The organism is Streptomyces sp. NPDC031111 (genome assembly GCF_055570675.1).
In genome coordinates this window covers 1-55,783 of record NZ_JBVIGS010000005.1, presented here as the reverse complement: position 1 = coordinate 55,783, position 55,783 = coordinate 1, and the positions used below count along the sequence as shown (strand labels likewise).

Here is a 55,783-nt window from a genome sequence, read left to right as displayed (position 1 = left end):
GCTGATGCAGGCCAGTCATACGGCCACGCTCGAACAGCTCCCGGGGATGATCGCCGAGCATGCCGCCGTGGGGGGCATGCACGACGTGGCGGTCTTCGTGGTCGACATCCGGGAGACGGTGTTGCGCCGGCTCACCGGTCAGGGCCCGGATGCCGGGGACGGCGGGCAGGAGTTCACCGTTTCGGGCAGTCTGCCCGGCCAGGCATATCAGCGCGTGGAACTGCTCCCCGAATCCGAACGGGACGGGGCGGGTGAGCGTCCGGGCGGGCGGCGGTGGTGGGTGGCCGTCACCGACGGGGTGGAGCGTCTGGGCGTACTGCGGGCCGATACCGACACCGACGACGAACCCGTCCGGCAAGCTCTGCGCGACCTGGCGTCGATGACGGCCCTGCTGTTGCTGAGCAAGCGGTCCTTCAGCGACTCCTACGCGCGTCTGGCGCGCACCGAGCCGATGAACGTGGCCGCGGAGATGCAGTGGAACCTCACTCCGCCGCCTGCCTACGCCGGCCACGACGCCACCGTGGGCGCGGTGGTGGAGCCCGCCTACCAGATCGGCGGGGACGCCTTCGACTACGCGGTCGCCGGCAGCATCCTCCACCTGAGCGTCTTCGACGCCATGGGCCACGACACCACCGCCGGCATCACCGCCAACGTCGCCGTGGCCGCCTGCCGCAACGCCCGCCGGCAGGGCGCCTCGCTGGCAGAGACCAGCCGGCAGGTGGAACAGACCCTGATCGAGCAGTTCAGCACCAGCCGCTACATCACCGGCATCCTCGCCCACCTGGACATGGAGACGGGCCGACTGACGTGGATCAACCGCGGCCATCACCTGCCGATCCTGATCCGCGGCAACCGCTGGGCCACCGAACTGGCCTGCCCCCCGGCCGGCCCCATGGGCGCCGACCTCGGCCTGCCGGTCACCATGGCCACCGACCAGCTCGAACCCGGGGACCGTCTGCTGCTCTACACCGACGGCATCGTCGAAGCCCGCGACAGGTACGGAACGGAGTTCGGCCGGGACCGGTTCGTCGACTTCATCCTGCGTCACCACTCCGGCCGGCACACCCTGCACGAGACCCTGCGCCGGCTGATGGCCGCCGTCCTGGAACACCACGACGGCAGGCTCGACGACGACGCCACCGTTCTGCTCACCGAGTGGCGCGGCGGCCATCAGGAGGAGCTGACGCCGTGAACCGCGGTCCATGTGGAAAGAAGCGGCTATGAGCACAGACCAGCCCGCCCCCGACGATCAGCGGGACGCCCTACAGGTGTACGTCCGCTCCCTGGGTGCCGGCCGACACCTCGTCACGGTCGAAGGCGCCCTGGATCTGCGTACTGCCTCGCGACTCGCCGACGTCTTGCAGCCACTGCTGCTCACCAGCGGCCAGAGAGTGCTGGTGGACCTGTCCGGTGTCGCCTTTCTGGATTCCACCGGGCTCACCTGCCTGATCGCGGCCTACCGCACAGCCAGAAACACCGGCGCTCGGCTGGCGCTGATCGCACCCGGCGAACGCGTACGCCGCATGCTGGCGCTGACCGGCACGGACCAGGTACTGCCCAGCTATGCCACCGTGGACTCCGTCCCCGACTGACCGCCCGCCCGCGGTGTCGGGGTACTGATGACCGCAGTCGGCGCTGTCGCGTCTGGGGAGTACGTCGCCGTCGTACAGGGGGGGACCGGTACCCGGTGGAGGTCATCTCCCATCGCGTGTGGCTGTACCACCGCTTTCCGCTGAGCTTCCGCGAGGTGGAGGGACTGATTGCTCCAACGCGGTGTCATCGTCTCCTACGAGACCGTGCGCCGTTGACGCGCCAAGTTCGGCCAGCCTTCGCGAACGGACTGCGCCGCCATCGGCCCCGGGCGGTGCCCAGGGTGATCGTCACGGACGAGCTCCGCTCTTACAAGCCGCACACCGCAAGGTCATGCCCTCAGCGGAGCACCCCTCCCAGTATCGGGCCCAACGGCATGGCCGCGGGCACGGCGACGTGGATTGCGGTGCGGGCTGGCCGGCGGTCGGCACCATCGGGTGCTGAGCCCCGGCCCGCCCTCTGTCCGTCCTCGGTGGGTCAGATGCCGCAGGTGGGAGCCGACCAGTACGGCGACGGGTCGAAGGCCACGTGGGTGTGGTCGTTGTGGCCGGGGTAGCCCGGGCCGAGGATCTCCGAGAAGCCGTGCGTCCTGGCCTGCTGGGCGAGACGGCACAGGGACGGCGAGCCGACGAGGTCGGCCGCGTCGCCGTAGAGGTGGCGACTGGTGGAGGAGCCGCCGACCGCGTTGTTGCACGCGCGGGAGCGGAAGCCGCTGGAGATGGTGATCGGGACGTCGCCGAGGGCGTGCCGCATCGCCTCCAGCTTCCACATGGTCTTGAGCGCGTTCGACTTGGCGGTGGCCGCGGAGACCGCGCCGCCGGACCAGTCGGAGTTGCACTTGTTGAGTTCGGCATAGCTGAAGTGGACGGGCGTGCAGTCGGCGTCCTGGAGAGCGTAGATCTTGCTGAAGGTCGCGGGTCCGGCGACCCCGTCCGCGCTCAGTCCGTACGCTGCCTGGAACTTCTTGACGGCGGCGGCGGTCCGCGCGCCGTACTGACCGTCGTAGGAGAGCCGCTCGCCGGAGGTCACCCAGCCGGCGACCCGTATCTGGAGCTGGGTCACGTCGCTGCCGGAGGATCCCTGGGAGAGGGTGCGGTTCCAGGTGTAGCAGGAGTCGGCGTGCGCGGTTCCGGTGGTGGCTCCCGCCCCGGCCACCATGAAAGCCATGAGCATGACAAATGAGAGGAGTGAGCGTGACACGCGTCTGAGCATCCCGGCCTCCCGACCGTTGAGTTGACAACAACCGGAGCCCAGCGTGCGGCAACGAGCTACGCGCGTCAATGGCGCATCGAGGAAGCGAAGCCGACGTTTCGGTGTCCGGCGGGGATCATGCGTGCCACGGTGAGGAACGATCAACTCCCTTTCCCTCGCACCGCGCCTCTCGGCTCCCCGGCGAGCAGCCGTGACCGCGTACGGGAACCGGCTCCTACGGCACGACAACCACCACCCCTTCGTGTGCCGCGCCTGCGGTTCCATCCGCGACGTGGAGTGCGCGGTGGGCGCGACACCCTGCATGGAGCCGCGGCGCCGGTTTCCTGACGGGACCCGCCCTCCTGGCCCCACGGCGTGCGGGGAGGCCCGTGAGTCGCCGTCCGGCCGTGCCGGAGAACCGTACGAGCGGCTGATCACCGGGCACGAGTACCTGTGCTGTCGCAGATCGGTGCCCGCATCGTCCAGATAAGATCCCTTTTGTGATCAGCTCAGGAAGACTCCGGCGTGGCCATCGTTCGAACGATGGCGGGCGGGATGCCGTGCTGCTGCTGTCACCGGTGATCGTCACCGTCCTCATCGCCGGCCTGGCGGCCTCCACTCCGAGGGAGATCGCCTTCAGCCGCCTGCTGCCCGCGGCACCCGCCCTCGCCGCCGCGCTGTGGCCCGTGCTCCCGACGGTCCTGCTGGGGACGTTCTGTCTGCTGGTCATGATCGGCCTCAGCTTCATCTACTCCGATCTGGGGACGCCGTACACGGCTGCCGCGATCGCCGCCGTCACCTTCGCTGCCGCGTACGCGAGCCATCTGCGGCTCCAGCGGGAGGAGACGCTCTTCCAGGTCCGGCTCGTCGCCGACGCGGCGCAGAAGGTGCTGCTGCGGCCGCTGCCGCGCCGGGTCCAGGACGTCGAGATCGAGTCGCTGTATCTGGCGGCCCAGGAACAGGCACGGATCGGTGGCGACTTCTACGAGGCCGCCGACACGCCTTACGGTGTCCGGCTGCTCATCGGCGACGTGCGCGGCAAGGGCCTGTCGGCGGTGGGGGTCGCCTCCGCGGTGATCAACTGCTTCCGGGAGAACGCGTACGACCAGCCCGACCTCAGGGCGATCATCAGCCGACTCCAGATCACCATGTCCCGCTACAGCGCCGCGGTCCCCGCCGACGATCAGACGGAGCACTTCGCCACCGCCCTGATCGCCGAGATCCCGCACGGTGGCGGGCACGTCAGAATCCTCAACTGCGGGCACCCGCCACCGGTGTTCCTGCGCGCCGGGGAGATCCACGTGCTCGAGCCCACCCTCGCCTCGACCCCCCTGAACCTCTCCGCGCTCCTGGGGGACCACTACCACGTGGACACCACCGCCTTCGTCCCGGGCGACCAGATGCTGCTCTACACCGACGGCGTGACGGAGACCCGCGACCGGACCGGCGAGTTCTTCCCGCTGGAAGCCTGGGCGCGGCGGCACAACCAGGCGCCGCCCCGTGAGCTGCTGGACCGGCTGCACGCGGACCTGCTCCACTACGCGGGCGGACGGCTCGACGACGACATCGCGGCCCTCGCCGTGCGCCACCGGCACACCGGGACTCCGGAGCAGTAGCCCGAGCCTCGGGGAGACGCGCCGGCGAAGCTGGTAGCGGCCGAATCACCTGCGAAACCCGCACGCGGCCCGCCTCTTCGACGCGAAGAAGGCCGGCGTCGGCGATGGGAAGCCCGACCAGGGACCAGGGCTGCCGCAATGACGCGACCGTGATCGACGAGCGGGGACCGACGTATCCCTGCCAACCGTGCAGCATCTCGTCGGACCACCCTGAAGTCTGCGGGATTTTCGCTGTAGCGCTCGGCCGGCGAGTCGCGTGGAAGGATGTCGCCCGTGACCGGATTGCCTTCCTCGCCCCTTGCCGAGGGCGCGCCTGGAAACCACGGCCTGGGTCCGCGTGGTGCCGCCGTGCTCGTGTTCGGGTCCTCGGCCGCGGTCCTGGTGGTCGAGATCGTCGCCCTGCGGCTGCTGGCTCCTTACCTCGGCCTCACCCTCGAGACCAGCACCATGGTGATCGGCATCGCCCTCACAGCGATCGCACTGGGCTCATGGCTGGGCGGGCGCATAGCCGATCAGGTCGATCCGCGCCGGCTCCTGGGCCCCTCGCTGGGAGTGTCGGGAGCGGTCGTGGCGCTCACCCCCGCCGTACTGCGCAGCACGGCGGAGTGGGCGCCCGCGGTGCTCTTGTTGATCGCGGCGCTGACCATCCTCGTGCCGGGCGCTCTGCTGTCCGCGGTGACGCCCATGGTGACCAAACTGCGCCTCACCAGGCTTGCCGAAACCGGAACGGTCGTCGGCCGGCTGTCCGGCGTGGGAACCGTCGGTGCCATCTTCGGTACGGTCCTGACCGGTTTCGTCCTCCTGTCCCGGTTACCGGTCAGTGGCATCCTGATCGGCCTGGGAACACTGCTGGTGGCCGGCTCGGCGCTGCTCGAATGGCGGATGCGCGGATGGAGCGGCACCCCCGCCCTGACGCTGGTGGTCGTTGCCGGAGGCCTCGCCACCATGGCCGCGCCGGGCGGCTGCGACATCGAAACCAGGTACCACTGTGCACGGGTCGTCGCCGACCCCGACCGGGACAGCGGCCGCATCCTCGTCCTGGACGGTGTGCGACATTCCTACGTCGACATCGACGATCCGACGTTCCTCAAGTTCACGTACGTGCGTGCCATCGCGTCGGTGGTCGACGCCGCCTTTCCCGAAAGGGAGCCGCTCGCTGCCCACCACCTGGGCGGAGGCGGGCTCACCCTGCCCCGTTACCTCGCGGCCACACGCCCCGGAACGCGCAGTCTTGTGTCAGAGATCGACAGTGGGGTCGTACGCATCGATCGCGACCGACTCGGTCTGAGGCCGGAGCACGGTATCGACGTACGCGCTGAGGACGGCCGCCTGGGCCTGCGTCGACTCGACACCGAGAGCCGCGACCTCGTCGTCGGCGACGCCTTCGGCGGCGTCAGCGTCCCGTGGCATCTCACCACGGTGGAAGCGATGACCGATGTGCGGAGGGTGCTCGACGATGACGGCCTGTACGTCGCCAACCTCATCGATCACGGCGATCTGGCCTTCGCACGTGCCGAAGCGGCCACGCTGAGCGAGACGTTCGAGCACGTCGCCCTTCTCGGTGAACCCGGTGACATCGGCCTCGACCCGAGCGCCACCCCCGAGGGCGGCAACCTGGTGATGGTCGCCTCCGACCGAACGATCGACCTGCGCGCGGTGCAGGAGGCACTGGACGCCCGGAAGACCGGCTGGAGAATCTCCACAGGCGACGACCTCACGTCCTGGATCGGCGACGCCCCACTGCTCACCGACGATTACGCGCCCGTCGACCAGCTCCTCCAGCCCTACAGCCGGAGCAGCCGGTGATGAGAGACACGGCATCCCTGGACCACCGTCGGATCCGGTACCGGAGACCCGGGACCTGAGGTGGCGACCCTCACCTCCACGGGGTCCGGGTGCGCAGCCGGTCGATCTCAGCGAACGGGATGGCGCCGCCATGGCCGCTGAGCGCCCCGAACACCGGCTCATTGCGGTGATCGCCCCGGCGAAACGCGTCGGCCGCTGGACGGCGGGAGGATCACAGGGATCCCGGAGACGCACCGCGCCGTCCTCGCCGCTCGACGGGAGCACTTCGCGTTTCCCGAGAGCGGTCAGGACGAGATCCTTGCTGTCCGCGACCGGGTCGGCCGACGCGGCGGCGCCGCGTACGGGGTCCCCGTTCTCCGGGCGGTCGAGGACATCCTGTTCAGGTCGGGCAACCGCTGGGCACAAGTGACATGCGTGGCAGCTCCGTTGGGGCTTAGGGTCGTATTCCTCGAGGCCGTCGGAAGGGGAGGCGCGTGGAACCCGTGGCAGTGGACCTTCTCATGGCCGTGGCGAGCGGGACCGCCGGGGCCGCTGGACAGAACCTGTGGGAACGGCTGCGCGCCCTCGCGCAGCGGTCCCCCGCCCGGCAGCCGGACGCCGCACCGGGCGACGGCGAGCCGGCGGTGGGAGAGTTGGTCGTGGCCCTGGACGAGGACGCCTCCGACGAACAGCGCGCCGCCCGGCTGGCCGAGGGCCTCGCCCTGCGCGCCCGCCAGGACCCGGCGTTCGCCGAGGCCCTCGCACTGTGGCGGCGGGAGGCGGAGCAACTGTCCGCCGCGTCGACCGGCAAAGACGCCCAGCATCAGGAGATTTCGGGAGGCTCCCAGCACAACGTCGTCTTCACCCGCGACGTCCACGGTTCGATCAACCTGGGCTGACCGGGGGAGAGACGGCGAGAAGGGGACGGGCGTGGCGGGCGGCGGGGGAAGCCGGGCGGCCGGCGGCGACGGCTTGCACCAGGAAATCTCGGGAGGAACCCAGCAGAACGTCGTCTTCGCACAGGTCATCGAGAACGTCTCCCTTCACGGGGATCACGATCTTCGCGCGGTGCACGGTGCCGGCGGCCCCGGCCGCGGCCTCGGTACGGCGGTCCTGCCGTCCGCCGTCGTTCTGCTCGGGGTGTTCCTGCTCCTGGCCCGCCCCGAGCTCCCACTGCCCGCGGGGCTCGACCCGGGGCCGGTGACCGGCGGTTGGTCGCTCCTCGTGGGCGCCGTCGGATATGCCGTGTGGTCCCGGGTGCGCAGGGAACGGGCCCGCCGGCGCCTGGCCGTCTGGCGCACCAAGCGCAACCTCGCCCGCGCCGCCGAGGCGCTCGCGGAGGGCCTGGCCGTCCGCTACGACGAGGACGAACGCCTGACGAGGATCAACGACCCCTACCCGCTGGACGTGACCTGGACGACCCCGGAGACAGAGCCGGAAGGCGCGGCAGGAAAGGAACGGGAGGGGGCCGACGCAGAGCGACAACCACCGTCGGCACGCCCCGCCCCGCCCGACATCGCCGACTACTACACCGCCACCCCCGCCCGCCGCCTGGTCGTCCTCGGCGGTGCCGGTGCCGGGAAGTCCGTGCTCCTCCTGCGCCTGGCCCACGCCTTGCTGCACCGCCGTGCCAAGGGATCCGTCGATCCGGTGCCGGCGGTCGTGTCCCTGGCCTCCTGGGACCCGGACCAAGGGCTGTTGCGCTGGATGGCGGACCAGCTCGCCGACGCGCACCCGCAGGCGTGCACCCCGGTGCCCGAAGCGCCCGCGGCGGACGTCGCCTTCCACCTCCTCCTCACCGGCCGGGTCCTGCCCGTACTCGACGGCTTCGACGAACTCCCCGAGGACCGGCGGGCCGCCGCCCTCCACCAGATCAGCCAGACCATGCGCGGCCGCCGCCCCTTCGTGCTGGCCAGCCGTGAACCCGAGTACCGCGAACACGCGCCCGACGAGGCGGCCTTCGAGCGCACCGAGATCCGCCTGAGCCCGCTCGGCGACGCGACCGTACGGGCGTACCTCAGCCCTGGTCGGGCCCACACCCGCTGGACACCGGTCCTGGACCGGCTCGCCGACCACTCCTTGGCCGCACCGCCCGAAGTGCGGAGGCTGCGCGAGGTGCTGAGCGTTCCGTTGATGGTGGGTCTGGCCCGGGTCGCGTACGCCCACACCACCGCCGACCCGACGAAGCTGCTGGCGCCGGACGCGTTCGCGTCCCGCGCCGACATCGAGCGCCACCTGTACGACGCGTTCCTGGACGCCGTCTACAGCTCCTCGCACGACATGCAGGCGGCGCACGGCGGCTGGTCGCCCCGGCAGGCGCGCACCTGGATCGGATTCCTCGCCGCCCGGATGAAGGCGGCGAACGAACAGGACCTCGCCTGGTGGCGCCTGGACGAGACCCTGCCCCGGTTCGTCGCCGTGCTCGTCCTGATGCCGGCGCTCCTCGTCGGCTCGCTGTCGGTCGCGGCCCTCGACTTCGGCCTGCCGCAGTGGCGGCAGTGGCTGCCGCTGCCGTCTCTGCCCGGCGCGTACGCGATGCTCTGCGGGCTGGCTCTCGCCGCGGAGGCGGCCGCTCGGACCGCCGGGCGGCAGGAGCCGCCGCGCAGGCTGCACCTGCCCGGCCGCGAAGACGTCCGGGACGCGTTCGCCGAGTGGCCGGACCGGGCGCGGGCGGTGCTGGCCGTCGTCGCGAGCGCCGCCGCGGGGACGGCCGCCATACGCTGGGGCGGCTGGTGGTTCTTCCCCCTGGTCTGCGTCCTAGGCGTGGTGGTGTGGTGGTACGGGCGCCGGGTCCTGGGGAGTGTGTGGCGCAGCGCCGATCCGGCCCTGGCCGACACCCCGGCCGCCCTGCTGCGGGCGGACCGGCGAAGCGTGCTCACCCTTGGCTGGTTCGCCTCGCTCCGCCCGGACAACGTGGTGACACCGCTGCGGTACGTCCTCCTCCTGCCGCCCGTGATGCTGTTCGCCTGGCAAGTCATGGGAGGCGGCAGGGACGTCGTCACCGTTCGCGACTGGGCGCTGATGGCCGTGGCGATGCCGGTGTTCTGGCTGCTGTTCTCCTTCGGCTTCTCCGCGTGGGGCGGCTTCACCATGGCCCGCCTGTACTTCTGGGCCACCGGCCGGCTTCCCTGGCACCTCCTGCCGTTCCTGGAGGACGCGCACGCCCGCGGGGTGCTGCGGCAGGCCGGCGGTGTCTACCGGTTCCGGCACATCGAGCTGCGGGACCGTCTCGCCCGCGGCGTGCCGGCCGAGGTGCTCGCGCGGCCCCGGGCCGCCCCCGGGCGGGTTCGCCGGGCCGTGGCCGCGGTGCTCGTCCTCGCGGCCTCGGGCGGGCAACTCGTGGTGGGCTTCGGTGCGGTGTTCGCCGAGCGCCTGCCGGGGCCGGTCCGCTCGCTGCCCGCCGCCTGCGCGCTCCTCGACCCGGCGGACCTGGCCCGGCTGATGAAGGATCCCGCCCAGGTGGGCGCCGCCGACGGCACGTCGTGCTCGGCGGGCGAGCAGGCGCCGTTCAGCCGCAACGTGTCCATCGGCATCAGCCGGATCCTGCTCGCCGGCGACGGCGTCGCCGTCAGCGGACCCGAGACGGCCCAGACCCGCTACGTGGAGCTACGCGGCCGGATGACGAACACCGCGGAGACGGACGCGTCGGCCGGCGGCTTCCACCGGGATCTCAGCGGCCTGGGCCACGAGGCGTACCTGGCCGTCCGGTCCGGTCCGGTCGATCCGACGGGCCGCCTCGAGGGGCCGAGGGCGACGGCCAGCGTCGGCGTACGGACCGGCAACGCCCTGATCCAGCTCGACTACACCGAGGAATTCGCCTCCTTCGACCGCGCCGCCGAGATCGCCCAGATCCTGGCCCGGCAGGCGCTCCGCCGGGCGGACCTCGCCGGGAACCGGCCCCGCGAAAGGGACCCGGAGCCCTACTTCCGGGGCACCACCACGCCGGCCGTCGACCGGCCGCTCACCTCCGTCACCCCGCAGCCCGCCCTCCCCGCCAAGGACCACCGCTTCGTGTTCTACAACCGGCGGGCGGCGGGCTCGGTGTACGGCGCGACATGGCAGGGCGACGAGCGTTCCTACCTCTGGCATCTGTACCTCGCCCCCTTCGTCTTCCGCGCCCCCAAACACATGGACTGCCGCTCCGACGGCGGATATGCCGTCGACGCCCCGCGCACGTACACGTGCACGGCGGTGCCCGACCGCGTCAAGGCGGGCTTGCTCCCCGAGCTGCGCCTGGAGATCCGCAGCCTGCGGTGCGGGGAGAACTGCACCGACGAGCGGACGGCCGAATTCTTGCGTACCGCCCCTGACCACGCCGCCACCACCTGGACGGAGCACAACGAACGGACTTACTACGCGACCGACTTCGCCGGCGACAGCCGCTACCGCATGGCCATGAAACGGTTCTGGGCTTGGCAGGACAAGAGCGAAGGCACCCAGCAGGCCTTCCTGCTGTGGGTACGCGTCGAGGTCCCGTCCGAGCACCGCGCCCTGGCCCAGAAGATCGTCAACGACATGTACGCGCAGACGGGCGCCGCCGAGATCATGCAGTTCGACTGATCCCGTCCCGGCCCGTCCCACCTCCTGAGCCCGCCGGCCGCGCACGATCGGACGCACCGGCCCTCTCCGAGGGCAGTGCCCGCACGGGCGGGAGACTGTGAGGGCTGACCCCGCCGGTCCCGGAGGCCCGCAGCGCTCCCGAGACCCGGCCAGGAGCCAGGAGCCGCGATGACGGGGGACCACGCTGCTTCGGGCCGCTCCACCAGCTCGCCGTCGTGGCGCGCCAACCCGCAGCCGCGGCTTGAACGGACCGGCCGAACCGCGTTCGCGGCGTCGTCCGGGTGACGGCCGAAAGCGTTACGGCCGCCCCCGGCCGATCGCCCGCCTCGCCAGTTCGTGGCGGTAGGCGACGGGCCCGATATGCTGCGGTGCCAGTGACTGTGTGTACGGTCGGCCGACAGGGCCCGGGCCGTGGGGGAGCCAGGCGGGCAGACCGGTACCGCGGGGTGCGCCGGTGCGAGCGAACGCGGCCCAGTATCCGGTCATCGTGGCCCACGAAGGCGTAGCACTCCTCCTGCCAGGCCCTGAGGCCGGAGCGGCCGGACCCGACGTAGCCGAACAGCACGACGCGGAAGTGTTCCGCCAGGACGGGCGCACGAGACGCCACAGGTTGTGACCGCAGCCGAAGCCGTGAGCGAGGCCGACGGTCGGACCGTCGTCCGTCCTGACGACGCGGACGTTGTTCCTCTGGCGCCCAGCCATCCCGCGTCGGCGATCGGACTTGCCTATCCGCCATCGACCTGGCACCGGAGATCGGTGCCGCCACGTGGCGGGTGGGGCAGCTACAGCATGTGGGCTTCGTGAACACCACAGCCTGGTCGACGCCGGTAGGCCGCCGAGAAGCCGGCCGGACCGTTCGTACCTTGATGCTGCGGGGCAGGCACGTTGGTGGGAACCGTGTTTGTCTTGGTGGACGTACTGAACTTCATCCCGGCAGCACCATCGACTTCGGCCGCTCTGACACACGTCTGCCACGAATCCAGGGATCGCCGAACACCGGATGGCTCCGGCCCGGCTGGATCCATTCCTACGCCTGATGGGGTAACAGATGCAGACCTTCCTGCCCTATCCGGACTTCAGGGAATCGGCGCTGGTTTTGGACCGTCGTCGACTCGGCAAGCAGCGGGTCGAGGCGCTGCAGGTCCTCCGCGGGCTGATCGTGCCCGGTTACGGGTGGCGCCGGCACCCGGCGGTGCGGATGTGGGCCGGCTACGAGGAAGCACTGGTCCGGTATGGCCTGGAGGTGTGCAAGGTGTGGCGTGAAGCGGGGCATCAGGACACTTGTGCGGCTTCGCTGGTCAGCGGCCTTGCCGCAACCCGGCCTGGTGCACCGATACGTGCCCAGCCGCAGCTGGCAAGCGCCGGAGAGCTGCCTTGCTGGCTCGGTGATGACGCCTTCCACCGCAGCCACCGCTCGGCGCTGGTACGCAAGGACCCGGCCACTTACGGCCCGCTGTTCCCCGGGGTGCCGGACGATCTGCCGTATGTCTGGCCAGCGTCGGACCGGCCAGGCGACGCGCCCGGCGCATGAGTGCGCTCGGCCAAGGACACGTATGGCGCTGCGTCGGCCCTTGCCCGAATCGCTGGCCGCACCCGACCGTCGGGGCGGTGGACAGGCAGGCGACCGGCGGGGTCGGCGCCACGGCGTGAGCTCGGTCGACGGCGCCGAGGGCCGGCCTGCCGGGGCTTTGCGGGCGACGAGAAGTTGCTGCAACCGCCGACGTCAGCCGGATGCCGGAGTAGGTCGTGTGAGCGGGCCGGCAATGTGGCACTGATGCTTCATGCGCATCGTCACCGGGGCGACCGGGAGCGTCATGTCCACCGTTGTACGACCTCTGCGTGCCGAGGGCACGCACGACCGGGCCGGCCGGACTCCGCGGCCGAACGTCCCGGTGGCGGCCCGATGATGCCCGTGGTGTCCAGCACGGGTCCGGCGCGGCCAGGACCGTCGCCCGTGCTCGCACTGTTCGCCGCCGCCCATGGCGGGCCGGCTCTGGCGGTCACCGCTGTCGGGGGCCTGCTGGCGCTCCGCGGCGACTTGCGTCCGCTCGATGCCCTTGCCGTCACCGGGGCGCTGTTCACCGGACAGCTCACGATCGGCTGGGGCAACGACCTGCTCGACCGCCGTCGCGACCTCGCCGTCGGCCGCACCGACAAGCCGCTTGTCACCGGAGCCCTCCCGGTAGGGCTGGTGGTGCGAGCCATGGCCTGGACCGCGCTCGCCTGCCTGGCTCTGTCCGTGCCGGCCGGCTGGCGCAGTGCCCTTGGTGTCTTCCTCGTCACCGGCGCGGGGCACGTCTACAACCTGGGGCTCAAGGCGACCCGGTGGTCGTGGGCCCCGTACGCCTGCGCCTCCGGAACGTTGCCCTCGGTCGTCGCCCTCGCCGAGCCCACCCCGCACTGGGCGCCGTTCTGGATGACCGGTGCGGGCGCCACGCTCGGTGTCGGAGCGCACCTGCTCAACACGCTGCCCGACCTCGCGGACGACGAACGTACCGGTGTTCGTGGCCTCCCGCACCGGATCGGCGAGCGCCTCTCACGCGTCCTGGCCGCCGTGCTGCTGTCCGTGGCCTCGCTGCTCGCTGTGTTCGGCCCCGCAGGCAGGCCCCCTGCGTGGGCGTGGGCGGTACTTGCCCTCGTGGTCGTCCTCGCGGCGTTCACGCTGGTCGCTCAAGGCCGGTTCCCCTTCCGGGCCGCGGTGTTCATCGCCCTGCTAGACGTCGTGCTGCTCGTGGCGGTCGGCTGATGGTGCCGACGCCCACCCATTGGGACCTCGCCGTGATCGGCGCCGGGCCGGCCGGCGCCGCCACGGCCCTCGGCGCGCTGCGGGCCGAGCCGGGACTGCGCGTGGCCCTTTTGGACCGGGCGGACTTCCCTCGGGACAAAGCATGCGGCGACGGGGTGGCTCCGCACGTCCTCGATCTGCTGAGCGGGGTGGGCGTGACAGGTCTCGTCGACGACCGGGCGCCGGTCCACCGGCTCCGTCTCGGCCGCGGTGGCCTGGTAGCCGAGCGGCGGATGGCCCGCCCGGCCTGGGTGGTACCGCGCCGCGTCCTCGACACCCGTTTGGTCGACGCGGCGGTCGCCGCAGGCGCCCGGCTTCTCCGGCACAGGGTCCGTGACGTGCGGCAGCACGGTGATGCGGTGGTCCTGGACGGCGAGATCTCCGCCGCGGTCGTCGTCGGCGCCGACGGCGCCCACTCGGTCGTCCGACGCGCGCTCGGACTTGCCGGCGGACCAGTGGCCCTGGCGGTGCGCGGCTACGCCCCGATCCCAGCCGAGCGGCGCGGCGCGCTGGTCATCGAGTTCGCCGACCGTCACCAGCTGGCATACGCATGGTCCTTTGACCTCGATGACGGCCGCGCGAACGTCGGGTACGGCGAAATCCTTCATGAGAACCGTCCCGCACCGAGCCGGGTCCAGTTGCTCGAGCGTATCGAGACTCTCCTGCCCGGCGCGACGGCGGGCGGGGAGCACTGGGTGGGCCACCACCTGCCGCTGTCGACGGCACGCTGGCGCCCGCCCACCGGCCGTCTGCTGCTCGCGGGCGACGCCGCCGGCCTGGTGAACCCGCTGACCGGCGAGGGCATCTACTACGCCGTCGCCTCCGGCATCGAGGCCGGTCGCGCGGCAGCCGCGGCACGGCGCGTCGGCCGGCCCGAGGCGGCGGGGGACCGGTACGCCCGCGCCACCCGCCGCATCCTGCTGCCCCACCTGCGTCACACCGCTGTCGCAGCCCGGCTCACGCGCAGCGCACGCGTCCTGGAGGCCGGGCTGCGCGCGTCGGCCGCCGACCAGCGCGTCTTCGACGACCTCGTGGAGCTCGGCCTGGCCCGAGGCGGGCTCACCCCCGCCATGGCGCTCGGCCTGGGCCGGGCGCTGGTCGCGCCGTTCCGCCCCACCGGCCGACTCCCGGAGCCACCATGACCATGCGTGTCCTCAGTGTCCGCGGCGCCCTGCCCGAGCACCGCCACCGGCAGGAAGAGATCACCCGGTCCTTCACCACCACGCTGACCGAGGGCAGGGTCAACAGCGGCGTCGTCGAGCGCTTCCACCGCAATGTGCGTGTCGCGACCCGGCACACCGTGCTGCCGCTGGCGGAGTACGCCCGGCTCGAGGACTTCGGTCAGTCGAACGACGTGTTCATCCGGGCGGGCGTAGAGCTCGGTGGTCGCGCGGTCGTCGACGCGCTCAAGGCTGTCGGGCTCACCCCGGCCGACGTCGACTACATCGTGTCCTGCACGGTGACGGGCCTGGCCGTCCCCTCGATCGAGGCCCGCGTGGCCGCGGAGATCGGGCTCCGCCCCGATGTGGTGCGGCTGCCCCTCGTCGGCCTTGGCTGTGTCGCCGGAGCGGCCGGCGTCGCCCGCCTGCACGACCTGCTGCGCGGTCGACCGGACGGTGTCGCGGTGCTGATGTCGGTGGAGTTGTGCTCACTCACCCTCCAGCGCGATGACACCTCGGTCGCCAACCTTGTGGCCAGCGGCCTCTTCGGAGACGGTGCCGCGGCGGTGGTGGCCGTCGGATGCGAGCACCCGCTCGCGCGGTCCGACGAGCCCACCCGTCCCGAGGTGCTCGCCTCCCGCAGCCGTCTCTACCCCGACTCGGAACGCATGATGGGCTGGGACGTCGGCGCCCGCGGCTTCAAGATCGTGCTCGACGCCTCAGTCCCCGACCTGGTGCGCAGGTACGCCGGCGAGGACGTCCGCGGCTTCCTCGCCGAACACGGACTGACCGGCGACGACATCGGCTGGTACGTCGCCCACCCCGGCGGCCCGAAGGTCCTGGAGGCGCTGCAGGACGCCCTCGGGGTCGAGCGGCACGCCCTGAGCGTCACCTGGGACTCGTTGCGCCGCATCGGCAACCTGTCCTCCTCGTCGGTGCTGCACGTCCTGGCGGACACGCTCGCCGACCGTCCGCCGACGCCCGGCTCCTACGGGCTCCTGCTCGCCATGGGCCCGGGCTTCTGCTCCGAACTCGTGCTTCTGCGCGCTCCGCGAGGTGGGCGGTGACCAGCGAGGTCCTGTTCACCGCCCTGGTTGTGGCCATCGGCCTCGAGCGGGTCGCCGAGTTGGCCCTGTCCCGGCGCAACGCCGCCTGGAGCCTTACGCGTGGCGGCGTGGAGTACGGGCGGGGCCACTACCCCCCTATGGTGATGCTGCACACGGGACTGCTCGTGGGCGCGCTCGCAGAGGTGTGGATGCGACGGCCGGACGTCGTAGCGGTCCTCGCGTGGGCCATGCTCACCCTGGTCGCGGCATCGCAGGGGTTGCGCTGGTGGTGCATCGCCACCTTGGGCCGGCGGTGGAACACACGCGTGATCGTTGTGCCCGGCGCCCCACGCGTCATCAGCGGCCCCTACCAATGGATTTCCCACCCGAACTACGTCGCTGTCGTCGTCGAGGGGCTCGCGCTCCCGCTGGTGCACGCCGCCTGGGGCACAGCCCTGGTCTTCACCGCACTGAATGGGTTTCTGCTCGCCACCCGCATTCGCACCGAAGCTGCCGCCTTGACGCGGCTGGCCTGAGGAGGCGCGCGTGGACCTGCTCGTCGTCGGCGGAGGACCCGCGGGCATGGCCACGGCCCTGCACGCGGTCAGGGCGGGGCTCGACGTCACCGTCTGGGAACAGCGCGCAGGCACGGTCGACAAGGCATGCGGCGAGGGACTGATGCCGGGCGCCGTCGCAGCCCTGGCGGCGCTCGGCGTGCACCCGCCGGGGCACGCCCTGAGAGGCATCCGCTACGTCGCCGGGCCGCGCCGGGTCGACGCCGATTTCCGCGCGGGGCCGGGGCGCGGGGTACGCCGAACGACGCTGCACGCGGCGCTGCGTGAGGCGGTGCTCGCCTCGGGGGTGCGGATCGAGCAGCGCACGGCGCGCCGCATCGAGCAGGGGGAGGACGGCGTGGCGGCCGACGGCGTTCGCGCCCGTCACCTCGTCGCGGCCGACGGCCTGCACTCGCCGATCCGCCGTGCCCTGGGCCTCGATCGGCCGCGTCCGGGCCACCTCCGGCGGCACGGGCTGCGGCGCCATTACGCCCTCGCCGCCTGGGGCCACCACGTTGAGGTGCACTGGGCCCGCGACGCGGAGGCATACGTGACCCCCGTCTCGGACGATCTCGTGGGCGTCGTCCTGCTCACCGCTGCCCGCGGATCGTACGACGACCACCTTGCCGACTTTCCTGAGCTGAGAGAGCGGCTGGCCGGGGCCAGGCCGGCCGGATCGGTACGCGGGGCCGGCCCGCTCCGCCAGGTCGCGGCCGCGCGTACCGCCGGCCGGGTGCTGCTCGTCGGCGATGCGGCCGGCTACGTCGACGCGCTGACCGGCGAGGGCATCGCGCTGGCGCTCGCGCAGGCGCCGGCGGCTGTGCGAGCAGTGACCAGCGGGGACCTCGGGGCCTACGAGCGGGAGTGGCGACGGCTCACCCGACGCTACCGCTGGTTGACCCACGCGCTGCTCTCCTCGACCAGGATTCCCTTGGCTCGCGCAGCGCTGGTGCCCATGGCACAGAAGTTGCCGTGGCTCTTCTCCGCCACAGTCGACGTGCTGGCACGCCCGGCCGGGGAAGCCCGATCACGCGGGACGGCCGCGTCTGGTCCCGGACCGTACGGCTGCGAAGACTGAACCCTCGCGCCCTGCTGGATGATCAGCAGACCCACCACGCAACCCCAGGAGAAGGCGGAGCCTGCTCCGATGCAGGCAGAGCGGCAGCGTTCCGATGCTGCCTGTTCGGGGCGTTGGAGCGGTGATTCCCAACGGCGGGCGGAAGATGGGTTGTTCGGCGGCGCCATCCTGTGTTCCCAGTGATGTTCATTCAAAGGGCCGGGCTGACCGAAATCGAATCCGCATCACCTCCAGCTCGACCTCGACCGGTCACCATCAGGAGAAACCTGGTCGCTCAGGGTTTCCTCGGCGCGAGGCACGTGTCCGTCACCGTGTGCCCGGTGCCGCACACGGGACGTGGTCACGGGGCTTTTCCTCGGAGTGCAACCGGTGGCCCGCCAGGCCACCGGCGACCGGCTGGGTCGGCAACTGTGACGGCGGCCCACTGAACGCGATGACTTTTCGAGCGGCACAGGCCGTCCTGGGCGGGGGCCGTCCGGTGGTCAGCCGGAGGGCTCCCAGGGGGTCGGTGCTTCCGGCTGCTCCTGTGGAGGGGACACGACGGGGCACGCGTCGTCCGACTGCGTCATCGCCCATCCGTCCCCGAACACATGGAGGCTGCTGGGCACGGCGGAACGGCGCGCGGTGTCGCCGTCGGCTTCCGCGTCGGCGCGAGGGACGGAGGTGGGGAGCGGCGAAGCCGCGTGGTTCACCGTGCACGTCAGCTGGAGCATGGCCCGACGGCTCAGCGGAGCCGTCTCACCGGGGAGTTTGACGAAGAGGATGCCGCCGTCGTTCGCCACCCGCGGCGCGTCCGTCAGGCGGGGCAGCTCCGTGGTGGCCATCGCGGCCTCGTTCGCGGCCGGCCCCTCGAACAGCAGGCGTACGACGGCCTCGAAGTCCCCGGCGTCGTCGATCCGGCGGGGATAGGGCGTCAACTCCCCGTCGCGCAGGAAGAAGAGGGAGATGGTGGCGGGCGTCGAGGGTGGTGTCGCACTGGGGGAGAACATGCCGCTCGCCGGCGCACCGGTCTCGATGACACCGGACGGGGGGATCCCGCACGCCGTGAGCGCGACCGCGGCCACGGCCGTGAGCCCGGACAGCAGCGCTGCCGTCCGCGAGCCCCTCACCGGGTGCCCCCGTCGGCCTCGGTGTCGGTGTCGTCGCGGTGCAGCGGGAGTTCGACCGTGAACACCGCGCCGCCCCGGGGCAGGTTCGCCGCCCGGATGCGCCCCCCGTGCAGGCGCACGTTCTCCGCCGTGATGGCCAGACCCAGCCCGCTGCTCTCGCTCCTGGCCCGTGAAGTGCTCGCCTTGTAGAACCGCTCGAAGATGTGCGGCATGGCCTCCTCGGCGATTCCCGGTCCGTTGTCGGTCACCTCGATGACGGCCCACGCCATGCCCGCCCCGTCCACCCGTACATCCATGGTCAGCCGCACGGGCGGCTCTCCGTGCCGCAGCGCGTTGCCGATTAGATTGGCCGTCACCACGTCGAGTCTGCGCGGATCGACGCGCGCGCGGAGCTCACCCGGTCCGGGCAGCCGGGTCTCCACCTGCTCCTGCCGCCACCGGGAGGCGACGGTACGCCGTACGGACTCGGCCAGGTCGATCTCGTCGCGGTTGAGTTCGGCCGCCCCCGCGTCGAAACGGGAGATCTCCATCAGGTCGTTCACCAATCCGCTCAGCCGGTTCGTTCCCTCGCTGATGAGCCGCAGCGCCTCACCGGTCTCCCCTTCTCCCTCCAGGTCCAGCACGTCGGTGACCGCCGACATCGCCGCCAACGGCGTGCGCAGCTCGTGGGAGACGTCCGCCACGAAGCGGCGCCCCTGGGCCTCCAGGCGGCGCAGCTCCCGTACGGTCCGCTCCAGTTCGGCCGCCGTCTCGTTGAAGGACTGGGAGAGATCGGCCAGTTCGTCGGAGCCGGTGACGTCCAGCCGTACGTCGAGATGCCCCGCGGCCATCCGGCGCGTCGCCCGGCGCAGCGCCCGTACGGGACGCAGTACGCCGCTCGCGGCGAGCAGCGCCAGGACGACGGCGAGGCACAGGGCCACCAGGGTGGCCCGCTCGATGCCGCTGACCATGGCCTCGACGTACCCCTCTTCGGTGGTCTGCGGGACCTCCAGGTACATCACCAGCCCGGAGAGCCTGGGCTCCGTGCCCTCGCCCGAGGTGTACGTGACGGGCATGCCGACGACGAGACGAGGCCGCCCGTCGACGTTCATCCGCTGGAACACCGCGACACGTCGGTCCCGGACGGACCGGAGCATTTCGGGGCTCAGCTCGACGAAACCGGCGCTCGGCGCGTAGGCGCGGTGGCCACCGTACGTGGCCATGATCCGCCAGCCCGACGAACGGTTCGCGTACAGCACCTGGTCCACCGCGGACTGGAGGTCCGCCTGGTTCGGGGCAATGGGGATGGAGGGCGCGACGGCGTCGACGCTCCTACGGAACTGGTTGATGACGGAGTCCTGGCTCTGCTGGAGCACCCCCGTGCGCGCCTCGCGGAAGGCGAGGGCCCCGGTGCCCAGGGAGCTGGCCATGGCCACCAGGACGAAGGACGTCAGCAGGCGGGGGCGCAGACCGCGCAGGGGGAGCGGGACGCGTGCCAGGGCCGCCCGGAGGAACCGCCGGGGGCCGGCACCCGGTGCGGCGGCGGGGGGCTCTTCAGCCGTCGGGACCTCGGGTGCGGTTCTCCGCTCCCCGGCGGTCTTCCGCGTCCGTACGGTCCTCCGCGTCCGCGCGGACGTCCGGTCGCTCATGAGGTGCCGAAGCGGTAACCGAATCCGCGTACGGTCTGCACGTAACGGGGATTCCTGCCCTCGCCGAGCTTGTTGCGCAGTCGCTTCACACAGGCGTCCACGAGCCGTATGTCGCCGTGGTAGCTGTGTTCCCAGACCGCTTCCAGCAGCTGCTGGCGGCTGAACACCTGGCCGGGGGAGGCCGACAGGGTCAGCAGCAGCCGCAGTTCGGACGGGGCGAGGGTGACGGGTTCGCCGCGGTGCGTCACCACGAGCCCGGCGCGGTCGAGGACCAGCTCGCCGTGCGTCTCCGCCCGGGGACGGGTGCCGTCCGGCAGCGACGCGTCCTGTCTGCGCAGTACGGCCCGTATCCGCGCGTCGAGCACCCGGGCTTGCACGGGCTTCACCACGTAGTCGTCCGCACCGGTCTCCAGTCCCACGACCACGTCGACGTCGTCTCCCCGGGCCGTCACGATGATGATCGGCACCTGGTCGCGGTCCCTGATCCGGCGGCACACGTCCAGGCCGGACATGCCGGGCAGCATGAGATCGAGTACGACGACGTCCGGCCGGAAGGGGAGGAGCCGATCCAGCCCTTCCTCTCCCGTTTCCACGGCGAGGACCTCATGCCCCTGATGCCGCAGACCCAGTTGGAGGGCCCTGCGGACATCTAGGTCGTCTTCGACGATCAGGACCCGTGGCATTTCGGCAGTGTAAGCAGACCGGACGAGATGACCGTCCCGAGGAAGGCCCTCTCCGACCGCCGTTACACAACGATCACACAAGCCGGGGAACGCGGGCGTCGTTATCTTTCCGTGACAGCGCCGGCTCATGAAGATCATCTGGGATCATCAGATTGAGCTGCCATGTATTCCGCACGAGAGCGGCAATCCGCACCCGCCACCGGCAGCTCCGCCACCGGCAGCACCGCGGCCGGTCACCGGGCCGGTCGCCGACGCCGGTCCGCCCATCGCCGGGGACGGCCGCGCCGCCGGGGCCGAAGCCTGCTGATCGGCCTGCTGGTGGCCGGCAGCCTGCTGGGTTCGGCGGCGTACCTCCAGGGAGGCGGGCGGAGCGACGCGTCGAGCGGTGCGCCGCACCCGCGGAGCACGCAGGTCACCCCCACTCCCACACCGTCGCCCTCCGCCTCCCCTTCCTACTCTCCCTCTCCCTCCGCGAGCCGGACCGAGATCGACGTCCCCCCGACGGGCAGCGGTACGTTCGTCACCGCGCAGGCCAGTGGGGAGACGGTAGGCAGCGGTTCCCGCCCGGTGCGCTACGTCGTGGAGGTCGAGACCGGCCTCGACATCTTGCCGTCCCAGGCGGCGAACGAGATCGCCGGGATACTCGCCGCCCCGCGGGGCTGGACCCACGACCCGGACAACGCGTTCCAGCTGGTGGGCGCGGGATCGCCGCACGACATCACGATAAAGATCGCGACACCGGCGACGGCGGACGCCCTGTGCTGGGCGGGCATCCAGCAGGACACCGGAGGCGAGTACAACTGCGAGGTTCCCGGAGGGGTGGTGGTGAACCTCAAGCGCTGGGTCAAGGGCTCGCCCAACTTCGACGGGCCGATCCATGACTACCGGGCGCTGATCATCAACCACGAGGTAGGGCACTTCCTCGGTCACTCGCACGTGACCTGCGGGGGCGCCGGGCGACTGGCCCCCGTGATGATGCAGCAGATCAAGGGCCTGCACGGCTGCGTCGCCAACGCCTGGCCCTACGACGAGAACGGTGACTTCGTCACCGGGCCGCCCGTATGACCGGCGCCGGTCCCGAGGCCGGCCGTGACGGCGGACGGCCGTTACGGCTCGGTCATGTACCGGCCCCAGGGCCATGAACTGCCGACACCACTGTGAACTCCGCGTTCTCCTGCGCCCGCACCCGCCTCCCGGTGCGGGACCAGCAGCACACCGCGCCTGCCCACCTGCACCGTCGCTGCTGTCGGCCGTGCCGACGGACAGGTAGGTGCGGGGGAGACCGGTGAGGTCCGTGGCGCGGGCGGGTGCCGCGTACGGGCTGACGTCGGGACCACCGCGGCGCTCGCCGAGGAGTGCTGTCCAGCCGAAGAGGTTGTCGTTACGGTCCCAGGGGCCGTCGCCGTCGAGCATCTGGCTGCTCGGCGTCTGCATCCGGTCATCCAGCATCGGCGAGTCGAGCACATGGTGCGTAAGGTACGGATGACCCTGGTCGCGTGCCTTGAGGACCGTGCGGGCGCCGGCGCTCCGCCCGGCGACCATCAGACGGCCCTCGTCGATGCCGAGCTCGGTCGCTGCCCCTGCCATCCAGACCAGCGCGGCGTAGGTGTCCTCGACAGGAGCGCGGTCCGGGTGCTCGGGGGGCGAGACGGTAGTCGACGGTGACGCCACCGCGTCGCCCTCGGCGACGTAGGGTAGGCAGTCCTCGAGGCCGAACATGCGGGTACCGGCGACCATCCCGCCTCCGTGGATGTGGAGGATCCCGGTCGGGCCGGGGCGCGGATCGGCGGGGCTGAGCACGGTGACGGCCACGTCGGGTGCCCCCGTCCAGCCTGGGATGTGCTGGTCCTTGACCAGCACGGATCCGGCGACGGTGAAGTCGGTCGCCTCCTGGTCCGGGATCCCGGCGCGGGCCGCCTCGCGGACCGATTAGGCCGCCGGTCCGCCCACGGTAACCAGGCGGAGCAGCGGCATCGGTCTCTCCAGGGTCAGTAGGCGCGTGCCACGACGGCGATGTTGCCAGGCTGGTCGTCGCTCTCCGGAACGGAACCGTCTGCGGCGACCAAGCACCGCACGGTGACGCCCTGTTCGGCGAGCTTGCCCTCACCCTCCACGCCCAGCGTTTCCCAGGCAATGCGAGCCCAGCCGGTGCTCGCCGCCTCCGCAGCCTCCTCGACCGTGGTCACCTCGACGGTGCGGTCGTTGCGACGCTTACGGGACTGCGCCAGCAGAAGCGCCTGGTCGTCCTCCAGTACCGTGGGCAAGATTTCGGCCAGTGCCCCGATGGGCGTCGGCTCCTTGCTTCCCGCTACGCGGCGGACCAGCACGGCAGTCCCGTTCGCCACGTCACGTGGCCCGACCTCGATGCGTACCGGCACCCCCTTGAGCTCCCAGTCGACCGCGCGGCGGCCGAACGGCGTGTCGGTGCGGTCGTCGACGTGTACGCGGATACCAGCCGTCTTCAACCGGTCACCGATCCCGCGGACCGTGTCCAGGACCGCGTCGTCGCCCTTGACGGCCACGATGACCACCTGAACCGGGGCCAGACGCGGCGGGATGCGAAGGCCGTCATTGTCGCCGTGCATCATCACCAGTGCGCCGACCATCCGGGTCGTGGAACCCCACGACGTCTGCCAGACGTATTCCTCACGGCCGTCCTTCGACAGGTAGCGCGTCTCGAACGCCTTGGCGAAGTTCTGGCCCAGTTCGTGGCTTGTGGTCAGCTGGAGGGTCTTGCCGTCGCCCATCATGCCTTCCAGGGTGAGCGTGTTGATCGCGCCGGCGAACCGCTCCCTGACCGTCTTGCGACCCGGTACGACATCCATGGCGAGGACGTTCTCCAAGAAGTCGGCGTACACCTCCTGGTGGATGTGTGCGGCGTAGTCCCGGGCGTCCTCGTAGGTGGCGTGTGCCGTGTGACCTTCCTGCCACAGGAATTCCGTCGTACGAAGGAACACCCGCGGCCTCAGCTCCCAGCGGACCACGTTCGCCCACTGGTTGATCAACAGCGGAAGGTCGCGGTAGCTCTGCACCCACTTGGAGAAGTAGTCGTTGACGATTGTCTCAGACGTGGGGCGGACGACGACGGGCTCTTCCAGCTCCTTGCCCCCGCCATGAGTGACTACGGCCAGTTCGGGCGCGAAGCCCTCGACGTGCTCGGCCTCCTTCGTCAGGTACGACTGCGGGATGAAGAGCGGAAAATACGCGTTCTGTGCGCCGGCCGCCTTGATCCGGGCGTCCACCTCCTGCTGCATCCGCTCCCACAGGCCGTATCCGTACGGTCGGATGACCATGGTGCCGCGCACCGGCCCGTTGTCTGCCAGTTCGGCCTTGCTGACCAGGTCCTGGTACCAGCGGGGGAAGTCGTCCGCCTGGGGTGTGAGAACGGGGGCTTTTGCCATGACGCGCAGAGTAGGACGCGGCTCCATCAAGGCGCGACCCGATTACCTCCCCCACGTCAGGATGCCGGCAGTTCCAGTTCGTCACCGATGGCCTCGCGCAGTACGTCGTACTGCGGGCCGAGGGCATGATGTTCGTCGCTCCATCGCTCACGCGGATACAGCCACACGGTCCGCCCACGAGATCGGCTGGCTCCCAGCCGGATCGCGGCCACACATGCGCATGCAGGAACGGATCGGCATTCCTGAGGATCTCAGGATTGACACGAGGAGTACCCGGAGCCGCCCCCACCTTGGGTGAGGGTCTCCACGGGCATCCAGCCGACGCGCTGGTGCGCTACCCCGATGGCACGACTCGGGCCGTACTGCTCGATCAGGGACCGGGAGGACGGCGACGGTCTCCCGGTGACCGCGTCGCGCTGCGCGGCGATCTGCGGGCCGCCCTGCCCGACGCCACCGCGGCGGTGGTGGTCACCGTGCTCGTGTTCGCCCTCCTGTGGGCGCGCATGGACTCGGGTGCTTCGGACACCGTCGCGGTCATGCCGTTCATGGACGATCCCGGCACCTACTGGATGTACTTGCTCAGCCAGGCGTTCGGGTGGTCGGGGCTGCTGTGGGCGTGGGGCACGGTCATGCTCGGTCTGCTGCTGTCGGGGCCGCGCCCCGCCCGGCTGCCGGTCTCCCGACAGGTGCTGGAGCGCTGGCACCGCACCACGAGCCTGACGACCATGGCGCTGATGTTCGCGCACGCGCTGATGTTCGCGGCGGAACTCGTGCGCTACGAGACGAAGGTGGACTGGGCCGAGCGGCTGTGGGTGGGTTTCGCCGACAGCTTCGTGCCCGGCTGGTACGACTCCGGCACCGGACGGATCGCCATCCCGCTCGGACAGGGTGCCCTGTACCTGGCGATTCCGCTCGGGCTGCTGTTCTACGTCCGGCACCGCATCGGAGCGAACACCTGGCGACGGCTGCACCGCTTCGTGATCGTCGTGTACGTGCTGAGCGTGTGGCACACGCTGCTGTACGGCACCAACGTCTGGTACGGGGAGTGGTCGCGCACCGTGCTGTGGCTGCTGCAACTGCCTGTCGCGGTACTGCTGTTGCTGCGTCTGCTGAGACCGGCCCGGCGGGCCGAACGGCTGGGTCCACCCGGCGGGGGCGCGGCCCGGCCGGGGTGGTGGGTGCGGGTGGCGGGACGGGTCGCGGTCGGGGCCGTCGTCATCGGGCTGGTCGTCGTGGTCGTGTCCGGCCGTGACGGCGGACGGGACCGCCCGACCCACCCGCCCGCGACGGCCCCCCACGCCCAGGAGACGGACTGACGGCCGGTACGGCGCGGACCCCCGCCGTCTCGACCGTGCTCAGTGACGTGACGTCGTCGTTTCGCCGGCTGCCCTGACGAAGACCAACGCGACCGCGGGCCGGGACGGTTACATGTCGCAGGTGGCACAGGCGATCGGTGTCGAGCACGCCGACCTGGTGCAGAACGTGCCGACGGAGCTCGGCATGATCACCGGCAGCCTGATCGAGCCGGACGAAGTCGCCCGTGTCGTACTGCTGTTGGCTTCCCCGACCATGCCGCGCGCAATCGGCGCGAACTGGGCGGTCGACGCGGGTTCCGTCAAGGCCGCGTAAGGCTTGACGCGACGCGGTCGGAGCGGCCCGGAGCCGCTGCCAGCCGTCGCCCGGTAGGACGCTGGTGTCGCCGCCGTCCCGGTCGTGGCCGACCGACGGACGCCTCCTCTGCCGGCCGGTTCACGCTTCTCCCCCCGCCCGTGTGTCGCCGTTCACGCGCTTCGCCCGGACCCGGCTGCCCCGCTCCGGCTCTCGACGGAAGTACGGCGCGCGGATGGCGGGGCAAAGGCCCGGCATCCGCCCCGTGCGGCGGTGCCACCGGCCGGTTCTCCAGCCGGACCATTGCCGGACCTCGCGGCCCGGGTCCGCCCCCAGTGCGGGAGCGACGCGCCTTCGGCGCGTGACGAGACGCGGTTCGCGCGGGCAGGAACGGTCACCGGAGACCGGTGGCCTCGGAACATGGAAGTGAAGAGAAGCATGAAGGCAGCACGGTTCCACGGCAAGGAAGACGTCCGCATCGAGGAGGTGCCGGAGCCCACTACCGGCCCGGGGCAGGTGAAGCTGCGCAACGCGTTCGCCGGCATCTGCGGCTCCGATCTCCACTTCTTCTTCCACCCCGAGTCGCTGCCGTTCTCCCTGGACGAGCCGCACCCCCTGACCGGGGCCACTCTGCCGCAGATCCTCGGTCACGAGTTCTCCGGCACCGTCGTCGAGATCGGCGAGGGCGTGACGGATGTGCGGGTCGGCGACCGCTGTGCCGTCTTCCCCCTCGCGGTCTCCTGTGCGGAGTGCGCGGCCTGCCGCCGGGGGCTGCCCTTCTCGTGCCGGCTGATGGGCGCGCTCGGATCGAACGTGGAGGGCGGAGGTCTGTCGGAGTTCACCGTGTGCGACGCGTCCAAGGTGCACGTACTGCCGGACGGTGTCGACCTGCGCATGGGCGCGCTCGTCGAGCCCATGGCGGTGGGCTGGCACGCTGCCGCGCGCAGCGGTGTGGCACCGGGTGGCAGCGCGCTGGTGGCGGGGGCCGGGCCGATCGGCATCGGTGCCTGGTTCGCCTTCAAGGCCCGAGGTGTGGAGAAGGTGGTCGTGTCCGAGCCGAGCGCGGACCGTCGCGCGATTATGGCCGCGCTGGGTGCCCGTGTCATCGACCCGGTGAACGAGGACCTCGCGGACGCCATCGCCTCGCTCACCGGCGGTGACGGCGTGGACGCCGCGGTGGACGCCGCCGGCGCGGGCGCGGCGGTCACCTCCGCCCTGGCGGGTCTGGTGCCCGGCGGTCGCCTGGTGGTCGCCGCGCTGCACGAGCACCCCATGGACTTCCAGCCCACCCACCTCATGATGGGGGAGACCGGGATCGTGGGTGCGGTCGGCTACCGACCCGAGGAGTTCGACGAGGTCATCGCGGCCATGGCCGAGGGGATCTACGACACCACCGGCTGGGTGCGGGAGCTGCCCCTGGAGGGCCTCGTCGACGCCCTCCACTCGCTGCGCCGCGGCATCGGCGGGAAGACCCTCATGCGCCTTGGCTGAGCGTCCCGAACGCTCCGGTACGGATGGCCCGAGGGCTTGTCCGTACCGGGCCGCGCCCTCCCCGTGGGCCGAGCGCGCGAACGGCGGAGGACATCACTCGGGAGCGCGGCGTTCGGCGGTTCCTCACGCGATGGCCCGCCCACGACGATGGATCCGCACCGCGACCAGGCGGTGCGAAAGAAGGAGTCCCATGTCCCACAGCGTCCCGAGCGTCCCGAGCGTCCCGCGCCCTCCGTTCGACCCGGAGCTCGAGGCAGTACTCGCGGTCCTCGCGGATCAGATACCGCCGACCATGACCGCGGAGATGATCCCCGACATGCGTCGGTCAGCACCGGCAGAGGTCACCGATGACATGCTCAAGGCTTCCGGTCTGACCCGGCGCGACGTCACCGTCCCCGGGTACCTGGGCGACCCGATAACCGTGTCGGTGATCGCCCGGGAGGACCATCAGGGACTCGGGCCCGGGATCTACCACACGCACGGCGGAGGCATGGTCACCGGCGATCAGTTCTCGGGTCTGATCCAGGCCCTCCCGTGGGTCGTCGAGCACGACGCCGTCCTGGTCACCGTCGACTACCGGCTCGCACCCGAGCACCCCGACCCCTACCCGGTCGAGGACTGCTACGCCGGTCTGCTGTGGACGGCCGAGCACGCCCGGGAGATCGGAATGGACCCCGACAGGCTGATCATCGCCGGACAGAGCGCCGGGGGCGGTCTCGCCGCCGGCACCGCGCTGATGGCTCGTGACCGGCGAGGACCGGCCCTGATCGGCCAGGTCCTCATGTATCCGATGCTCGACGACAGGGACCGGACGGTCTCCTCGGCCCAGTTCGACGCCGTCGGCGTGTGGGACCGCGGGAGCAACGTCATGGGCTGGACCGCGCTCCTGGGAGAACGGCGCGGAACCGACGACGTCTCGGTCTACGCCGCACCCGCCCGCGCCACCGACCTCACCGGATTGCCGCCCGCGTTCATCGACTGCGGCTCGGCCGAGGTGTTCCGGGACGAGGATGTGGCGTACGCGACCGCCCTCTGGCACGCGGGCGTGCAGGCCGAGCTGCACGTCTGGCCGGGCGGATTCCACGGGTTCGATCTCACGGCGCCCCACACCGCGCTCGCGCACGCCATGACGGCCGCTCGCAACGCGTGGGTGGCCCGCACCCTGGGATCCTGAGAAATGCTCGCCCCAGGGGCTCGATACACTGCAAAAAGGAGCGAAGGAAAGTAATTGCACCACTTGGTCGGTCGGCTGAGCGCACTCGACCCGGAGGCGAGCGAGAGTCTGCGGATCGTGTCGTACTTCGACGTCCTCATCACCAGGGACGCCGGACTCGACGGGCTCCTGCGGGGGGCGGCGGTCCTTTCCGGGACAGTCGCGGGCGCCGAGATCCGAGGGCGCGTGAGCCGGCGCGACCCCGACGGGCATGCGGCCACGGCGGCCGTCGAAGGCAGACGTTCCCTCCAGAAGTCTCACGGCGACTGGACCGTCTGGCTCGAGAGAGACGGGAAACCGGAGCCCAACGACGAGATGATCGTGGAGCGTCTCGCGCTGGGAGTCGAACTGATCGAGGCGCGCCGCCGTCCCGAGGGAGGCTTCGACGCGGTCATCGACGCCTCCCGTCCGATCGCCGACCGGGTGACACATCTCGCCAGGAACCGCCTCGATCCGGCGACACCGGTGCGCATCCTGGCCACCGCGGCGGACAGCGCTGAGCTCGGCGCACCCTCCGCGATCGTGCCGACCCGGTACGGGCTGCTGAGGGCCACACTCGACGTCTTCGGCAAGCTCGATCCTCCGCAGCCGGTCGGGTTCGGAACCTGGGTGCGTGCCGACCGGGCCCCCGACTCCTGGGACGCGGCGATCGTCGCTCTTCGGCTGACGGACGACTCCGCACCCGCCGTCGACGCGACCGATCTCGGAGCGATGCTCCTGCTCGCCCAGGCGTACGACCCACAGCACCCGCACGACGACGTGCGCGCTCTCGCCGGGCTCGACACGCGTTCCGCGGACGTACTCCGCACACTCGTGGAAGCCGACAGCATTCGCTCCGCCGCCGCCGCACTCGGCATGCACCACTCCACGGTGCAAGCACGCCACGAAGCGCTGACACAGACCCTGGGCTACGACCCGCGCACCAACGTCGGCCGGATGCGGTACATCGCCGCGGCACTGCTGCTACGCCTCACCGACCCGATCAACCTGACGCAAGCCAAGCCGGCGTAGCCGGCCCTGCGGCGGAGGCGTGCCCGCCCACCTGACCTCGCTCGCCACCCCTGACACACCTCCGACATCCTCGGAGCAGCCGGGACGACGAGCGCCTTCAGAGATCGACCTCTGTGGGCACGTCGGCCCGCACGAGCCCCTGGGCCCGCAGATCGTCCCAGAGCCCGACGGGAACGTCCGCGCGACCGAGTTCCGCGTTGCGCAGTACTTGGTCGCGGTTTCGCACGCCGAGTGTGACGTCGATGACTTGGGGGTGGGTGCGCGGGAAGGCGATCGCCGCCGCGGGCAGGGTCGTGCCTGGGCCTCGCAGACCTCGGTGATGCGCCGGGCCCGGGTGACGAGTTCGGTGGGCGCGTCATGGTAGTCGTACTTCATGCCTTCGGCGGGGCGGTCCCGCGAGAGCAGTCCGGAGTTGAAGACGCCCACGGCTACTACGCTCTTGCCATGTTCCGCGGCGGCGGACAGGACCCGAGAACGGACAGCACATGTTCATCACTTCGGGAGGCATTGAAGTGTGCCTGTCGATTCGAACAGCATGTGGTCCGCAGAGCTCCCTCGCTGCTTCGACCGGTGACGGGACGGCAGCCGGGACGCGTGCGGGGAACAATATGGATCATGGACTACGGCGTGCGGGAGCCAGCAAGGCTTGGACAGACCCGGTTGTTGGACGGTCGACTCCTGGGGTGGGCGGAATGGGGGCCAACCGACGGCACCCCAGTGTTGTTGTGCCCAGGGGCGGCCACCAGCAGGTGGCTCGGTTTCGGCAGCGATGTCATCGACGCAGCAGGCATCCGGCTCATCAGCGTGGACCGGCCCGGTCTTGGCGCCTCCGACCCAGCCCCCGGCCGGACACTAACCAGCTGGGCCACCGACATCCGGCATTTCATCCAAGAGCAGGCCCTGCGAGCCCCGTCGGCGGTGGGGTTCTCGCAAGGGGCCCCGTTTGCCCTCGCCTTGGCCGCAAACGGTCTGGTGAACGCGGTGGCCGTGGTGTCCGGCAGCGACGAACTCGCCCATCCTCGCTTCACACACGCCCTGGCCCCGCAGGTGAGGGACATGGTGAACGCCGTCGCAGCCGACCCCGACGCCGCTGAGGCCTCCTTCGCCGGCTTCGGCAGCGCCGACGCACTGTGGGATCTGATCATCACGACGAGCCCTGAGGCGGATCGCACGGTCTACACCGACCTGGTCTTTCAGCGCGCCTTCCGGCGCGCGATGGACGAGGCATTCAGCCAGGGCCCAGCCGGCTACGCACGCGACACCGTCCTGGCGATGGGCCGCTGGCCATTCGACCCAGCTGACATCGCCGTCCCGGTCGAGCTCTGGTACGGAGAGCAGGACACCAGCCCGGTCCACTCCCCGGATTTTGGCGAATCACTCACCCAGATGATCCCAAAGGCGACCCTGCATGTGCTTCCCGCCACCGCGGGATCCTTGCTCTGGACGCATGCCGAGGCCATCCTGCGCACCTTGCTGGCCCACACCCGATGACGCCAACCTCGGGACCATCCCCGCAGGTGCGGGGAGCATAGCTTGCCTGGTGGTGGACCTCTGCCCCTGTAGGAGTGCGCTGCTCGACGGGTCAAGAAGGCGCACGGTGCGGCAGATCGTGGCCCTCGCAGTGCGGACGGGGCGCACTACCGCAGCGTGCTTCCGACATCAGCGGGAAGCACCGGTGGGCGCCCGGTTGAAGCTCGCGCGATAGGCCGTGGGAGTGAGTCCAACCCGGCCGACCATGTGCTTGCGGAGGGAGTCCGCGCTACCCAGACCGCTCTTCCTGGCTACCTGATCCATGGGCAGCTCGGTGGTCTCCAGCAGCTCTCTGGCCCGGTCGATGCGCCGGTGCAGCAGCCATTGGAGCGGGCTCAGCCCGGTCTCTGCGTGGAAGCGCCGGGTGAGGGTGCGCACGCTCGTCTTGGCGTGATTGGCAAGGTCGGTCAGGGTGAGGGGGCGATCAAGGTGTTCGAGCGCCCAGACGCGAGTGGGGGCGAGTGAAGTGCCACGCTCCGGCGGCAGCGGGGTCTCAATGAACTGGGACTGGCCGCCCGGCCGTACGGGAGGGACGACCGCGAGCCGCGCGGCCGCGTTGGCGGCCGAGGCGCCGTAGTCGATCCTGACCAGATGCAGGCACAGGTCGATGGCGGCCGCGGCGCCCGCCGAGGTGAAGATGCCACCGTCCTCGACGAAGAGGAGGTCGGGCTGCACATCGATGGACGGGAATCGAGTAGCGAGGTCGTCGGCCAGCCCCCAGTGGGTGGTGGCGCGGAGCCCGTCGAGCAGGCCGGCCTGGGCCAATACGAACGCACCCGTACACAGGGAGGCGATTCGTGCGCCGGTGGCTGCGGCTTTCCGTAGAGCGTCAAGGACCTCCGGGAGAGCCTGCTCGCCGCCGCTGCCGACGGCGATCACCGTGTCGGCGCCCTCCATCGCGTCCAGGCCGTCCGGCACCACGATGTCGGGGCCGCCGACGGTCGGCGTCGGGCCGGGCCGCGCCGTACAGACACGCACGTCGTAGTGCTCGACGTTGTTGAACACCATGAGCGGGATCGAGACGTCGAAGCTCAGTACGGGCGGCACGATGACTACGGCGACGCGATGCATGGCCAGATCCTCCGGATGCTTGGCATTGTGGCCACTATTCCACGAAGCCGTGGAGCGGCACCGTTGTCGGCATGAAATCTCATGTGATCGTGGGTCGTGGGGCCGCCGCGTCGAAGACCGCTCTCCTTCTTGCCGAAGACGGCGAGCGAGTGCGAATGATCAGCCGGACCGGCGGCGGGCCCGACCACCCGCTCATCGACAAGGTCGCCGCGGACGCGACCGACACCGATCGGCTCACCGAGCTGACGGAGAGGGCGGACACGCTGTTCACCACCGCCGCGCCGCCGTACCACCTCTGGCCCGAGCAGTTCCCGGTCTTGTCGGCGTCGCTCCTCAGCGCGGCGAGGCGGACCGGGGCCGCGTACGTCATGCTCGGCAACCTTTACGCCTATGGGCCGGTGAGCGGTCCGATCACGCCGGACTTCCCCCTGACGGCGACCGGTCCCAAGGGGCGGACCAGGGCCCGGGTTTGGGAGGAGGCCGCCGCCTCAGGGGTGAACGTCACCGAGGTGCGGGCCGCCCAGTTCTACGGCGCCGGCGCTGTCTCGGTGTTCAGCCTCATGGTGCAGCGGCAGGTCATGGAAGGAAGGCTGGTCCTGGTGCCACAAGAACTCGACGTGCCACACAGCTACTCGGCGATCGGCGACACCGCACGCACTCTGGTTGCCGCGAGCCGCAACAAGGAGGCGTACGGCCGTGCCTGGCACGTACCCACCTCGACCCTGTCGGTGCGGGAACTGGCCGGGCGACTCGCCGACCTCGCGGGTGCACCGAAACCGCGGATGGAAGAGATGACCGAACGCGACCTGACCATGCTGGCGTTCACCGAGCCGTTCTGGGCGGAAATGCACGAAATACTCACCAAGCCCGGTCACCCGTTTGTCATCGACTACTCCGAGACCGAGAAGACCCTCGGCGTGAGTGTCACCCCGGTGAACGACGTACTCGGGGAAGTGCTCTAGCGGCTTGTCATGCGGCCTTGGCCGGATATTCGGTCCATGAACGGATCGGTGAGTCGGATGCGAAGCTGGCCTTAGAGGGCGTTTGAAGTATGCAAATTGCCCTTGATGCCCTAGTAAGTTCCTCGCCAGGTGGGGGTGGTATCGTCCGTTATGCGCCTGGCGAGGTTGTCGACCGAGGCGATGTGGATCATGGCTTCGGAGCTGGCGGTGAGGGTCTCGTAGTCGCGGGCGAGACGGCGGTGCATCATGATCCAACCGATACTCCGCTCGACCACCCAGCGCCTTTGTCGAGCCCCTTGTTGTAGCCGAACGTCCAGCTTCCGATTCCGACGGCGCTCCGGATGGGATTCTTCTTGGTGGCGAACTGCCGGGCTTGGAGGGAGAAGGGCACTGTAACTCCCGGGACAACTCCCTCAACAGGGTCCGCCGCGGGGAGGATTCGAAGGAGACGAGGTTCCCGTACATGCTGTTGGACGGACGGGGTCGCGCCCAAGGGGCGACTGCGCAACGTCATGGTCCAGATTACGCACGGAATGGCAGACGACATGCTGAGAGTTGAAGAGCTGGAGGCCGTACTGCCGTGGATGACACGGTGGCGTGTGCCTGGGGGACGCGGCGTGGACTGGGTCGTGCTTGAGGCGGGCCTCGGGACGGCGTTGCCTTCGCACTTCCGCTCTCTGGCGGAGGCGTATCCGGTACTGATCATCGACGACTTCCTGACCGTGTCCGTTCCCGGGCTCGGTGCCGAGGCGTTGTGGGCGTCTGAGTCCAGAGAGGACGAGATCCTTCAGGATCTGTACGAGATGCGTGACACCGAGAGTTACGTCCCCCTCCCGCAGCCTGGAGGCCTGCTCTCCTGGGCGTCGCCCTCTTCGGGGAATACCTTCTACTGGAGGACGAGTCCTCCGGATCCAAACGCGTGGCCGGTGGTCGTCCGTGGGAACAACGGTGACTGGTCGGAGTTCCCGGTTGGTGCCGTGGAGTTCCTGGCCGGCGTGTACGGGGGCACCATCCGTGTGCCCGGTATGCCGGGGGACTTCCCAAGTGACTACCCGGAGGTGCTGGGCCTGAGCGACCGCATCGGCTGAGCGGCGGGACTTCGGGAGGAGTCGTCATCGATCGGTGAATAAGGCGCGATTTCGTTCGGCCTGGTCACTTCTCTGAACAAGCAGCTACGGTCCTTCGGGGCAGTCGGCAAACCTGTGGCACGTGCTTACCCGCCCAGGCCAGGATGCGGCTATGCGTCATGTCCAGAGCGATCCCGAGTTGCAGGATCTGGTTCGGCGGTTCGTCATAGCGCCGGACGCCTGGGGTACTACCCAAGCCAGGCGCCGGAGCCAGAGGCGGTGCGCAACCACGTTGCAGAGAAAATCGCCAAGAAGACTGACCAGTGGGCGAGAAACGACAACGAATGGAACTGGGTTTTCCGGCCGTGGTCGGGTCCCACTCTTACGCTCAACCGTTACGTGCGCAACGATTTTTGCGAGCGTGCTCTGAGGGTAGCTCGCGAAGCGGCGTATAAGACATACAGCGATTCTGATCATTAACCGGTAGGACCGACAGCTTCACCGGAAACGCAAGGTGTCGATCGCAGGTCTATGGTCGGGCACGCCGAGCGGCCCAAAAAGCGTACGAAGGCGTCTTGGTGGAAGAGGAGCAGTATGTCGAAGACGCCTACGAGGCCGACCTTGCCGAGGCCAAGGCAATGACGGACCCTTATGCTGATCCATGGGGTATTTACTCGGACGATGAAACCGCCGCAGGCAAGGCGTTCAGCCGTCCCACCCATCACAAGGTCGGCACGAAACCACGCCGCACCGGATAGACGTGTCGGCTTGTCAGCGACCGCGGATGCGTCGGTGGGATCCTTGGGCGCGTGGCTGGAGACGACACGCAGTATCAAGGTGACTCGCAGGGACACGTGACGCCTGTTCGGGCCGAGGTCGAACGCCTGCTTACTGAAGCGGAGCGTCGAGAACGTGCTGCTCACCAACGCGTGCGCTTTTGGGGCGTCATCGATATTGCGCTGGGCTTTCCCGCCGCAGTGCTCGCTGGCCTCTCCGGAGCTGCCGGGCTTGCCTCCCCAGATGCCCGTGTTCCTGCGGCAGTGCTGGCCCTCGTCTCCGCCGGACTCTCAGCAGGGGCAGGCTTCCTCCGCAGCGATGTCAGACGTGCCGAAAACCGGCGCAGCCGACTGGCATGGGCTGAGGTCGAAGTGGGAGCCCGTCTACTTCTGGCTCAGGAGGCTCAGATGGATCGCGAAGGCATCCGGGAAGCTCTCGGAAACTTGTTCGATCGCCGGACAAGAGCCATTGCAACCCATACAGAGAATGCTGGATCGACCTCGTGACCCAGCAGCAGGCGAGCACCACTGAGGTCCGAGGCTCGCTCGACTCCGGACGTTGATCGACAAGCTCAGATGGCGAGGAGTTAGGGGTGGTGGGGGATGTGCGGTGGGCAGAGCGCGAGTTGAGCTCGGAGCCCGCGGCACTCAGCTGTAGTAGGCGATCTTGTCGTCGAGGACCTCCAAGGCCCGGCGCAGCGCCGCCACTCGCTGCTCCAGGGTGGCACGGCGCTCGCGGAGGAAGGTGACCCGGTCCTGCGCAGAATGCTCGGCGCGCAGGATAGCGACGAATTCCCGCAAGTCCGCGATGCCGAGGCCGGCGTCACGAAAGCACGTGACCAGGCCGATCCAGAAGAGGTCGTCCTCGGTGTACTCCCTGCGCCCACCGGGGGAGCGCCGGATCGGTCCGATCAGCCCTTCGCGCTCGTAGTAGCGCAGTGTGTCGAGGGAGACGCCGGTGCGGTCGGCCGCTGCTGCCGGGGTGAGGAGGGTGGTCACAGGGCTCCTTGTCTGACCGTTGCTACCGCGCTTCGGCGAAGCGCGCCAGGTGCTCGTCGCTCAGCCGCACACGGCGTGCGGCGAGTGCCTCCTCGATCTGCTCCACCCGGCTCACGCCGACGATGGGGTCGATCCCCTGGTGCATCAGCCATGCGAGGACGACCTGGTTCCTCGTGGCCGCCAGCTCGCCGGCCACGTCGTCCAGAACCGAGAGCACCCGGGTGGTACCAGGATGATCATAAGTCGGTGGAAGCGGCTTGTCTGCGCGCACGTAGGAACCCCACATCAGCGAGCTGTACGACCACATGGTGAGCCCCTCCGACTGCGCGAAGTCCAGGTCCTCGTCGGTGAGCAGGCGATGGCCGCCCTCCGCGAGCGGGGTGAGCGGGCGCGGCTGGACAAGTGAGTGGCGCAGCTGCAGGGCCGTCCACGGTTCCACGCCCTGCTCCCGGGCGAGTGACCGGGCGCGCTCGACGCGCCAGGCAGCATGATTCGCTGCCCCGACGCGCAGAGCCGTTCCCTTCGTGACCAGCTCGCCGAAGGCGGCGACGGTCTCCTCCAGCGGCACAGTGCGGTCCTCGGCGTGAGCCCAGAGGAGATCGACGTGATCGACTCCGAGACGCCCCAGGCTCCCCTCAACACCAATTCGTACGGCGGAGGCGGAAAGTCCTTCGGCGCTCTGTGGCCAGGAGTGCGGAACGAGCGGATTCTGCCGGACCTTCGTCGCGATCCGCACCGCGTCGCGCGCGCCGGGGCGGGATCGAAGCCACGCGCCGATGACACGCTCGCTGGCACCACCGACGCCACTCGAATCCACCCAGAAGGAGTAGCAGTTCGCGGTGTCGAGCCAGACACCACCTCCGCCGACGAAGGAATCGAGGATCGTGAAAGCTTCGTCCGGGCCGACGCGGGTGCCGAAGTCCATCGTCCCGAGGACGATCTGGGGAGCAGTGGTGTTGATATCCATGCCCCCATCCTCAGATCTGGAGCGCGCTCCAGGTCAAGTGCGCTTGGGGAGACGTTTCGAGACCCGGCCTCCGGCAGCCGTCGCCTTGTACGGCGGGCGCCTGTCCCAAAGCCCTCTGGACGGCATTCCTGAGCGAGTGGCCCGCCGTACAGTTCATCACTTGGGGACCAAGTGACAACTGCTGGGCTTCGCCGCGCCGAAACCGCAAGCAGGCAGCAGCCGTTGGTGACACCTATTGTGCTTCGGCTCATGCTTTATGTGCTGTACGCCGAGCTTGTCGAGCGGCGGCCAACCGCGCACGCTGAGCTGGCTGTGTGGTCGCCAGGGCCGTTTCGGCTCCAGGTCGGGAGCATCCGGATATCCGTCCGTAGCCGACCACGACGACCAGGCGCACGACGAAGCAGCGGCGGAGACTCGATGACCGTGATGGACGCCGTCCTGCGGGAGTCATTCAAGGCCCTGCGGCTGTCCGGCATGCTGGGAACCCTCGACGCCCGCCTCGCTCAGGCCCACGGCGATGAACCCGGCCACCTTGACTTGCTCCAGGTCCTCTGCCAGGACGAGCTCACCCGCCGCGAGATCGTCGCCTTCCACCGCCACTTCGCCGACATGGCCCGGGACATTGCCACAGCTGCCCGGACCAACGCACTCACAACTGGCACCCCGATTAGTAGTGCTTCGTTACGTTGGGTGATCTCTGCTGGTGATGGGCATCTTCTCCGGTATGAGGCTGGGGGAGGTGGAACGGCTCCGGGGTGAGTGTTATGTGCGGGGTCTGATGCTGGACGGCCGGCGGAAGTCGGTCCAGCCGATGGCCGAGTGGCTGCCGGACGGGAACATGCAGGCCCTGCAGCAGTTCGTGAGCCAGTCGCCGTGGGATCCGCTGCCGGTCAGGCGGCGGATCGCCCAGAGGTTGTGTGCGGCGATCGGCCCTGAGGTGTGGGTGGTTGACGACGTGTCGTTTCCCAGGTGCGGCACCGCGCCAGTCCCCGACCCTACTGAGGGTGATCAGCGGGGTTCCCGAGATGGGCAGATGCGTAGACCTGGATGTTGGGGTCTGTGGTGACGGAGAGCGCGGAGCCGGCATCGACGGCAGCCGCACGCAGGTGCGCGGGATGGCGTCTGAGGGCGCCGGAGGCACCCGGGCCTGCACCGGTGCGAATCCAGGCCAAACGCCAGAGTGGTGAGGCATCAACATGCTGGGGCCGAGCGTGGATCAGGGGCCCGAAGCGCCATACCGGTGCTGATTCCGGAGTCCACCCGAGGCAAGCACCTGGGGCCGGTGATCCGGCTGCTGTTCCGAGGGCGGTCGCGACGTCCGTCCTCTCGACGACGGGGCCGAGGGCGGTGCCACGCACCTTCCACGCCCAGCGCCGTGGGTGCGGTGCTCTGCCCCTGTCCCGACCTCGTCAACGTCGTGCCGCACTACGTGCTCAACGACCAACCCATCTGCGGTCACGATCGTGCGGTTCTCGTGACTATCGGCCGGTCGGACCGAGGATTCCTTTCACGAGCCGACGCGCGTACACGGCGTCGAGTCCGTCCGGGCGGAAGAGGATGCGGTACATCAGGGGAGCGACGACGTGGTCGATGACCGTCTCGACGCCGGGTGCCTTCTCCCCGCGTTCGGTCGCGCGGGTAAGGATGACGTCGATCTGTTCGGCGGCGTAGGCGGAGCACTGGCCTGCGTTGCCGCCGTCCGGGTCGCCGAGCAGGGCGTCGCGGATGTATGCGCGGCCGGCGGGGGAGGACATCTCGTCGAGGAACTGCTCGGCCCAGGCCGCCAGGTCGGACGACAGGGCACCATGGTCCCCGGGCGCGGTCTCGGGCCGCAGACGCTCGACGGCTACGTCCGACAACAGCTCCTGCAGATCCCCCCAGCGGCGGTAGACCGTCGATGGTGTCACGCCCGCGCGTAGGGCGATCATCGGAACCGTCAGCGCGTCCCGGCCCACCTCCGAGGTGAGTTCGCGTACGGCGGCGTGCACCGATGCCTGGACCCGGGCGCTGCGCCCTCCAGGGCGTACCATCTGCCTGCTCATGACCCCCAGGTTAAAGCAAAATCATTGCGTCTAGTGATCCGTGCATCGTTGGTGACCAACAGGGCACCGTCCGACGGACTTCTCTCCGCGCGGCATCTACTTCAGCGTCGCTTCGGTGCACGCTCGCAAGGACGAGACCTCCATGGTGCTGACGCGTTCTGTCCTCTCGGCCCCCAAACACACCTCGGGCCAGTGCCCGACGGCTGCGTCAGAGCCGTCGGGCGTCGCCCCTGCCGGAGTGATGCGGCCGGGTCCCGTCATTCGTTCACGCCGCGTGCGCGAGGTCACGGGCGGGCTGGGTCTGCTCGTAGGCATGGCCGGCCCGCAGGAGCACGCTCTCTCCGAGCGGTCGCCCGAGGAGCTGCATGCCGATCGGCATGCCTGCCGCATCGTGGCCGACGGGGACGGACAGGGACGGTACCCCGGTGATGTTGGCGGGGGACGAGAGGCGTACGTATGCGTCGGAGACGCCCTCGACGGTGCCGTCGGCCCAGGTGATGGTCTCCTGACCGGCCTTGACCGCGGTCGCCGGGACGGTGGGAGCGACGATCAGGTCGACCTCCTGCAACATACGCGCCCACTCCCGCCGCATGAGGGTGCGGGCGCGCTGGGCCCGCAGGTAGTCCCCGGCGGGCATCAGTTCGCCGGTCTCGAGGAGGATGCGGACGTCTGTCTGGTAGAGCTCGGGGACCGTGCGCAGGGTGCTCTCGTGGTAGGCGGTTGCCTCGGGCACCATCAGGCCCCACTGGGTGGCCTGGATGTAGCGGGTCATCGGGATCTCGACATCGACGAGGTGCGCGCCGAGGGACTGAAGCTGCTCGATGGCGCGCCGTATGGCGGCCTCCACCTCCGCATCAACGTGGTCGAAGTAGTAGGTGCGCGGCACGCCCACGCGCAGCCCCGTCAGGTCCGTGCCCGAGCCCGGCCGGTAGTCCACGGCGGGAGTGGTAAGGGACGCGGGGTCGTGCGGGTCGTGGCCGGCCAGGGCGGTCAGGGCCAGGGCAGCGTCCTCAACGGTGCGGGTGATCGGGCCGACGTGGTCCAGGGACCAGGACAGGGACGTGACACCGTGGCGGGGGACGAGGCCGTAGGTCGGCTTGAGACCGACAACCCCGTTCAACGCGGCGGGCACCCGGATCGATCCGCCAGTGTCGGTGCCCAGGGTGAAGGTAGCGGTGCCCGCGGCGACGGCGACGGCGGATCCGCCGCTGGAGCCGCCGGCGACCCGGCCCGTGTCCCAGGCGTTGTTGGTCTGCGGCGTGGTCAGCCCGTAGGCGAACTCGTGGGTGTGGGTCTTGCCGACCAGGATGGCTCCGGCCGCCGACAGACGGGCGGCGACGGTGCTGCTCGCCTGCGCTCGGTGGTCGGCTCGGACGCGGGAGCTGGCCGACGTAGGCGCGCCGGCGACGTCGATCAGGTCCTTGAGGCCCATCGGGATGCCGTGCAAGGGGCCGCGGTAGCGGCCGGCCGCGATGTCGTTCTCGGCTTCGCGTGCGGCCCTGCGGGTGTGCTCGGCGGTGACGGTGACGTAGGCCTCAAGGTGAGGCTCAACCTGTTCGATGCGCTCCAGGACGGAGTCCGCCAGCTCGACGGGGGACAGCTGCCGGGCCCGGATCGCGTCGGCGGCTGCGCTCAGGGACAGTTCATACGGCTGCATCGTGCATCTCCTGTTCCGCGCGGTAGGCGGGGGCGGGCGGGGTGTCCCCGAAGTCCAGCTCTCGAAGAACCGCGACGACGGAGTGGATGTGGTTGGCGGTGGCTGCGACCGCGGCGTGGCGGTCGGCAGGCAGCGGGAGCCCGGCGCGGGCGGCCCAGCGAGCCGCTTCCGGCGGGGTGAGTTCAGCGGAGGACATGGACTTCTCTCTCCTCGGGGCTGGAGGGGCGGGGCGACCCTCGGCGCCAAAAGCTAAGGATTTGCATTAGCTGACTGTAGAGCTTACGGTGACTTAAAGCAAATTCATTGCTTTTAGCGCCTAGGAATCTCATGTGCACCGTCACACCCCACGCACCTGCGCAATCCAGCCACCCGGGAGCCCGCACCCAGACCGCCAAGCGCGCGGCGTCCTTCGTTCTGGACGCCTCGATCCTGGCCGCGCTCCTTGCGGCATCCAGTGCGCCGACCCCCCTCTACCCCCACTACCAGGACGCCTGGGCCCTGTCCGCGCTCACCATCACCGTGGTCTTCAGCGCCTACTCCCTGACGCTGCTGCTGACCCTGCTCACCTCCGGTGCGCTCTCCGACCACCTCGGGCGGCGCCCCGTCCTGGTGGGCTCCCTGCTGCTGGAGGCCGCCTCCATGGTGCTGCTGGCCTCGGCGGACAGCGCCGGAGCGCTGATCACCGCCCGGATCCTGCAGGGAGCGGCCACCGGCGCGGCCACCAGCGCCGCGGGAGCGGCCCTCCTCGACCTTCACGATCCCTTGCGTTCGGGCAGGTCCGCCCTGACCAACAGCATCGCCCCGGTGGCGGGCATGGCCGCCGGCGTCCTGGCCTCCACCCTCCTCGTCCGCTTCGCCCCCGCGCCCACGGTCACCGTGTACGTCCTGCTGGCGGTCCTCTTCGCCGCCCAGGCGATCGGGGTCACGTTCACCGCGGAGACGGCCCGCCCGCACGCCGGCGCCCTGCGCTCGCTGCGCCCTCATCTCGCCGTGCCGCCGTCGGCGCGCCGTGCCCTGCTGGCGGTCGGCACCGCCGTCGCCGCCATCTGGGCCCTGGGCGGCTTCTATTCCTCCCTTGGACCGGCGCTCGTGCACCTCGTAGCCCCCGGCGCCCCGCAGGCGGCCGGCGGCATGGTCTTCTTCGTGCTCACCGCCGCGGCCACGCTCACCGTGTGGACACTGCGGCGCACGGCGCCACGCACCGCCGCCACCGGCGGAAGCCTGGCCGTCATCCCGTCCGCGGCCCTGAGCCTGCTCGGTCTGCACGGTGCCGGCCTGCCCGCCGTCTACGGCGGCGCGGCCCTGGCCGGCGTGGCCTTCGGGGCCGTCTCCCAAGGGGCGCTGCGCATGACGCTCGCCCCGCTCCACGAGCAGGACCGCGCCGCGACCCTGGCCGCCTACTACGTCCTCAGCTACCTGTCCATGAGCCTGCCCGCCATCGCCGCGGGCGCCGCCACCCAGCATTACGGGCTGCGCACCGCCGCCCACGCCTACGCCCTCGCCGCCGCCCTGCTCGCCGCCGGGGCCCTGGCAGCACTCGCCGTGTCGAGACGCAGGGCAGCCCACCACGCACACAACGACCTTCCGTAACGAGACATAAGGAAACGACCGATCATGAGCACTTCCCCGGCCACCGGCCCGACCGCCATACCCTCCTGGACCGTGGGCGACGTCACCGTCCACCGCATCGACGAGGGCCTCCTGCCGCCCGCCACCGGACCGTGGCTGCTGCCCGGCGCCACGCCGGACGTCGTCGCCGGGCAGGACTGGCTGCGCCCCCACTTCGCCGACGACGAGGGCGTCCTGCACATCGACAGCCACAGCTTCGCGTTCACCGTCGGCGGGCTGCGCATTCTGGTGGACACCGGCATCGGCAACGGCAAGGAGCGGGCCAACCCCGCCTGGCACGACCTGAACACCGACTACCTTCACCGCCTCACCGCCGCCGGATTCCCCCCGGACTCCGTCGACCTGGTGATCCTCACCCACCTGCATGCCGACCACGTCGGCTGGAACACGCGGAAGGCGAACGGGGAGTGGATTCCCACCTTCCCCCACGCCCGCTACCTGACCTCCCGCACCGAGCGGGAGTTCTGGGCCGGGTACGACATGGAGGAGGCACGTGAGCAGATGTTCCGGGACTCCGTGATCCCGGTGGAGGAGGCGGGGCTGCTCGACCTCGTCGATGTCCGCGCCGAGGGTGTCGAGGTCGTCCCGGGCCTGCGCCTGCTCCCCACCCCCGGGCACACCCCCGGCCACGTCGCCGTCGAGCTGACCAGCCACGCCCGGTCGGCTCTGATCACCGGCGACTGCATCCACCACCCGGTCCAGCTCGCCCACCCCGCCATCGGCGCCTGCGTCGACATCGATCCGGGACAGTCCGAGGCCGTGCGCCGCACGCTGCTTGGCTCACTCGCCGACACGGACACCCTCGTTCTGGGCACCCACTTCGCGCCGCCCACAGCCGGCCATGTCGTCCTCAGTGAGGGCGGCTACCGGCTCTCTCCTGTCCCCGCCGATGACAAGGAGTAGGAAGTTGGCGGGAGAATCGCAATTGTCGGCGCTGCTCAGCGCCATGCGCCCGGAACTTCACCCTGGTGGATACGTGTTCGTCTGGGTCCCCGATGCGGCGGTTCCCGCAGGAGTAGCCCTGGTCAGCAGGTCACTTCACTCGACGAGCTCGACGCTCTCACCCGCACCGACAGGACCCGGACCAGGGGCTTCCTGAAGCACATCCGCCGCTTCGGCCTGGGCCCGGAGACCGAACGTCACAAGGACCGACTGGGACGCGAGCGTCTTCGGCCTCGGCGGCACCTTCTCCTTCACCGGGATCACCCAGCCCTGGCTGAGTGCCTTGGCGCATCCGCCGACATTGACGAGCTGCAACGTCGCATCACGTTGCTCGAACAACACCTCGCCGACACAAGGGGCCAGCTCGAGGAGCGGACCGAGGAACTCGATGCCGCGCGGGCGCCCAACCGGGAACTGCCCGGGCACTGAACCAGGCCCGCTGAGAAGGCGTGGAATCCTCGGCGGACAGTGGCCCCAGGGCCGCGGAGGCTACGAGGCGGCCCTGGCGGTGCTGTAGGAGGTGCGGCAGGTGGCGTCGGACGCCGTAGCGGAAAGTTCGGTCATGGCCTCGGTCCACACCTTCTTGACCACCTTTTCCAAGCCCCGGGTCGCCGCAGGGGTGTTCGGAGAGAACTTCCTGACCGTTCCCACAGTGGCGACGGTGAACTTGTTGCACACCGGCAGGGGAGCGTTGCGGTAGCGGTTGTCGAGTTCACCCGTGACGGCGGAGCTGTTGGCGGTGGCCCAGCTGTTCCACGCCGTACAGGCAGGCCGGGTGAGTTCGGCCCGCTCGGTGGCGGTCAGACTGCCCAGAGCGGCAACAGCTGCGTTCCAGAACTCGTCCGGAATGGCGTATCGGGTGGTGGCGAACTGATCCCCGGCCTTGAAGATCGCCTCCTGGCAGGCGAACGGCAGCAAGGCCGCTTGCGTAAGGGCGGCCAGGAGCGCAGGGGACTTCACACTCTGAGCGGCCGGGGGCTCCTCCTGAGGGACGACAGTTACTACGACCGCCAGGACACCGGCGGCCCCGGTCACGGCCAGAGCGGAGCGCCTGAGGATGCGGGAGGTGTTCATGAGCGCAGGTCTCCTGTAGTTGAGGGCTGAGCGGCGGCCGGCCCGGTGCAGACCAGGAGCGGGGACTGGAAACAGAGCATCGGCCACCGCGCCAGTCCCCGGCCCTGCTCAGCGCTGACGGTCGGCTGCTGATGTGGCCAGCTCAGCGAGGCGCTCGGCGTCCGGCAGGCCGGTGAGCGCAGCGTGTGCTTGTTCAGCGCGGGAAGACGCCATCCGGGCCGCCTTGGTGAGGGCGCCGGTACGTGTCAGCACGGCGAGGATGTCCCGGTGCGCGGTGACGGGGTCGGTGCCGCCATGGAAGACGGTGGTCAGGCGGTCGCGGTCGGCTTCGTCGGCCACTTCGTAGGCGAGCAGGACGGGCAGGGTGGGCTGCAGGTTGGCGACGTCGCTGATGGCTGTCTTGCCGGTGATCTGGTCCTGGGCGGTGTAGGGGAGCAGGTCGTCACGGATCTGGAAGGCCATGCCGAGCTGTTCTCCGTACCTGCGGAGGGCCTGTTCCTGCTCCGGGGCCGCTCCGGCCAGGATGGCGCCGGCCTGGCAGGCGGCGCCGGTCAACGCGGCGGTCTTGGCTTGCATGACGTTCAGGACGGCGGGCACCCCGCAGGTCAGGTCGCCGCGGATCTCGGTTTCGCGCATGATGCCCTGACACATGTGACGCAGGGCCTCGACGGTGACCCGTGCCGCGTGCAGTACGCGCTCGGCGGGGCCGCCGCTGAGCAGGGCCGCAATGCCGGCCATCGACAGTCCGTCGCCTGCGACCAGGGCCTCGGCGAGACCGAACTGCTCGGCGGTGGAGGCCCGCCCGCGCCGTACCGGGTCCTGATCGACGATGTCGTCGTGGATGAGGCTCGCGACGTGCAGGCATTCGATGCCGGCCGCGAACGCCAGCACCTGCTCAGCGGTGCCGCCGACGGCTTTCGCCGACTCCATGCACAGGATGGGGCGAAGGAGCTTGCCCGGGGGGAACAGGGCGTCCAGGCAGGCCACCTCCAGCAGGCTGTCGCCGCTGCCCACCCAGCGCAGCAGCTCGGCCTCCAGGAGCGGAATGTGTGTGCCCCCGACTGAAGTCTCGGCGATGGACATGACACGTCCTTTCGATGGTCAGCAGGGGATGACGGCGCGCATCAGAGGGCGCCACACGTTGAGGCAGGCGCCTAGGGGTGGCTGCACCGGCCGGTGGAGCACGTCCTGACCTGCGGCCAGCACGCCGGCCAGGAGCAGCCTGTAATGCTCGCCAAATGCGTGGATGACGGGGCCGACCGGGCTGTTTTCCAGTTCAGCGGTCAGAGCGGTCAGCCGGTCGGTGACACGCTCGGCCTCGAACGCGATGACGTCGGCCATGGCCGGTGTCCACCGTTTGGCCCTGACGTCCTCGGGGTGGACCCCGAACTGGTGGAGATCCTCGAGAGGGAGGTAGAGGCGGCCGTCGTCGAGGTCCTCCGACAGGTCACACAGCACGTCGGTCAACTGGCCAAGTTCGGCGAACTCACGCACCAGCGGCTGCGCTTCCGTGAGTTCGGTGCCGACCACGGCCCACATGCCCCCGTAGAACGGGCAGCCGGCGACCTGCGCGGCCCACTGGCACAGTTCCGCGTAGGTGGCGAAGTCGCGGAAGTCGACATCGCGCTGCATCCCGGTGAACATGTCCTCGATCAGTGACAGCGGCATTCCGAAGGTCCGGCAGGTATGCACCGTGGCATGCAGGACGGGGTCATCGGAGCCGCCGGCAGCGAAGGCTGCCCAGTTGGCCTCCGCGAAATCGGCGAGACGACGCTGACGGTCCTCTACCGGCCCGCTGTCTACACAGGCATCGGCACGGAACCCGTGTGCAGACAGCGCCGCCGTGTGAGGCCGTGCCGCTGCGGGCGCGATGCGCACCGTCCCCCAGAAGCCGCGCCCTCCGCCGAGACCCGATACCTCTCTCGCGCACACCGTGTAACAGCGCCGAAGGACAGGATCGGTGATACCCGCCGCGTCCAGCCATCGCCCTACCAGCATCCGTGAACCCTCTCCTGCTCAACCGACCCTCTGCCGGGGCCAGGACCTCGCTCTGCGATGAGGGCGCGACACGTCCCTCCAGGGCCCTTGTCGGGCCGTCGTGCCGGATGCCGATCAGCGGGGCATCGACGTGGCCCGGGCCGGGTCCGCAGGTGGTCGGCGCGTGGGCAGCCAAGGCAGACGCAAGGACGGCTTCGCGGTCAGGGCGTCTTTGGTGCGGCGGTGGAAGGCGAGCAGGCCCAGGAACGCCGCGCCGGCGAACCACAAGAACTGAACGGCCAGATCACCGGGCAGCCACTCGCGGGTGAAACCCGCAGCCGAGGCAGCCTGCATGGTGCCGTAGGTAGGCAGGAACCGCACGACCTGGGTTCCGGCACCGCCGCCGGCCAGCGGATTTTGAAGACCGACATCCACGAGGCTGGTCATGACCAGGGCGAACATGCCCTCCACCTCCCGGCGCAGCAGCGAGCCGAAGACGACGCCGAGCGCCCCGTAGGTCATCGCTCCGCAGAACAATGCGCCGGCGAGCAGCAGTGGCCGGCGAGGGCTCCAGGCCGTGCAGATCACCGCGGTGGCATAGGCCGCGATGGCGCCGGAGGCCAGGGTCAGCGAGGTGGTCTTGGCCAGGACGAGATGGATGCGGGGGTAGTCGGCCAAGGCGAGGCGGCGGTCGAAGCGCCCGCCGTTGAACGTGACGGCGAACATCATGAACCCGGTGATGAGGGTGACGGCGTTGATGGCGCCGGTGATCTGCGTGATCTGGTTGCCGGCCGGTGCCAGGAGCTGGCCGGTCGCCCGTAGGCGGAAGGACAGCTGCCTGCTGGGGATGACGGCGTACGCCAGGCTGATCCAGCAGGGGATGAACACGGCCACCAGGACCATGGCGAGCCTGTTCCGGGCGTGTTCGACCAGGTCGAAGCGGACTGCTGTGACGAACAGGTTCAGGTGCCGCCTCACGCCGACACTCCCTCAGCGGGGCGCAGCACGCCGCCCTGAAGGCGCCACAACTCGTCCAGGCGCTCAGCGTCATAGGCCAGGTGGGAGACGACAAGGACTGAGCGGCCCGTATCGCGTAATCGGGCCGCCAAGTCCCAGAAACGCTGGTAGGTCTCCCAGTCGAAACCCTGGTATGGCTCGTCCAGCAGCAGCACCTGCGGGTCATGCATCAGCGCCAGGGTCAGGTTCAGCTTCTGACGGGTTCCGCCGCTGAGCAGGCCGGCACGCTCATCGACATACTCCGACAACCGCAACACCTCCATCACCTGCCCGGCGTGCCGCAGATCCGACAGCCCGCGCGCGACGCGGAAGAATTCCAGATGCTGGCGCACTGTCAGAGCCTCGTTGACCACCACGTCCTGCGGGCAGTAGCCGAAACGGCCCTCATGACGGACCGTGCCACCCAGCGGGCGCAGCTCACCGGACAAGATCTTCAACAGCGTCGACTCGCCCGCACCGTTCTCGCCGACAATCCCGGCCAGCACTCCAGGACGTAGATCAAGGTCGAGGCCCCGCAAGACCTCACGACGACCGTATGCGTGACGCACATCCCGAACCTCCACCGCACCCCCGGGCTCTACGGCGGTGGCACGCACTCACTGCTGGCCACTCGCCGTCACAGCAAGGCTAGGCACCACGTACGGTCAAAACCGGGGCAAGATCGCCTATTAGCCCGCACGAGTGAAGACCGCGGTGTAAACGGCGCTCGGCTCCAGATGATCGCCTGCGTTGCCAAACCAGCGTGCGGGGCAATCGCACAGCGACACCCGAGAGTTGGGCTCCGGTAGCGCGAACGCGACTTCAGAGGCCGGCTGCGGCAGAGCGCCGGCAGATCACACGGTTGCCTTCAAGGCACTCCAGCCAGCCGGAGCACCACAGTTGTTGCACAGGCTGGAGTTTAATCACCAGTGGCTGAGCTGCACAAACCCGAGGTCCGCACCACCACTACAGCCTCATTCCCCCAGAGAAGCCGGGGAAGTCGTACGTTGCCGCCACGGCCCCAACAGTAGTTCGGCCCGGTGGCCACGCTGTTACAACGCAGCGGCACTATGGACCCGGCAGCTTCTGCCGATGACCGCTCAGGGCTGGTCGGGCGGGGAGTCCTGCAAGTACCAGCCTGGGCGGCCATGCACTCCCTCGTCCACTTCATCAGCAGGTGTGAGCCCTCCTTGACGCGGCTCCCGTCATGACCGCCGTCGTTGGCGAACCACTGGACGAGAAGGCCGGCCGCCGGGCGGTCCACGTCGCCGGTGTTGCACACCGGGCACAGCTCCAGGTGGATCGGCCGCCCGTGTTCGTCGTCCTGCGGCGCCACCCCACTCATGATGAGGTCGCCTCGGCAACGGGCTTTCGCAGGACGGCAGCACAGCGCGGGACACCCGTCGTGACTTCATCCGGATCATCAGCAGCGACTTCACCGACAACGGCTACCTCGCGGAGGTCTTCGGCGAGGAATGCGTCGACGGCCCCACCGCGCTGCCGGACGCGTCACGGGTGATCGAGCGGCGACTGGGCATCCGGGACCTGTGGCCGCTGGCCCCGGAGACGTGACGAGGACACCTTCTTCGGTCTGATCGAGGTCTTCCATGACCTGGTCAGCTGGCCCCGCACCTGCCGCTTTTGCTCCTGGAACAACTGCGGGTGGCACCACTCGGAGTTCCACAACGGGCCTGTCCGCATCCTGTACCGCGGCAAGGTCAACGAGCTGCTGCGCGAGGCCAGCATCGAGTACGAGGTGCCTGCCGTGGGAGGACCTCGGGCGCCTGGTCGCCGTCACCGACGACGCGCGCAGCGCGCTGGTGCATCGGGCGCTCAACGACAGCGCCCCTGACATCACGGCCCGGGCCCGCCACGCGATCGCCCTGTTCCGCGGCAGGGACACGACGGGGGAGAGCCAGCGGTCGGCGATCGTCACCCTCGCGGGCATTCTCGAGGAACGCCGTCCACACCACCCGGCAAGCCGCGGCACGCGAGGCGATCGAGGCCGGGGCGGACGGCCTGGAGCACTGTGTCACCGTCGAGCCCCTCACCGACCGCTCGCTCATCGACCTGATGCTCGAACACGGCATCACCTACACACCCACGCTCTGGATCGACGATGCCCACCCGGACGCGCGTGGCAATCTCCAGAAGGTCTCCCAGGCCGGCGTGCACATCGCGCTGGGCAGCGACACCTTCAGCGGCCGGGGCCTGTTCGGAGCCAACACCCTGGAAGAGGCCGAGCTCATGGTGGCGGCCGGGATGACGCCCACGCAGGTACTGGCCGCAGGCACCAGAGGGGCGTCGCGGCAGTGCGCCCGCCCCGACCCCGGCACGGTGGCCCCCAAGGCGAGCGCGCCGACCTGCTTGTACTGAACGCTGATCCCACCGCGGACATCGGGAGCCTGCGCGATCTCAGCATGGTGATCCTGAACGGCGAACTCGCCGTCGACAAGCGCTAGGTGTGTTGCCCCGCAGGGTTGTTCACGAGGGTGACGGGTGGCTGTCCGCCGAGTGCGGTGCGGCAGCGGAGGTGGTCTCCGCCCGGGCAACGGTTCACATCGGATGCTCGCTGGCATCTCGCTGTACTGGCTGACAGCGACCGGGGCCCCCTCGGCGCGGTTCCACCATGATGCCCGTGGGGGTTTAGCAACCGTGCCGGGTGCCGCTCGGCGTGGCGGTTCGCGCAGGACGTCACGCGGTCGGTGCGATCGCTGGTCGGGTGGCTGTAGGGCTTCAGGTACTGGTCGGAGTTCGAGCGCGGCGGCTGCTTCGCCGCGAGGGAGGTGCCGGAGCTGCTCGCCGAGGACGTCCGGGACTTCTTCCGTACCCGCATCAGGCACCAACCGCGGGTCGCCACCCGCTGAGAGGCGCTGCCGACCTCGAGCTGCCGGCAGCCGGGGGCTTCGCCGGGTGTGAGGAGTTGAGGTGCAGGAGACCTGCTCGTCGTCGGACCGCTCTGCCACGCGACCCGGACGCCGCCGAGGACGCCGGCGGCGAGCAGCCGTGAGGCCGGCCTGCGAATCAGCGCATGGTCAGCCCACAGCCACTTTCTTGAGCGTTCGATCCAGATAGGGTACGGTGACGTCATGGCAAGAACCCGGGAGTTCGACACCGAGGCGGCGGTGAGCCGCGCCATGGAATTGTTCTGGTCGCGTGGCTACGAGGCGACCTCGGTGCGGGACCTCACTCAGCACCTGGGGATCGGGCAGGGGTCCCTGTACGCCGCGTTCGGCGACAAGGACGGCCTGTACCGGGCTGCGCTGGAGCACTACCGCAACACGCTCGCGGCGGCCGCCCTGCGCAGTCTGGAGGAGGGGGCGGACGTCCGTGCGGCGATCCGCGCGCTGCTGACGGAGCGGATCCGCATCGCCGTCGGGAACGGCGGCCAGGGCTGCCTGGCCGTCAATGCCGTCTGCGAGCGGCTGCCTCAGGACGCCGCGACCCGGCGTACCGTGCGCGAGATGCAGGAGGTGAGCCGGGAGGCGCTGGTCGAGGTGCTGCGAGCCGCGACGGAGCGGGGTGAGATCGCGGCGCGACACGACCCGTACACGGTCGCCGCGTTCCTGATCACCTTCCTCAACGGACTGCTGGTCTCCTCGAAGATCACGCCGGACGCGCACACCCTCGAACCCCTCGTCGAGGTCGCGCTGTCCGCTCTCGACTGAGGGGGCCCACGGTCTCGGCCGGAAGTTTTTCATGGCCCGATTCTGTAACGCCCGATAAAGAAAATGGGTACCCGCCCCGGCCGCGACGACAGCGGCCCTCATCAGCGCCGCCGGTCCGAGCGGTCTGCCGGCCTCGTCGACCCACCGCACCCACCCAAGACAGGAAGCACCACGTCATGATGTACGACCACACCGCAACGCCCCTGCGCACCGGACGTGCCGCAGTCAACGGAACGAGTCTGCACTACCGGACGGCCGGGTCCGGCCCCGCCGTGGTACTGCTGCACGGCGTCCCCAAGACCGGCTACCACTGGCGGCACCTGGTACCGAAGCTGACGCCCCACCACACCGTCGTCGTGCCCGACCTGCGCGGTCTCGGCGACTCCGCCCGCACCGCGGACGGCTACGACTCCGCGACGATGAGCGACGACATCGCCGAGTTGATGGCCCGCCTCGGACACGAGACCTACGCTGTGATCGGCGAGGACTGGGGAGCGGTGATCGGCTATCAGCTCGCCGCCCGCCACCGTGACCACGCCACCGCCCTCGTCTTCGCCGAGGCCCTCTTCCCCGGCTTCGGCTTCGAGGACCACACCGCCCTCACCCCCGAGAACGTTTCCAGCGGCATGCACCTGTGGCACCTGGGCTTCTACTTCCAGCCCGACGTCCCCGAGATGCTGATCGCCGGGCACGAACGCGAACTGATCACCTACATGATCAAGAACGAGCGCAGCCACCCCGACACCGCCACCCCCGACGCCATCGAGGAGTACGTGCGCTGCTACTCCATGCCCGGCGGCATCCGGGCGATGCTCGCCGTCTACCGGGCGATGCTCACCGACGCCGAACAGAACCGGCAGGCCGCCCGGAAGAAGCTGGACATCCCGGTCCTGGCACTCGGCGGCTCCGCCTTCATCGGCGAACGCAACGAGTCACAGATGCGGCTCATGGCCCACGATGTCACCGGGCACGTCTTCGACGCGGGCCACGACCTCGCGGAGGAAGTACCCGACGAGATGGCCGAGGCCGTCCTTCCGTTCCTGGCAGCGCATCCGTGACCAGGCTGCCGGACTGAAGCGGCCTGCAGGCCGAGGAACCTCCTGGCGAAGCGGGCCGGCCCGGACCCGCGCCACCAGGAGGCCCCTGGCTCGGGACGCCGCGCGGCGCGTCGGCGGCCCCAGAGTGACGCGGTGTGCCACGTCCCCGCCGGGACACCGGCGACCGTCCGCGTGTGGACACCGGGTACGGGCCGTTCAAATCCCAGGACATGCGCAGCGATGTGGCACCACTTGTCCCCGCCGATGCCGGAGAGCTTCGCGGAGGCCAGGTGGGACGCCCCCGACGACGAGGAGTACGAACTCGCCGAGGAGCTGGAAAGCGCCTGGACGCACGTGGGGGGCTCCTGGCCGACCTGGACGTTCGCGCTGCGCCCACCCTGTCGTCGTCAACGACGACCCTCTTCTCCTCGCCAGGGACGACGAGTCGGAGACCGGCGACGCCGCGGCGGACACCGACGACTGGGTCCTGCTGGCCACCTGGCTGGCGGTGAGCAGGTCCGCGAGCTGGACTCGTACGCCGTCAGCTGGATGATCCACGGCCAGGACCTTGCGTCCCTGCGCTTCGATCACGTGTACAGCCACGTCGACAGGGCATGACGCCCCGCCTTGCCCACAGCCGTCGGCCACACACGCGATCGAATTGACGGCGAGGCGCGGGCCGGGACAGCGGGGCGGTGCGCCCTCCTGCCCGTGCTGGGAACGCCGCGCGGCAGACCCATGCCCAGATGTTTTGACGGTGGTCGCCCCACCGCTGTGCACACCAGCACCCCAGTCGGCGACGGGGGCCCGTATCGGCATCGCGAACGTCGTGGGGACGCCGAGGACCAGCAGTGATCCCATTGGTCCCAGCGCGAAGCCGCCCAGCACGAACACCGGGGCGGTGACTGCCCGTCCGCCAAGTGCCTGGCTGCCGAAGGGACGGGGGCCGCGTGCCCGCCTGCGGCCGGCACCTGCTGATCCTGGTCGCCGGACCGCGCCCGCGCGAAGGACTTCGTGCTGCGTGCTACAGCACTCGCGGCGAGCGGACATCGCTGGAGCGAGCTGGGCTACCACCCGCCCCGCGTGCACGACTACCTGCACCGCGCTTCACGACCATGGTGGAGTCCTGCACCCCTGCCCGCCGACAGCAGTGCCGCACGCGGCTTCCCGGCCCGGACGAGGCCGCGATGGCCTCGTGCGTGCGCCACCGCGTTCCTCTGTAATCGGCCGCACTACTAGCGCCTGTTGGGACAGCCACGGGGACGGGCCATCAGCTTGTGGCCGTCTCCGGGGTCTTTGAGGATGTGTCCATGCCTGAGGTCCCTGATATCGCGACTGCCTGGTGCCAGCTCCTGGAACTCAGGCCGGGCACCCGGGGCGCCACGCATGAGTCGTTGCCTGCCACGTTGATGCCGCCCACGCCGAGCCTCGCCTGCGTGGCCTCTATCCATTCCCGACGCACGGCACGCTGCACTTCCTGCGTAGCGTAGCGCCGTGGAGCGGGTCGGATCATGATGATGTTCCGTTCATTGTCTGCGGCGGGCCGCCGTACCGGGTCTATGCAGCCGGCTACGCCGCCCTCCTGGGCGAGGTTGCTACGCCCGCGGAAGCGGCCGCGTTCGTGGTGAGCCATGTGCCCCATGGGTAGTCGCGCTGTCACAGCCATTCGTTGAGGACTGCGACCTCGGTCGCCTCATAGCGGACGGCGAGCTTGGCAGATCTGGCGGCCACAGCCTGACGGCGCTTGCGCCGGTTGAACCCGTGCTCAACGGTATGCCGCTCGCGGTAGCCGGTCTTGTCGGATGTCGGCGGCCGTCCGCCGCGGGAGCCCGAGTTCCTGGCGGTTGCGGACGCGGCCCGCAGGGAGGCTCGCCTTGATGCTGCGTCCGCGCAGGCAGGAGCGATTCCAGCGGGAGTCGTACGCCTTGTCGGCCCGCACCCGGTCCGATCGCCTGCAGGGCCGGCCCCGACCCAGCCGGGGAACCCGGATGGCCCCCGGGACCGGTGCGAACTTGTGGAGAGTCGCCCCGCTGACTGGCTGCGATCACAATTGGACAGCGGCTTCTGCCCCCGCTCGACGGCGATGCCGCCCGGCGGCTTTCTTTGCGTCCCCCCTTTCGATGCCCCTGCGGCATGCTGCTGGACCCGGCAGACGGTGGAATCGATGTTCACGTCCCAGGTGCTCAGGCCTTTCGCGTCGGTCTCGGCCTGCAGTCGGGTGACGATCCCGGGCCAGGGGCCGATCGCCCTGCCGGCGCCGGAACGGGTCGCAGTCCCGGTGCCACGGCCCGTAGCGTTCCGGCACACCGCGCGGGGGTGCACCGGTCCGGGTCCGCCACCGTATGACGCCGGTCAGCCGCCGGCGCGCCCGCACCGGCGGACGGTCCGGCTTGATGCCTTCCGGCAGCAACGGCTCCATCTGCGCCCACTGACCGTTCGCCACCCCCCCGTTCCTCAAAGCGTGATCATCTACATCCAGGATCTACTCTCGCAACAGGCCCTAGCCGATTGTGTTTTCGGGCCCGGGTTGTGGGTGAGCTGGTCGGCGACCCGGGCGATCATCTGGCTCTCTTCGCCGTTGCGGGCGGTTGTCGGGTGGTAGGCGAGTACGAAGCGGCGCTGCTGGTCACGGGTGGAGAACGCGGCGTTCTTGTAGCCGTGTGTCTCTCCGGTTTTGCCCCAGAGGGTGACGCCGTTGACGGTGGCCTGTTGCAGTCCGCTGCTGTAGCGGGCCGGGGAGCCGTCCAGCATCCGCACACCGTCCGGGGGCAGGGTGAACATCAGCTGGAGCAGCTCAGGTGGGAGCAGCTCGCCGGAGAACAGCGCGGCGAGCATCCGGTCGAGGTCGCCCGTGGTGGAGATCATGTCGCCCTCGCCCCGGCTGGACGACTGGTCGTACACGGTGATGTCCCGCAGGCTGCCGTCGGCCATCGTGAGATAGCCGTGCACGTGCCGGCCGTGGATGCGCAGGTCGTCGCCCGGCACGACGGTGCGCGTCAGGCCCAGCGGACGCAGTATGCGGGCAGCGACGGCCTCCCCGTACGGCCGGCCGGTCACCTTCTCGATGACCAGCGCCGCCAGCGCGTAGTTGATGCCGCGGTACTCCTGCCGGGTGCCCGGGACGAACTTCAGCGGTCCGTGCGTCGCCGTCGCCACCCACTCCTGCGGCGTCCAGTGATCGAAGCGGTGGCGGAACACCTCCTCCGCGCTTTCCGGGTCCGGGACGCCGACGTGGTCGGGCAGTCCGCTGGTGTGGTTCAGCAGGTGCGCCACGGTGATGGCCCCGAACCGGGCCGGCAGCAGCCCCGGCAGGATGCGCCGCACCGGCGCATCCAGGCTGACACCGCGCTCCGCCGCCAGCTGCAGCACCACCGTGGCGACGAAAACCTTGGTGATGCTGCCGATCCGGACCCTGTCATGTGCCGTCACCGGACGCCGCGTCCGGATGTCGGCCACCCCCGAGGTGCCGCGCCAGCGGCCGGCCGTGCCGCCGACGTGCAGCTGGGCCGCAGTCGACGGCGGGCGCTCCAGGTCGTCGATCGTCGCCTGCAGGGCGGTGGGGTCCAGCCGGGGGAGCGGCGCGGGCAGGGCGAGGGCGGGGTCTGCGGGCAGCACTGCGGTGGCCGCCAGCGCGGCCGTCCCTGACAGGGCGACGCTCACAAACGACCTGCGTGACATGCGCGTTGAGGTCATATCCCTCACTCTGTCGGTGGGCACGCCCCGCGGGCATCGGGGTTCGCCCCGGAGCGATCCCCGATCACACCCTGACCCGCCCCGGGGGGGGGCGGTGGGTCGTGCTGTCGGCGATGGTGCTGGTGGTGGCTCGTGGTGGCGCGCTATGGATGGTAGTGATGGGCTTCTGTGCCGAGGATGTTCAGCA

At 70.0% G+C, this 55,783-nt stretch carries 51 protein-coding genes and 7 pseudogenes (1 of these 58 cut by a window edge); 33 read left to right on the top strand and 25 right to left on the bottom strand.

Annotation, left to right across the window (positions count from 1 at the left end):
• The 3 genes and pseudogenes from ACZ470_RS13070 to ACZ470_RS13060 form a co-directional block, all read left to right on the top strand.
• Positions 1–1,192, top strand: partial view of a PP2C family protein-serine/threonine phosphatase gene (locus ACZ470_RS13070; RefSeq protein ID WP_468426949.1) — the 3' portion only. 29 nt of this gene lie to the left of the window's left edge; only the last 1,192 of its 1,221 coding nucleotides appear in the window; the start codon falls outside the window, past its left edge; it ends in the stop codon at positions 1,190–1,192.
• Positions 1,193–1,220: 28 nt separating this feature from the next.
• The gene (locus ACZ470_RS13065; RefSeq protein ID WP_468426948.1) at positions 1,221–1,592 is read left to right on the top strand and encodes an STAS domain-containing protein; all 372 of its coding nucleotides are present in this window, start codon (positions 1,221–1,223) and stop codon (positions 1,590–1,592) included.
• A gap of 95 nt (positions 1,593–1,687) precedes the next feature.
• A pseudogene (locus tag ACZ470_RS13060) lies at positions 1,688–1,802 on the top strand (IS6 family transposase); the annotation flags it as partial.
• A 265-nt stretch (positions 1,803–2,067) separates the two neighbouring features.
• Here the strand turns inward: ACZ470_RS13060 and ACZ470_RS13055 are convergent.
• The gene (locus tag ACZ470_RS13055; protein WP_468426947.1) at positions 2,068–2,802 is read right to left on the bottom strand and encodes a D-Ala-D-Ala carboxypeptidase family metallohydrolase; all 735 of its coding nucleotides are present in this window, start codon (positions 2,800–2,802) and stop codon (positions 2,068–2,070) included.
• Positions 2,803–3,344: 542 nt separating this feature from the next.
• Between ACZ470_RS13055 and ACZ470_RS13050 the strand changes: the two genes are divergently transcribed.
• The 10 genes from ACZ470_RS13050 to ACZ470_RS13005 all read left to right on the top strand — a co-directional run bounded on the left by ACZ470_RS13050 (position 3,345) and on the right by ACZ470_RS13005 (position 17,365).
• Positions 3,345–4,397 (top strand): PP2C family protein-serine/threonine phosphatase, encoded by a 1,053-nt coding sequence (locus ACZ470_RS13050; protein ID WP_468427199.1) that lies wholly within the window; start codon positions 3,345–3,347, stop codon positions 4,395–4,397.
• A gap of 273 nt (positions 4,398–4,670) precedes the next feature.
• Positions 4,671–6,203 carry a fused MFS/spermidine synthase gene (locus tag ACZ470_RS13045; RefSeq protein ID WP_468426946.1) on the top strand — a complete coding sequence of 511 codons (1,533 nt, stop codon included), beginning with the start codon at positions 4,671–4,673 and terminating at the stop codon, positions 6,201–6,203.
• A gap of 473 nt (positions 6,204–6,676) precedes the next feature.
• The gene (locus ACZ470_RS13040; protein ID WP_468426945.1) at positions 6,677–7,081 is read left to right on the top strand and encodes a hypothetical protein; all 405 of its coding nucleotides are present in this window, start codon (positions 6,677–6,679) and stop codon (positions 7,079–7,081) included.
• A gap of 31 nt (positions 7,082–7,112) precedes the next feature.
• Positions 7,113–10,742 carry an NACHT domain-containing protein gene (locus tag ACZ470_RS13035; RefSeq protein WP_468426944.1) on the top strand — a complete coding sequence of 1,210 codons (3,630 nt, stop codon included), beginning with the start codon at positions 7,113–7,115 and terminating at the stop codon, positions 10,740–10,742.
• A gap of 1,048 nt (positions 10,743–11,790) precedes the next feature.
• Positions 11,791–12,273, top strand: coding sequence for an MSMEG_6728 family protein (locus ACZ470_RS13030; RefSeq protein ID WP_468426943.1), 483 nt, complete (start codon positions 11,791–11,793; stop codon positions 12,271–12,273).
• A gap of 423 nt (positions 12,274–12,696) precedes the next feature.
• Positions 12,697–13,488, top strand: coding sequence for a UbiA family prenyltransferase (locus ACZ470_RS13025; protein ID WP_468426942.1), 792 nt, complete (start codon positions 12,697–12,699; stop codon positions 13,486–13,488).
• Entirely contained in the window at positions 13,488–14,669 is a 1,182-nt protein-coding gene (locus ACZ470_RS13020; protein ID WP_468426941.1) for an NAD(P)/FAD-dependent oxidoreductase, read from the top strand. Before ACZ470_RS13025 ends, ACZ470_RS13020 begins: the two co-directional genes overlap by 1 nt.
• Positions 14,666–15,754 carry a type III polyketide synthase gene (locus tag ACZ470_RS13015; RefSeq protein ID WP_468426940.1) on the top strand — a complete coding sequence of 363 codons (1,089 nt, stop codon included), beginning with the start codon at positions 14,666–14,668 and terminating at the stop codon, positions 15,752–15,754. The genes ACZ470_RS13020 and ACZ470_RS13015 overlap by 4 nt, the downstream gene beginning before the upstream one ends.
• The gene (locus ACZ470_RS13010) at positions 15,751–16,269 is read left to right on the top strand and encodes an isoprenylcysteine carboxyl methyltransferase family protein (protein ID WP_468426939.1); all 519 of its coding nucleotides are present in this window, start codon (positions 15,751–15,753) and stop codon (positions 16,267–16,269) included. The genes ACZ470_RS13015 and ACZ470_RS13010 overlap by 4 nt, the downstream gene beginning before the upstream one ends.
• A gap of 10 nt (positions 16,270–16,279) precedes the next feature.
• Positions 16,280–17,365, top strand: coding sequence for an NAD(P)/FAD-dependent oxidoreductase (locus tag ACZ470_RS13005; protein WP_468426938.1), 1,086 nt, complete (start codon positions 16,280–16,282; stop codon positions 17,363–17,365).
• A gap of 482 nt (positions 17,366–17,847) precedes the next feature.
• On the opposite strand, the gene ACZ470_RS13000 is transcribed toward ACZ470_RS13005, so the two are convergent.
• Genes ACZ470_RS13000 through ACZ470_RS12990 form a run of 3 tightly spaced genes read right to left on the bottom strand, consistent with a single transcriptional unit; the run spans position 17,848 to position 20,785 of the window.
• Positions 17,848–18,474 (bottom strand): hypothetical protein, encoded by a 627-nt coding sequence (locus ACZ470_RS13000; protein WP_468426937.1) that lies wholly within the window; start codon positions 18,472–18,474, stop codon positions 17,848–17,850.
• Complete coding sequence (locus ACZ470_RS12995) at positions 18,471–20,102, bottom strand: ATP-binding protein (RefSeq protein ID WP_468426936.1); 1,632 nt, start codon at positions 20,100–20,102, stop codon at positions 18,471–18,473. Before ACZ470_RS12995 ends, ACZ470_RS13000 begins: the two co-directional genes overlap by 4 nt.
• Entirely contained in the window at positions 20,099–20,785 is a 687-nt protein-coding gene (locus ACZ470_RS12990; protein ID WP_468426935.1) for a response regulator, read from the bottom strand. Before ACZ470_RS12990 ends, ACZ470_RS12995 begins: the two co-directional genes overlap by 4 nt.
• Before the next feature lie 162 nt (positions 20,786–20,947).
• Here ACZ470_RS12990 and ACZ470_RS12985 point away from each other — a divergent pair, with 162 nt between their 5' ends.
• Complete coding sequence (locus ACZ470_RS12985) at positions 20,948–21,850, top strand: DUF3152 domain-containing protein (RefSeq protein ID WP_468426934.1); 903 nt, start codon at positions 20,948–20,950, stop codon at positions 21,848–21,850.
• Between the two features lie 192 nt (positions 21,851–22,042).
• Here ACZ470_RS12985 and ACZ470_RS12980 read toward each other — a convergent pair.
• The 3 genes and pseudogenes from ACZ470_RS12980 to ACZ470_RS12970 all read right to left on the bottom strand — a co-directional run.
• A pseudogene (locus ACZ470_RS12980) lies at positions 22,043–22,585 on the bottom strand (alpha/beta hydrolase fold domain-containing protein); the annotation flags it as partial.
• A 188-nt stretch (positions 22,586–22,773) separates the two neighbouring features.
• Positions 22,774–24,186, bottom strand: a complete 1,413-nt coding sequence (gene proS, locus ACZ470_RS12975; protein WP_468426933.1) for a proline--tRNA ligase — start codon at positions 24,184–24,186, stop codon at positions 22,774–22,776.
• 56 nt (positions 24,187–24,242) lie between these two features.
• Positions 24,243–24,463, bottom strand: a pseudogene (locus ACZ470_RS12970) (diadenosine tetraphosphate hydrolase); the annotation flags it as partial.
• Positions 24,464–24,548: 85 nt separating this feature from the next.
• Between ACZ470_RS12970 and ACZ470_RS12965 the strand changes: the two are divergent.
• The 5 genes from ACZ470_RS12965 (at position 24,549) to ACZ470_RS12945 (ending at position 29,509) form a co-directional block, all read left to right on the top strand.
• Complete coding sequence (locus ACZ470_RS12965) at positions 24,549–25,502, top strand: ferric reductase-like transmembrane domain-containing protein (protein WP_468427198.1); 954 nt, start codon at positions 24,549–24,551, stop codon at positions 25,500–25,502.
• A 112-nt stretch (positions 25,503–25,614) separates the two neighbouring features.
• Complete coding sequence (locus ACZ470_RS12960; protein ID WP_468426932.1) at positions 25,615–25,815, top strand: hypothetical protein; 201 nt, start codon at positions 25,615–25,617, stop codon at positions 25,813–25,815.
• 417 nt (positions 25,816–26,232) lie between these two features.
• Positions 26,233–27,285, top strand: a complete 1,053-nt coding sequence (locus tag ACZ470_RS12955; protein WP_468426931.1) for a zinc-binding dehydrogenase — start codon at positions 26,233–26,235, stop codon at positions 27,283–27,285.
• 190 nt (positions 27,286–27,475) lie between these two features.
• The gene (locus tag ACZ470_RS12950) at positions 27,476–28,459 is read left to right on the top strand and encodes an alpha/beta hydrolase (RefSeq protein ID WP_468426930.1); all 984 of its coding nucleotides are present in this window, start codon (positions 27,476–27,478) and stop codon (positions 28,457–28,459) included.
• Positions 28,460–28,513: 54 nt separating this feature from the next.
• Entirely contained in the window at positions 28,514–29,509 is a 996-nt protein-coding gene (locus tag ACZ470_RS12945; RefSeq protein WP_468426929.1) for a hypothetical protein, read from the top strand.
• Positions 29,510–29,606: 97 nt separating this feature from the next.
• On the opposite strand, the pseudogene ACZ470_RS12940 reads toward ACZ470_RS12945, so the two are convergent.
• Positions 29,607–29,977: pseudogene (locus ACZ470_RS12940) on the bottom strand (aldo/keto reductase); the annotation flags it as partial.
• Between the two features lie 147 nt (positions 29,978–30,124).
• On the opposite strand from ACZ470_RS12940, the gene ACZ470_RS12935 reads away from it, so the two are divergent.
• A complete protein-coding gene (locus tag ACZ470_RS12935; RefSeq protein ID WP_468426928.1) occupies positions 30,125–31,000 on the top strand; it encodes an alpha/beta fold hydrolase in 876 nt (291 codons plus the stop codon).
• A 168-nt stretch (positions 31,001–31,168) separates the two neighbouring features.
• On the opposite strand, the gene ACZ470_RS12930 is transcribed toward ACZ470_RS12935, so the two are convergent.
• Complete coding sequence (locus ACZ470_RS12930) at positions 31,169–32,110, bottom strand: GlxA family transcriptional regulator (protein WP_468426927.1); 942 nt, start codon at positions 32,108–32,110, stop codon at positions 31,169–31,171.
• Between the two features lie 71 nt (positions 32,111–32,181).
• Here ACZ470_RS12930 and ACZ470_RS12925 point away from each other — a divergent pair, with 71 nt between their 5' ends.
• Positions 32,182–33,072 (top strand): NAD-dependent epimerase/dehydratase family protein, encoded by an 891-nt coding sequence (locus ACZ470_RS12925; RefSeq protein WP_468426926.1) that lies wholly within the window; start codon positions 32,182–32,184, stop codon positions 33,070–33,072.
• A 110-nt stretch (positions 33,073–33,182) separates the two neighbouring features.
• Here the strand turns inward: ACZ470_RS12925 and ACZ470_RS12920 are convergent.
• Positions 33,183–33,419, bottom strand: a pseudogene (locus tag ACZ470_RS12920) (transposase); the annotation flags it as partial.
• 186 nt (positions 33,420–33,605) lie between these two features.
• Here ACZ470_RS12920 and ACZ470_RS12915 point away from each other — a divergent pair.
• The 3 genes from ACZ470_RS12915 (at position 33,606) to ACZ470_RS12905 (ending at position 35,422) form a co-directional block, all read left to right on the top strand.
• The gene (locus ACZ470_RS12915; RefSeq protein ID WP_468426925.1) at positions 33,606–34,160 is read left to right on the top strand and encodes an SMI1/KNR4 family protein; all 555 of its coding nucleotides are present in this window, start codon (positions 33,606–33,608) and stop codon (positions 34,158–34,160) included.
• 554 nt (positions 34,161–34,714) lie between these two features.
• A complete protein-coding gene (locus ACZ470_RS12910; RefSeq protein ID WP_468426924.1) occupies positions 34,715–34,897 on the top strand; it encodes a hypothetical protein in 183 nt (60 codons plus the stop codon).
• 51 nt (positions 34,898–34,948) lie between these two features.
• The gene (locus ACZ470_RS12905; RefSeq protein WP_468426923.1) at positions 34,949–35,422 is read left to right on the top strand and encodes a hypothetical protein; all 474 of its coding nucleotides are present in this window, start codon (positions 34,949–34,951) and stop codon (positions 35,420–35,422) included.
• A gap of 141 nt (positions 35,423–35,563) precedes the next feature.
• Here the strand turns inward: ACZ470_RS12905 and ACZ470_RS12900 are convergent, their stop codons facing one another.
• The 3 genes from ACZ470_RS12900 to ACZ470_RS12890 all read right to left on the bottom strand — a co-directional run bounded on the left by ACZ470_RS12900 (position 35,564) and on the right by ACZ470_RS12890 (position 37,475).
• On the bottom strand, positions 35,564–35,914 hold the full coding sequence (locus tag ACZ470_RS12900; RefSeq protein ID WP_383464330.1) for a MerR family transcriptional regulator: 351 nt from the start codon (positions 35,912–35,914) through the stop codon (positions 35,564–35,566).
• Between the two features lie 22 nt (positions 35,915–35,936).
• Positions 35,937–36,881 (bottom strand): aldo/keto reductase, encoded by a 945-nt coding sequence (locus tag ACZ470_RS12895; RefSeq protein WP_468426922.1) that lies wholly within the window; start codon positions 36,879–36,881, stop codon positions 35,937–35,939.
• A 447-nt stretch (positions 36,882–37,328) separates the two neighbouring features.
• Positions 37,329–37,475 (bottom strand): hypothetical protein, encoded by a 147-nt coding sequence (locus tag ACZ470_RS12890; RefSeq protein WP_468426921.1) that lies wholly within the window; start codon positions 37,473–37,475, stop codon positions 37,329–37,331.
• A gap of 130 nt (positions 37,476–37,605) precedes the next feature.
• On the opposite strand from ACZ470_RS12890, the pseudogene ACZ470_RS12885 reads away from it, so the two are divergent.
• Positions 37,606–37,869 (top strand): annotated as a pseudogene (locus ACZ470_RS12885) (transposase); the annotation flags it as partial.
• Between the two features lie 490 nt (positions 37,870–38,359).
• On the opposite strand, the gene ACZ470_RS12880 reads toward ACZ470_RS12885, so the two are convergent.
• The 3 genes from ACZ470_RS12880 to ACZ470_RS12870 form a co-directional block, all read right to left on the bottom strand.
• Positions 38,360–38,923 (bottom strand): TetR/AcrR family transcriptional regulator, encoded by a 564-nt coding sequence (locus ACZ470_RS12880; RefSeq protein ID WP_468426920.1) that lies wholly within the window; start codon positions 38,921–38,923, stop codon positions 38,360–38,362.
• A gap of 265 nt (positions 38,924–39,188) precedes the next feature.
• On the bottom strand, positions 39,189–40,580 hold the full coding sequence (locus ACZ470_RS12875) for an amidase (protein ID WP_468426919.1): 1,392 nt from the start codon (positions 40,578–40,580) through the stop codon (positions 39,189–39,191).
• On the bottom strand, positions 40,567–40,776 hold the full coding sequence (locus tag ACZ470_RS12870; protein WP_385791896.1) for a hypothetical protein: 210 nt from the start codon (positions 40,774–40,776) through the stop codon (positions 40,567–40,569). Before ACZ470_RS12870 ends, ACZ470_RS12875 begins: the two co-directional genes overlap by 14 nt.
• 131 nt (positions 40,777–40,907) lie before the next feature.
• Here ACZ470_RS12870 and ACZ470_RS12865 point away from each other — a divergent pair, with 131 nt between their 5' ends.
• The 3 genes from ACZ470_RS12865 to ACZ470_RS12855 are packed head-to-tail and all read left to right on the top strand — an operon-like array spanning position 40,908 to position 43,308.
• Positions 40,908–42,170, top strand: coding sequence for an MFS transporter (locus tag ACZ470_RS12865; RefSeq protein ID WP_468426918.1), 1,263 nt, complete (start codon positions 40,908–40,910; stop codon positions 42,168–42,170).
• Positions 42,171–42,194: 24 nt separating this feature from the next.
• A complete protein-coding gene (locus ACZ470_RS12860; protein WP_468426917.1) occupies positions 42,195–43,112 on the top strand; it encodes an MBL fold metallo-hydrolase in 918 nt (305 codons plus the stop codon).
• Entirely contained in the window at positions 43,051–43,308 is a 258-nt protein-coding gene (locus ACZ470_RS12855) for an ACT domain-containing protein (protein WP_468426916.1), read from the top strand. Before ACZ470_RS12860 ends, ACZ470_RS12855 begins: the two co-directional genes overlap by 62 nt.
• Here ACZ470_RS12855 and ACZ470_RS12850 read toward each other — a convergent pair.
• The 7 genes from ACZ470_RS12850 to ACZ470_RS12820 form a co-directional block, all read right to left on the bottom strand.
• Positions 43,248–43,577 (bottom strand): hypothetical protein, encoded by a 330-nt coding sequence (locus ACZ470_RS12850; protein WP_468427213.1) that lies wholly within the window; start codon positions 43,575–43,577, stop codon positions 43,248–43,250. The two genes, ACZ470_RS12855 and ACZ470_RS12850, sit on opposite strands and share 61 nt — an antisense overlap.
• Positions 43,578–43,640: 63 nt before the next feature.
• The gene (locus ACZ470_RS12845) at positions 43,641–44,225 is read right to left on the bottom strand and encodes a hypothetical protein (protein ID WP_468426915.1); all 585 of its coding nucleotides are present in this window, start codon (positions 44,223–44,225) and stop codon (positions 43,641–43,643) included.
• A 108-nt stretch (positions 44,226–44,333) separates the two neighbouring features.
• Complete coding sequence (locus tag ACZ470_RS12840; RefSeq protein ID WP_468426914.1) at positions 44,334–45,308, bottom strand: polyprenyl synthetase family protein; 975 nt, start codon at positions 45,306–45,308, stop codon at positions 44,334–44,336.
• A gap of 18 nt (positions 45,309–45,326) precedes the next feature.
• Positions 45,327–46,223: a phytoene/squalene synthase family protein gene (locus tag ACZ470_RS12835; RefSeq protein WP_468426913.1), complete on the bottom strand. Its 897-nt coding sequence runs from the start codon at positions 46,221–46,223 to the stop codon at positions 45,327–45,329.
• Between the two features lie 114 nt (positions 46,224–46,337).
• The gene (locus ACZ470_RS12830; RefSeq protein ID WP_468426912.1) at positions 46,338–47,180 is read right to left on the bottom strand and encodes an ABC transporter permease; all 843 of its coding nucleotides are present in this window, start codon (positions 47,178–47,180) and stop codon (positions 46,338–46,340) included.
• Entirely contained in the window at positions 47,177–47,782 is a 606-nt protein-coding gene (locus ACZ470_RS12825; protein ID WP_468426911.1) for an ATP-binding cassette domain-containing protein, read from the bottom strand. Before ACZ470_RS12825 ends, ACZ470_RS12830 begins: the two co-directional genes overlap by 4 nt.
• A gap of 335 nt (positions 47,783–48,117) precedes the next feature.
• Complete coding sequence (locus ACZ470_RS12820) at positions 48,118–48,543, bottom strand: DUF6300 family protein (RefSeq protein WP_468426910.1); 426 nt, start codon at positions 48,541–48,543, stop codon at positions 48,118–48,120.
• An 8-nt stretch (positions 48,544–48,551) separates the two neighbouring features.
• On the opposite strand from ACZ470_RS12820, the pseudogene ACZ470_RS12815 reads away from it, so the two are divergent.
• From ACZ470_RS12815 to ACZ470_RS12795, 5 genes and pseudogenes are all read left to right on the top strand, one after another.
• Positions 48,552–49,162: pseudogene (locus ACZ470_RS12815) on the top strand (hypothetical protein); the annotation flags it as partial.
• Positions 49,047–49,574 carry an amidohydrolase family protein gene (locus tag ACZ470_RS12810; protein WP_468427197.1) on the top strand — a complete coding sequence of 176 codons (528 nt, stop codon included), beginning with the start codon at positions 49,047–49,049 and terminating at the stop codon, positions 49,572–49,574. The pseudogene ACZ470_RS12815 and the gene ACZ470_RS12810, both read left to right, overlap by 116 nt.
• A gap of 713 nt (positions 49,575–50,287) precedes the next feature.
• The gene (locus ACZ470_RS12805) at positions 50,288–50,866 is read left to right on the top strand and encodes a TetR/AcrR family transcriptional regulator (RefSeq protein WP_468426909.1); all 579 of its coding nucleotides are present in this window, start codon (positions 50,288–50,290) and stop codon (positions 50,864–50,866) included.
• Between the two features lie 176 nt (positions 50,867–51,042).
• Positions 51,043–51,924, top strand: a complete 882-nt coding sequence (locus ACZ470_RS12800) for an alpha/beta fold hydrolase (protein ID WP_468426908.1) — start codon at positions 51,043–51,045, stop codon at positions 51,922–51,924.
• Positions 51,925–53,335: 1,411 nt separating this feature from the next.
• Positions 53,336–53,551 carry a DUF6193 family natural product biosynthesis protein gene (locus ACZ470_RS12795; protein WP_468427196.1) on the top strand — a complete coding sequence of 72 codons (216 nt, stop codon included), beginning with the start codon at positions 53,336–53,338 and terminating at the stop codon, positions 53,549–53,551.
• Positions 53,552–53,947: 396 nt separating this feature from the next.
• Here the strand turns inward: ACZ470_RS12795 and ACZ470_RS12790 are convergent, their stop codons facing one another.
• The gene (locus ACZ470_RS12790) at positions 53,948–54,322 is read right to left on the bottom strand and encodes a hypothetical protein (protein WP_468427195.1); all 375 of its coding nucleotides are present in this window, start codon (positions 54,320–54,322) and stop codon (positions 53,948–53,950) included.
• A 50-nt stretch (positions 54,323–54,372) separates the two neighbouring features.
• Positions 54,373–55,596, bottom strand: coding sequence for a serine hydrolase domain-containing protein (locus ACZ470_RS12785; RefSeq protein ID WP_468426907.1), 1,224 nt, complete (start codon positions 55,594–55,596; stop codon positions 54,373–54,375).
• Positions 55,597–55,783: the final 187 nt, after the last annotated feature.

What these genes read in the sequence shown, in the direction of transcription:
- ACZ470_RS13065 (WP_468426948.1), top strand. Translation starts at nt 1,221, where the DNA reads ATGAGCACAGACCAGCCCGCCCCCGACGATCAGCGGGACGCCCTACAG.
- ACZ470_RS13055 (WP_468426947.1), bottom strand. Translation starts at nt 2,802, where the DNA reads ATGCTCAGACGCGTGTCACGCTCACTCCTCTCATTTGTCATGCTCATG.
- ACZ470_RS13030 (WP_468426943.1), top strand. Translation starts at nt 11,791, where the DNA reads ATGCAGACCTTCCTGCCCTATCCGGACTTCAGGGAATCGGCGCTGGTT.
- ACZ470_RS13020 (WP_468426941.1), top strand. Translation starts at nt 13,488, where the DNA reads ATGGTGCCGACGCCCACCCATTGGGACCTCGCCGTGATCGGCGCCGGG.
- ACZ470_RS13015 (WP_468426940.1), top strand. Translation starts at nt 14,666, where the DNA reads ATGACCATGCGTGTCCTCAGTGTCCGCGGCGCCCTGCCCGAGCACCGC.
- ACZ470_RS12995 (WP_468426936.1), bottom strand. Translation starts at nt 20,102, where the DNA reads ATGAGCGACCGGACGTCCGCGCGGACGCGGAGGACCGTACGGACGCGG.
- ACZ470_RS12990 (WP_468426935.1), bottom strand. Translation starts at nt 20,785, where the DNA reads ATGCCACGGGTCCTGATCGTCGAAGACGACCTAGATGTCCGCAGGGCC.
- ACZ470_RS12985 (WP_468426934.1), top strand. Translation starts at nt 20,948, where the DNA reads ATGTATTCCGCACGAGAGCGGCAATCCGCACCCGCCACCGGCAGCTCC.
- proS (WP_468426933.1), bottom strand. Translation starts at nt 24,186, where the DNA reads ATGGCAAAAGCCCCCGTTCTCACACCCCAGGCGGACGACTTCCCCCGC.
- ACZ470_RS12960 (WP_468426932.1), top strand. Translation starts at nt 25,615, where the DNA reads ATGTCGCAGGTGGCACAGGCGATCGGTGTCGAGCACGCCGACCTGGTG.
- ACZ470_RS12955 (WP_468426931.1), top strand. Translation starts at nt 26,233, where the DNA reads ATGAAGGCAGCACGGTTCCACGGCAAGGAAGACGTCCGCATCGAGGAG.
- ACZ470_RS12950 (WP_468426930.1), top strand. Translation starts at nt 27,476, where the DNA reads ATGTCCCACAGCGTCCCGAGCGTCCCGAGCGTCCCGCGCCCTCCGTTC.
- ACZ470_RS12935 (WP_468426928.1), top strand. Translation starts at nt 30,125, where the DNA reads ATGGACTACGGCGTGCGGGAGCCAGCAAGGCTTGGACAGACCCGGTTG.
- ACZ470_RS12930 (WP_468426927.1), bottom strand. Translation starts at nt 32,110, where the DNA reads ATGCATCGCGTCGCCGTAGTCATCGTGCCGCCCGTACTGAGCTTCGAC.
- ACZ470_RS12925 (WP_468426926.1), top strand. Translation starts at nt 32,182, where the DNA reads ATGAAATCTCATGTGATCGTGGGTCGTGGGGCCGCCGCGTCGAAGACC.
- ACZ470_RS12915 (WP_468426925.1), top strand. Translation starts at nt 33,606, where the DNA reads ATGGCAGACGACATGCTGAGAGTTGAAGAGCTGGAGGCCGTACTGCCG.
- ACZ470_RS12895 (WP_468426922.1), bottom strand. Translation starts at nt 36,881, where the DNA reads ATGGATATCAACACCACTGCTCCCCAGATCGTCCTCGGGACGATGGAC.
- ACZ470_RS12880 (WP_468426920.1), bottom strand. Translation starts at nt 38,923, where the DNA reads ATGAGCAGGCAGATGGTACGCCCTGGAGGGCGCAGCGCCCGGGTCCAG.
- ACZ470_RS12875 (WP_468426919.1), bottom strand. Translation starts at nt 40,580, where the DNA reads ATGCAGCCGTATGAACTGTCCCTGAGCGCAGCCGCCGACGCGATCCGG.
- ACZ470_RS12870 (WP_385791896.1), bottom strand. Translation starts at nt 40,776, where the DNA reads ATGTCCTCCGCTGAACTCACCCCGCCGGAAGCGGCTCGCTGGGCCGCC.
- ACZ470_RS12865 (WP_468426918.1), top strand. Translation starts at nt 40,908, where the DNA reads ATGTGCACCGTCACACCCCACGCACCTGCGCAATCCAGCCACCCGGGA.
- ACZ470_RS12860 (WP_468426917.1), top strand. Translation starts at nt 42,195, where the DNA reads ATGAGCACTTCCCCGGCCACCGGCCCGACCGCCATACCCTCCTGGACC.
- ACZ470_RS12855 (WP_468426916.1), top strand. Translation starts at nt 43,051, where the DNA reads ATGTCGTCCTCAGTGAGGGCGGCTACCGGCTCTCTCCTGTCCCCGCCG.
- ACZ470_RS12845 (WP_468426915.1), bottom strand. Translation starts at nt 44,225, where the DNA reads ATGAACACCTCCCGCATCCTCAGGCGCTCCGCTCTGGCCGTGACCGGG.
- ACZ470_RS12840 (WP_468426914.1), bottom strand. Translation starts at nt 45,308, where the DNA reads ATGTCCATCGCCGAGACTTCAGTCGGGGGCACACACATTCCGCTCCTG.
- ACZ470_RS12835 (WP_468426913.1), bottom strand. Translation starts at nt 46,223, where the DNA reads ATGCTGGTAGGGCGATGGCTGGACGCGGCGGGTATCACCGATCCTGTC.
- ACZ470_RS12820 (WP_468426910.1), bottom strand. Translation starts at nt 48,543, where the DNA reads ATGAGTGGGGTGGCGCCGCAGGACGACGAACACGGGCGGCCGATCCAC.
- ACZ470_RS12805 (WP_468426909.1), top strand. Translation starts at nt 50,288, where the DNA reads ATGGCAAGAACCCGGGAGTTCGACACCGAGGCGGCGGTGAGCCGCGCC.
- ACZ470_RS12800 (WP_468426908.1), top strand. Translation starts at nt 51,043, where the DNA reads ATGATGTACGACCACACCGCAACGCCCCTGCGCACCGGACGTGCCGCA.
- ACZ470_RS12790 (WP_468427195.1), bottom strand. Translation starts at nt 54,322, where the DNA reads ATGGAGCCGTTGCTGCCGGAAGGCATCAAGCCGGACCGTCCGCCGGTG.
- ACZ470_RS12785 (WP_468426907.1), bottom strand. Translation starts at nt 55,596, where the DNA reads ATGACCTCAACGCGCATGTCACGCAGGTCGTTTGTGAGCGTCGCCCTG.